This is a genomic window from Actinoplanes sp. 13, from assembly GCF_056134165.1.
This window is the reverse complement of the sequence record NZ_JBVYOQ010000031.1, coordinates 1-57,125: the sequence shown is the minus strand read 5'-3', so window position 1 is coordinate 57,125 and position 57,125 is coordinate 1. Positions and strand designations below refer to the sequence as shown.

Annotated in this window: 52 protein-coding genes and 4 pseudogenes (1 of these 56 running past the window's edge); 32 read left to right on the top strand and 24 right to left on the bottom strand. The window is 71.1% G+C overall.

The features are described from left to right. The 3 genes from AC0NH5_RS36500 to AC0NH5_RS36490 form a co-directional block, all read left to right on the top strand. On the top strand, positions 1–446 hold the 3' portion of the coding sequence (locus AC0NH5_RS36500; RefSeq protein ID WP_474411803.1) for a trypsin-like serine protease. It extends 700 nt beyond the left edge of the window; the window shows 446 of its 1,146 coding nt (coding positions 701–1,146); its start codon lies beyond the left edge, outside the window; the stop codon is at positions 444–446. A 52-nt stretch (positions 447–498) separates the two neighbouring features. Beyond that, positions 499–1,089, top strand: coding sequence for a TetR/AcrR family transcriptional regulator (locus AC0NH5_RS36495; RefSeq protein WP_474411802.1), 591 nt, complete (start codon positions 499–501; stop codon positions 1,087–1,089). A 139-nt stretch (positions 1,090–1,228) separates the two neighbouring features. Then, positions 1,229–2,122 carry a class I SAM-dependent methyltransferase gene (locus AC0NH5_RS36490; protein ID WP_474411801.1) on the top strand — a complete coding sequence of 298 codons (894 nt, stop codon included), beginning with the start codon at positions 1,229–1,231 and terminating at the stop codon, positions 2,120–2,122. Between the two features lie 90 nt (positions 2,123–2,212). On the opposite strand, the pseudogene AC0NH5_RS36485 reads toward AC0NH5_RS36490, so the two are convergent. The 4 genes and pseudogenes from AC0NH5_RS36485 to AC0NH5_RS36470 all read right to left on the bottom strand — a co-directional run. Then, positions 2,213–2,368, bottom strand: a pseudogene (locus tag AC0NH5_RS36485) (transposase); the annotation flags it as partial. A gap of 339 nt (positions 2,369–2,707) precedes the next feature. Further along, the gene (locus AC0NH5_RS36480; protein ID WP_474411799.1) at positions 2,708–3,292 is read right to left on the bottom strand and encodes a YrhB domain-containing protein; all 585 of its coding nucleotides are present in this window, start codon (positions 3,290–3,292) and stop codon (positions 2,708–2,710) included. A gap of 61 nt (positions 3,293–3,353) precedes the next feature. After that, complete coding sequence (locus tag AC0NH5_RS36475; RefSeq protein WP_474411797.1) at positions 3,354–4,040, bottom strand: CBS domain-containing protein; 687 nt, start codon at positions 4,038–4,040, stop codon at positions 3,354–3,356. A gap of 246 nt (positions 4,041–4,286) precedes the next feature. Next, positions 4,287–5,237: a TerC family protein gene (locus AC0NH5_RS36470; RefSeq protein WP_474411795.1), complete on the bottom strand. Its 951-nt coding sequence runs from the start codon at positions 5,235–5,237 to the stop codon at positions 4,287–4,289. A gap of 210 nt (positions 5,238–5,447) precedes the next feature. On the opposite strand from AC0NH5_RS36470, the pseudogene AC0NH5_RS36465 reads away from it, so the two are divergent. The 4 genes and pseudogenes from AC0NH5_RS36465 to AC0NH5_RS36450 form a co-directional block, all read left to right on the top strand. After that, a pseudogene (locus AC0NH5_RS36465) lies at positions 5,448–5,717 on the top strand (helix-turn-helix transcriptional regulator); the annotation flags it as partial. A 211-nt stretch (positions 5,718–5,928) separates the two neighbouring features. Beyond that, on the top strand, positions 5,929–6,780 hold the full coding sequence (locus AC0NH5_RS36460) for an oxidoreductase (RefSeq protein WP_474411793.1): 852 nt from the start codon (positions 5,929–5,931) through the stop codon (positions 6,778–6,780). A 49-nt stretch (positions 6,781–6,829) separates the two neighbouring features. After that, positions 6,830–7,738, top strand: coding sequence for a LysR family transcriptional regulator (locus AC0NH5_RS36455; RefSeq protein ID WP_474411791.1), 909 nt, complete (start codon positions 6,830–6,832; stop codon positions 7,736–7,738). Positions 7,739–7,789: 51 nt separating this feature from the next. Beyond that, complete coding sequence (locus AC0NH5_RS36450; protein ID WP_474411789.1) at positions 7,790–9,028, top strand: cysteine desulfurase-like protein; 1,239 nt, start codon at positions 7,790–7,792, stop codon at positions 9,026–9,028. A gap of 238 nt (positions 9,029–9,266) precedes the next feature. On the opposite strand, the gene AC0NH5_RS36445 is transcribed toward AC0NH5_RS36450, so the two are convergent. Together AC0NH5_RS36445 and AC0NH5_RS36440 are read right to left on the bottom strand one after the other, a co-directional pair. Next, on the bottom strand, positions 9,267–10,703 hold the full coding sequence (locus AC0NH5_RS36445; protein WP_474411788.1) for a dihydrolipoyl dehydrogenase family protein: 1,437 nt from the start codon (positions 10,701–10,703) through the stop codon (positions 9,267–9,269). A 1-nt stretch (position 10,704) separates the two neighbouring features. Continuing rightward, entirely contained in the window at positions 10,705–11,262 is a 558-nt protein-coding gene (locus tag AC0NH5_RS36440; RefSeq protein WP_474411786.1) for a hypothetical protein, read from the bottom strand. 100 nt (positions 11,263–11,362) lie between these two features. Here AC0NH5_RS36440 and AC0NH5_RS36435 point away from each other — a divergent pair, with 100 nt between their 5' ends. Then, positions 11,363–11,947 (top strand): TetR/AcrR family transcriptional regulator, encoded by a 585-nt coding sequence (locus AC0NH5_RS36435; RefSeq protein ID WP_474411784.1) that lies wholly within the window; start codon positions 11,363–11,365, stop codon positions 11,945–11,947. A 160-nt stretch (positions 11,948–12,107) separates the two neighbouring features. On the opposite strand, the gene AC0NH5_RS36430 is transcribed toward AC0NH5_RS36435, so the two are convergent. Both AC0NH5_RS36430 and AC0NH5_RS36425 read right to left on the bottom strand, forming a co-directional pair. Then, positions 12,108–13,196 carry a methyl-accepting chemotaxis protein gene (locus AC0NH5_RS36430; protein ID WP_474411782.1) on the bottom strand — a complete coding sequence of 363 codons (1,089 nt, stop codon included), beginning with the start codon at positions 13,194–13,196 and terminating at the stop codon, positions 12,108–12,110. Then, positions 13,193–13,735 carry a hypothetical protein gene (locus AC0NH5_RS36425; protein ID WP_474411781.1) on the bottom strand — a complete coding sequence of 181 codons (543 nt, stop codon included), beginning with the start codon at positions 13,733–13,735 and terminating at the stop codon, positions 13,193–13,195. Before AC0NH5_RS36425 ends, AC0NH5_RS36430 begins: the two co-directional genes overlap by 4 nt. A gap of 333 nt (positions 13,736–14,068) precedes the next feature. Between AC0NH5_RS36425 and AC0NH5_RS36420 the strand changes: the two genes are divergently transcribed. Then, positions 14,069–17,008: a PAS domain S-box protein gene (locus AC0NH5_RS36420; protein WP_474411779.1), complete on the top strand. Its 2,940-nt coding sequence runs from the start codon at positions 14,069–14,071 to the stop codon at positions 17,006–17,008. Between the two features lie 44 nt (positions 17,009–17,052). On the opposite strand, the gene AC0NH5_RS36415 is transcribed toward AC0NH5_RS36420, so the two are convergent. Continuing rightward, a complete protein-coding gene (locus tag AC0NH5_RS36415; RefSeq protein ID WP_474411778.1) occupies positions 17,053–18,000 on the bottom strand; it encodes an anti-sigma factor RsbA family regulatory protein in 948 nt (315 codons plus the stop codon). A gap of 356 nt (positions 18,001–18,356) precedes the next feature. Between AC0NH5_RS36415 and AC0NH5_RS36410 the strand changes: the two genes are divergently transcribed. From AC0NH5_RS36410 to AC0NH5_RS36385, 6 genes and pseudogenes are all read left to right on the top strand, one after another. Further along, complete coding sequence (locus tag AC0NH5_RS36410; RefSeq protein WP_474411776.1) at positions 18,357–19,514, top strand: acyl-CoA dehydrogenase family protein; 1,158 nt, start codon at positions 18,357–18,359, stop codon at positions 19,512–19,514. A gap of 5 nt (positions 19,515–19,519) precedes the next feature. Then, positions 19,520–21,589: a SpoIIE family protein phosphatase gene (locus AC0NH5_RS36405; RefSeq protein WP_474411775.1), complete on the top strand. Its 2,070-nt coding sequence runs from the start codon at positions 19,520–19,522 to the stop codon at positions 21,587–21,589. Between the two features lie 171 nt (positions 21,590–21,760). Beyond that, entirely contained in the window at positions 21,761–22,105 is a 345-nt protein-coding gene (locus AC0NH5_RS36400) for a response regulator (RefSeq protein ID WP_474411773.1), read from the top strand. Positions 22,106–22,174: 69 nt separating this feature from the next. Beyond that, positions 22,175–22,705: pseudogene (locus AC0NH5_RS36395) on the top strand (RAD55 family ATPase); the annotation flags it as partial. A 203-nt stretch (positions 22,706–22,908) separates the two neighbouring features. Further along, positions 22,909–23,412: an RAD55 family ATPase gene (locus AC0NH5_RS36390; protein WP_474411861.1), complete on the top strand. Its 504-nt coding sequence runs from the start codon at positions 22,909–22,911 to the stop codon at positions 23,410–23,412. Then, positions 23,393–23,572 (top strand): hypothetical protein, encoded by a 180-nt coding sequence (locus AC0NH5_RS36385; RefSeq protein ID WP_474411771.1) that lies wholly within the window; start codon positions 23,393–23,395, stop codon positions 23,570–23,572. Before AC0NH5_RS36390 ends, AC0NH5_RS36385 begins: the two co-directional genes overlap by 20 nt. A gap of 183 nt (positions 23,573–23,755) precedes the next feature. Here the strand turns inward: AC0NH5_RS36385 and AC0NH5_RS36380 are convergent, their stop codons facing one another. After that, entirely contained in the window at positions 23,756–23,911 is a 156-nt protein-coding gene (locus AC0NH5_RS36380) for a hypothetical protein (RefSeq protein ID WP_109597081.1), read from the bottom strand. A 255-nt stretch (positions 23,912–24,166) separates the two neighbouring features. Between AC0NH5_RS36380 and AC0NH5_RS36375 the strand changes: the two genes are divergently transcribed. The 5 genes from AC0NH5_RS36375 to pafA all read left to right on the top strand — a co-directional run bounded on the left by AC0NH5_RS36375 (position 24,167) and on the right by pafA (position 29,048). Next, entirely contained in the window at positions 24,167–24,547 is a 381-nt protein-coding gene (locus tag AC0NH5_RS36375) for a PPOX class F420-dependent oxidoreductase (protein ID WP_474411769.1), read from the top strand. A 63-nt stretch (positions 24,548–24,610) separates the two neighbouring features. Beyond that, positions 24,611–25,090, top strand: coding sequence for a hypothetical protein (locus tag AC0NH5_RS36370; RefSeq protein ID WP_474411767.1), 480 nt, complete (start codon positions 24,611–24,613; stop codon positions 25,088–25,090). A 96-nt stretch (positions 25,091–25,186) separates the two neighbouring features. Continuing rightward, the gene (locus AC0NH5_RS36365) at positions 25,187–26,941 is read left to right on the top strand and encodes a S8 family serine peptidase (RefSeq protein ID WP_474411765.1); all 1,755 of its coding nucleotides are present in this window, start codon (positions 25,187–25,189) and stop codon (positions 26,939–26,941) included. 107 nt (positions 26,942–27,048) lie between these two features. Beyond that, positions 27,049–27,648, top strand: a complete 600-nt coding sequence (locus AC0NH5_RS36360; protein ID WP_474411763.1) for an acyl-CoA-like ligand-binding transcription factor — start codon at positions 27,049–27,051, stop codon at positions 27,646–27,648. 44 nt (positions 27,649–27,692) lie between these two features. Further along, positions 27,693–29,048 (top strand): Pup--protein ligase, encoded by a 1,356-nt coding sequence (gene pafA / locus AC0NH5_RS36355; protein WP_474411761.1) that lies wholly within the window; start codon positions 27,693–27,695, stop codon positions 29,046–29,048. A 99-nt stretch (positions 29,049–29,147) separates the two neighbouring features. Here the strand turns inward: pafA and AC0NH5_RS36350 are convergent, their stop codons facing one another. The 3 genes from AC0NH5_RS36350 to AC0NH5_RS36340 form a co-directional block, all read right to left on the bottom strand. Next, positions 29,148–31,076 (bottom strand): glycoside hydrolase family 15 protein, encoded by a 1,929-nt coding sequence (locus AC0NH5_RS36350; RefSeq protein ID WP_474411759.1) that lies wholly within the window; start codon positions 31,074–31,076, stop codon positions 29,148–29,150. 121 nt (positions 31,077–31,197) lie between these two features. Beyond that, positions 31,198–31,557: a hypothetical protein gene (locus tag AC0NH5_RS36345; protein WP_474411757.1), complete on the bottom strand. Its 360-nt coding sequence runs from the start codon at positions 31,555–31,557 to the stop codon at positions 31,198–31,200. Continuing rightward, a complete protein-coding gene (locus AC0NH5_RS36340) occupies positions 31,550–32,029 on the bottom strand; it encodes a MarR family winged helix-turn-helix transcriptional regulator (RefSeq protein ID WP_474411755.1) in 480 nt (159 codons plus the stop codon). Before AC0NH5_RS36340 ends, AC0NH5_RS36345 begins: the two co-directional genes overlap by 8 nt. 195 nt (positions 32,030–32,224) lie before the next feature. Between AC0NH5_RS36340 and AC0NH5_RS36335 the strand changes: the two genes are divergently transcribed. The 3 genes and pseudogenes from AC0NH5_RS36335 to AC0NH5_RS36325 form a co-directional block, all read left to right on the top strand. Continuing rightward, the gene (locus AC0NH5_RS36335; RefSeq protein WP_474411753.1) at positions 32,225–32,557 is read left to right on the top strand and encodes an STAS domain-containing protein; all 333 of its coding nucleotides are present in this window, start codon (positions 32,225–32,227) and stop codon (positions 32,555–32,557) included. A gap of 41 nt (positions 32,558–32,598) precedes the next feature. Next, positions 32,599–33,504 (top strand): MEDS domain-containing protein, encoded by a 906-nt coding sequence (locus AC0NH5_RS36330; RefSeq protein WP_474411751.1) that lies wholly within the window; start codon positions 32,599–32,601, stop codon positions 33,502–33,504. A gap of 48 nt (positions 33,505–33,552) precedes the next feature. Beyond that, positions 33,553–33,651, top strand: a pseudogene (locus tag AC0NH5_RS36325) (DUF6461 domain-containing protein); the annotation flags it as partial. 120 nt (positions 33,652–33,771) lie between these two features. Here AC0NH5_RS36325 and AC0NH5_RS36320 read toward each other — a convergent pair. From AC0NH5_RS36320 to tsaA, 3 genes are all read right to left on the bottom strand, one after another. Beyond that, complete coding sequence (locus tag AC0NH5_RS36320; protein WP_474411749.1) at positions 33,772–34,134, bottom strand: YybH family protein; 363 nt, start codon at positions 34,132–34,134, stop codon at positions 33,772–33,774. Positions 34,135–34,179: 45 nt separating this feature from the next. Further along, positions 34,180–35,484, bottom strand: coding sequence for a Na+/H+ antiporter NhaA (gene nhaA, locus AC0NH5_RS36315; RefSeq protein WP_474411747.1), 1,305 nt, complete (start codon positions 35,482–35,484; stop codon positions 34,180–34,182). Between the two features lie 74 nt (positions 35,485–35,558). Beyond that, positions 35,559–35,969, bottom strand: coding sequence for a tRNA (N6-threonylcarbamoyladenosine(37)-N6)-methyltransferase TrmO (gene tsaA / locus AC0NH5_RS36310; RefSeq protein ID WP_474411745.1), 411 nt, complete (start codon positions 35,967–35,969; stop codon positions 35,559–35,561). A gap of 364 nt (positions 35,970–36,333) precedes the next feature. Here tsaA and AC0NH5_RS36305 point away from each other — a divergent pair, with 364 nt between their 5' ends. Beyond that, entirely contained in the window at positions 36,334–37,641 is a 1,308-nt protein-coding gene (locus tag AC0NH5_RS36305; protein WP_474411743.1) for a CE1 family esterase, read from the top strand. 194 nt (positions 37,642–37,835) lie between these two features. Next, entirely contained in the window at positions 37,836–38,417 is a 582-nt protein-coding gene (locus AC0NH5_RS36300) for a DM13 domain-containing protein (RefSeq protein WP_474411741.1), read from the top strand. A gap of 11 nt (positions 38,418–38,428) precedes the next feature. On the opposite strand, the gene AC0NH5_RS36295 is transcribed toward AC0NH5_RS36300, so the two are convergent. Further along, on the bottom strand, positions 38,429–39,478 hold the full coding sequence (locus AC0NH5_RS36295) for a DUF418 domain-containing protein (protein ID WP_474411739.1): 1,050 nt from the start codon (positions 39,476–39,478) through the stop codon (positions 38,429–38,431). A gap of 145 nt (positions 39,479–39,623) precedes the next feature. On the opposite strand from AC0NH5_RS36295, the gene AC0NH5_RS36290 reads away from it, so the two are divergent. Next, positions 39,624–40,769 carry a sensor histidine kinase gene (locus AC0NH5_RS36290; RefSeq protein WP_474411737.1) on the top strand — a complete coding sequence of 382 codons (1,146 nt, stop codon included), beginning with the start codon at positions 39,624–39,626 and terminating at the stop codon, positions 40,767–40,769. Next, complete coding sequence (locus tag AC0NH5_RS36285; RefSeq protein ID WP_474411735.1) at positions 40,766–41,407, top strand: response regulator; 642 nt, start codon at positions 40,766–40,768, stop codon at positions 41,405–41,407. Before AC0NH5_RS36290 ends, AC0NH5_RS36285 begins: the two co-directional genes overlap by 4 nt. Positions 41,408–41,413: 6 nt before the next feature. Here AC0NH5_RS36285 and AC0NH5_RS36280 read toward each other — a convergent pair whose 3' ends face one another. Then, on the bottom strand, positions 41,414–42,832 hold the full coding sequence (locus AC0NH5_RS36280; RefSeq protein WP_474411733.1) for an FAD-binding oxidoreductase: 1,419 nt from the start codon (positions 42,830–42,832) through the stop codon (positions 41,414–41,416). A 113-nt stretch (positions 42,833–42,945) separates the two neighbouring features. On the opposite strand from AC0NH5_RS36280, the gene AC0NH5_RS36275 reads away from it, so the two are divergent. Further along, on the top strand, positions 42,946–43,332 hold the full coding sequence (locus AC0NH5_RS36275) for a DUF2750 domain-containing protein (protein WP_474411731.1): 387 nt from the start codon (positions 42,946–42,948) through the stop codon (positions 43,330–43,332). Between the two features lie 83 nt (positions 43,333–43,415). Continuing rightward, positions 43,416–44,990: a peptide chain release factor 3 gene (locus tag AC0NH5_RS36270; protein ID WP_474411729.1), complete on the top strand. Its 1,575-nt coding sequence runs from the start codon at positions 43,416–43,418 to the stop codon at positions 44,988–44,990. 200 nt (positions 44,991–45,190) lie between these two features. Here AC0NH5_RS36270 and AC0NH5_RS36265 read toward each other — a convergent pair whose 3' ends face one another. Genes AC0NH5_RS36265 through AC0NH5_RS36255 form a run of 3 tightly spaced genes read right to left on the bottom strand, consistent with a single transcriptional unit; the run spans position 45,191 to position 47,602 of the window. After that, positions 45,191–45,976 carry an amino acid ABC transporter ATP-binding protein gene (locus AC0NH5_RS36265; RefSeq protein ID WP_474411727.1) on the bottom strand — a complete coding sequence of 262 codons (786 nt, stop codon included), beginning with the start codon at positions 45,974–45,976 and terminating at the stop codon, positions 45,191–45,193. Then, positions 45,973–46,767, bottom strand: a complete 795-nt coding sequence (locus AC0NH5_RS36260) for an amino acid ABC transporter permease (protein ID WP_474411725.1) — start codon at positions 46,765–46,767, stop codon at positions 45,973–45,975. Before AC0NH5_RS36260 ends, AC0NH5_RS36265 begins: the two co-directional genes overlap by 4 nt. Before the next feature lie 7 nt (positions 46,768–46,774). Continuing rightward, positions 46,775–47,602 (bottom strand): basic amino acid ABC transporter substrate-binding protein, encoded by an 828-nt coding sequence (locus AC0NH5_RS36255; RefSeq protein WP_474411723.1) that lies wholly within the window; start codon positions 47,600–47,602, stop codon positions 46,775–46,777. A 143-nt stretch (positions 47,603–47,745) separates the two neighbouring features. Between AC0NH5_RS36255 and AC0NH5_RS36250 the strand changes: the two genes are divergently transcribed. The 3 genes from AC0NH5_RS36250 to AC0NH5_RS36240 are packed head-to-tail and all read left to right on the top strand — an operon-like array spanning position 47,746 to position 49,554. Beyond that, a complete protein-coding gene (locus tag AC0NH5_RS36250; protein ID WP_474411721.1) occupies positions 47,746–48,267 on the top strand; it encodes a GntR family transcriptional regulator in 522 nt (173 codons plus the stop codon). Positions 48,268–48,277: 10 nt separating this feature from the next. Beyond that, a complete protein-coding gene (locus AC0NH5_RS36245; protein ID WP_474411719.1) occupies positions 48,278–49,108 on the top strand; it encodes a serine hydrolase in 831 nt (276 codons plus the stop codon). A 35-nt stretch (positions 49,109–49,143) separates the two neighbouring features. Beyond that, on the top strand, positions 49,144–49,554 hold the full coding sequence (locus AC0NH5_RS36240; RefSeq protein WP_474411717.1) for a VOC family protein: 411 nt from the start codon (positions 49,144–49,146) through the stop codon (positions 49,552–49,554). Here AC0NH5_RS36240 and AC0NH5_RS36235 read toward each other — a convergent pair. From AC0NH5_RS36235 to AC0NH5_RS36225, 3 genes are all read right to left on the bottom strand, one after another. Next, the gene (locus AC0NH5_RS36235; RefSeq protein WP_474411715.1) at positions 49,541–52,204 is read right to left on the bottom strand and encodes a hypothetical protein; all 2,664 of its coding nucleotides are present in this window, start codon (positions 52,202–52,204) and stop codon (positions 49,541–49,543) included. The two genes, AC0NH5_RS36240 and AC0NH5_RS36235, sit on opposite strands and share 14 nt — an antisense overlap. A 23-nt stretch (positions 52,205–52,227) precedes the next feature. Continuing rightward, positions 52,228–54,819, bottom strand: a complete 2,592-nt coding sequence (rph, locus tag AC0NH5_RS36230; RefSeq protein WP_474411713.1) for a rifamycin-inactivating phosphotransferase — start codon at positions 54,817–54,819, stop codon at positions 52,228–52,230. 81 nt (positions 54,820–54,900) lie between these two features. Further along, positions 54,901–56,970, bottom strand: a complete 2,070-nt coding sequence (locus AC0NH5_RS36225; protein WP_474411711.1) for a family 43 glycosylhydrolase — start codon at positions 56,968–56,970, stop codon at positions 54,901–54,903. Positions 56,971–57,125: the final 155 nt, after the last annotated feature.

Here is a 57,125-nt window from a genome sequence, read left to right as displayed (position 1 = left end):
AGTTCATGGGCACGTTCACCGCGGACAACGACGGCCACGACATCGCTCTGATCAGCACGCCGGGCAACGTGGACAATGTCATGTACGTCGGCGGTCCGGACAGCAACGTCGTCACCACCGTGGCCGGCTGGGACTGGGTGTTCCCCGGCGAGTACCTCTGCCAGTCCGGCGGGTCCTCCGCCCGCGACGTCGGCGGTCCGGTGTGCGGCCTGCGGGTCGAGAGGTTCAACACCGACTCGGGGGACGCCGTCGAGGCACGCCAGGTCGACGGCCGGCCCGCGGTCCGCGGGGGCGACAGCGGCGGGCCCGTGTACGGCCCGAGCGCCGGCGGCGGTGTGATCGCCAAGGGCATCAACAACTACACGTACGTCGGTAACAACACCATTCTCGGCTTCCAGGACTTCGGCACCGCAACCCGCGACTACGGCATCTGGATCGTCGAGTAGTACCCGGCACTGCCGCCGCCTCGATCATCGGAATGACTAAACTCAGCTTCCGATGGAAAGCACCAGGTCCTACCACGAAGCCAACCGGGACCGCCTGCGCGCCGCCCTGGTGCAGGCGGCCCGGGAACTCGCGGTGACGCACGGATGGGCGAACGTGCGCATGGCTCAGGTGGCCCGCGCCGCCGGGGTGAGCCGGCAGACGGTCTACAACGAGTTCGACAGCCGGGCCGGGCTCGCGGCGGCCCTGGCACTGCACGAGATCGAGCAGTTCACCTCGGACGTACGAACGCGGCTGTTCACCCACGGCGCCGACATCCGGGCGGCCGGACACGCCGCGATCCTGCACACCTTGCAGGAGGCTGCCCGCAATCCTCTCGTCCACGCCATTCTGACCAGCGGCCGAGGTGGATCCGACGAACTGCTGCCCTATCTGACGACACGGGCCGAAACACTGCTGACCGCCGCCGGATCGGTGATCGAGGAATGGGCGACCGCGCATCTGCCGGACGTCGACCCGGCCACAGCGACGCTGGCGGCCGAATCCATCGTGCGACTCACGGTCAGCCACATCATCCTGCCGCTCACCTCGCCGGCGGAGGCCGCCGACGCCCTTGCCGAGGTTTTCGTACGCCTGCTCCGCTGACCGGCTGCCGGCCCGACCGCGGCCTCATGCGCGGAGGGCCGGCGCAGCCACCGTGGGACGCCTGAGAAGCTCCCGGCACCTTGCCGACGCGGCCGACAAACCCGTGGCGGCCGGCGGGCTGAAGCCATAGCGTCGCGTCGTGATCTATCAACATCCTTTGCATTACCTGCTCGGGCTTGAGGGCGTCGCCCTGCTCCGAACGTTCGCCGGTGATCACAGCCGTGAGTTCGGTGAGGCTCGAATCACGGAGATCCGCCGGCTGTTGGACAGCCCCGAGCTGGCCGGCGAAGGCGTCACGGCCATGGCGGTGGACACGGTCGCCGGCTACCGCATCTGGTCGACGACATACGACCAGCCGGGCAACGGGCTGTTCGGCCCCGAAGAGGCATTCGTGCACGACGTCATCGACGCCCTTGCGGCGGGCACGGCTCTCGACGCAGCCTGCGGCACGGGCCGACATGCCCAGTACCTCGCGGCGCGAGGCCATCGCGTCATCGGCGTGGACAGCTCGCCCGAGATGCTCGCCCGCGCTCGTGAACGCGTTCCGGCAGCAGAGTTCCGTGAGGGCGAACTGCACGAACTACCGTTGCCCGACAACCATGTCGACATCGCCGTGTGTGGACTCGCTCTGGCGCACCTTCGCGACCTGCGGCCCGCCTTCGCGGAACTTGCCCGCGTGTTGCGCCCCGGCGGCCATCTGATCGTCACTGATGTCCACCACGAACTGGTGGCGTTGGGCTCGGTGCCCCACGTCCGTTCGGCCGCTGGTGAGCCGCAGCTCATTCCGTCATACCGGCACCGCGCCAGTGACTACCTCAACGCCGCCTTGCCGCGTGGCCTGCACCTGCGACGCTGCGAGGAGCCTGGTCAGCCGGCCATGCACGAGCAGGACCCCATGGTTGACGACATCACCACTCACGCGTGGGATGACTGGCCGTGGTCTCTGCTCGCCATCACGCCGGCTGCCTTCAGCGCCGCCTGGAACGGAACACCCGACCTAGTCCTCTGGCACTTCCAATTGGCTGACGCCTAGAGCCGCCGAGCCGCTCCGGGAGCACGATTGATCCGCAAGGCGTCCCTATGCCACCATCGGTGCCGGTTCGGCGGGGTGCCGCTGCTGGGCGCGGGTGAGCCGACGGGTCATCAGGGTGATGGTCGCCCAGGTGATGTGGGCTTCGGAGTGTTCGGGGCGTTCGTAGTCACGGGCGTTGCGGCGGGCGCGCATTAGCCAGGACAGCGACCGTTCCACGATCCAGCGGCGGGGCAACACCTTGAACCCGACCTGGCCCGCTGCGGCACCAGCGACAACCAGCCCAGAGCACCACGCCCGTCACCGCTCATCTCGCGAGCGTACAACGGGCCCTAAACCGATCTTGAAGTAGCGAGACAGGCACTGAGATCTGCAGTCGAAGTCACTCCTCCCGGGCGCCCGCCTGCTGATGACCGCCCGCCGCGGACACGGCCTGCTGGTATCCGCACCAGCCGGACAGCCTTCGAAGCTGTCGCCGCCAAGACGGAGGACGGTCGCTGAAGCTGCTGCGGATCCGGATCGGTCACGGGCGTCCAGGTCCACTTGCGGCGGTGGGTCCGGCAGACCTGGCCACCGTACCGGTGAGGACTACTGATTACCCGGTCGCGTGTCACGGCGCCCGCTGTCGACAGTGGGTGACGCGTCGACGGGACCGGCCAATGTCGTGATCGGCAGAGGGGAAGACGAGGACAGTTGCCGGCGCAGACGGCGTACCAGGTCCGCGGCGGGCTCAGTGTTGTTACGCAGAGCGTCGACATACGCCTTGGCTTCCTGGATGGCCAACTGCGGCGCTTGAGCGCGAAGGTGCCGCAGCGCTGCCATGAAGCCGTCGCGTTGCAGGACGTCCTGGACAGCGGCTCGCAGCGGGTCCGGCGGCTCCACGCCTCTCACCTGCTCGAGGTAGAGGTCTGCCCACGGCTCCGTCACATATGTGGTGACGGGGATGTGGTGGATGCTCCCGTCCTGCCGGTCGACGAGATATGGACCGTTACCGACGAGCATCGTTCCGGGATCCCGGGAACGGATGTACTCGACGGATTGCCAGAACACCAGCCAGCCGAGCGGATGTTCCTCGACGTCCATGACCGCGACGTCCGGGTATTTCGGTGATCCGTGCCGATGCTTCGACAGGAGAGCTTCGACCAGCACGACGGCACGCTCTCTCGTGATCACGTCAGGGATCATCCAGCATGCCAGTGGTGTGGTCATCTTCCGGCTGTCCTCGCCGGCGTGGTCAGGCGACGTAGAAGACACCCGCGCCGGTGGTGTCGGTGTCCTCGAACGCCACCTCCAGTTTGTCGATCACCTCGACCACGCCGGCCACCTGGCGGGTTAGGCGCAGGGCCAGGTTGGCGGTCGAGCGACGGTCGACCGGCCCGGTCAGCGTCACCACGCCACCGGTGACGGCGATGCCGATCCGGCGGGAGCCCTCGGGCAGCAGCGCGTCGAAGACGTCCGTGGTGACGTCCGCGCTGATGGCGTCGTCCGGCCGCAGGTGGACCTTGAGCAGATCGCCCCGGGACACGATGCCGATCAGCCGGCCCAGGTCGTCGACGACCGGCAGCCGTTTGACCTTCTCGGCGTCCATCAGCCGGGCCGCGGAGGCGATGGGTGTCCCGCTGAGCGCCACGACCGGCGGGCTGCTCATCAGGTCGGCGGCGATGCCCGCGTGCGCCTTGGCACGTTCGCTGCGGCGACGGCGGCCCTGGAAGAGCCGGGGCTGTTCCTCACCCGCGTACTCGATCTTGCGGAGCAGGTCGGCCTCGGAGAGGACGCCGACGACGTGGTGGGCCTCGTCCACCACCGGCACGGCGCTGAAGCGGTGCCCGATCAGCAGGTCGACCACCTCGCGGTAGGAGGCGACCGGCTGCGCCGACACGACCGCCTTGGTCATCACGTCGTCCACTGTCCACGCTGTCACAGCAGCCTCCTCGCTCGTCCCCTGTGACGGTAGGAGCACCGGCCGGTGCCGGGCAGGGCCGAAAGACCCGGACGGTCCCGGCCCGTCCGGCATCTCTGGCCCTGCTCGTGCCCGGCTCACCGACGAACGTCCACGCCGTCGCGGCCGTCGTGGCGAAGGTGGCCACGGTGGAACGTGTCGAGGTGATGCCGTTCCACCGGCTCGGCGCCCAGAATCATGCCGCTGGGCCTGCCGCTCCCGCTGCGCTCAGTCCGCCGCGCCCACCTTCTCGGCGGGTGCGGCCGTGCCCGCGGTGCTGCGCAGGCTCCATCCGATCGACACCGCGATGGTCACCACGATGACGCCGAGGGTCAGCGGGATCGGCAGTTTGCCGACCGGGGTCTCGGAGAGGATGAGCTTGACGCCGGCGAAGGCCAGCAGCACGGCCAGGCCGTAATGCAGGTGCACGAAGCGGCGCAGCAGGCCGGCCAGGCAGAAGTACAGGCTGCGGAGGCCGAGGATGGCGAAGGCGTTCGCCGTCCAGACGAGAAACGTGCTGGTAGTGATCGCCAGGACGGCGGCGACCGAGTCGATGGCGAAGACGAGGTCGGTGGCCTCGACGGCGATCAGCACCACGAACAGCAGGGTGGCCACGCGACGGCCGTCGACGCGCGTGACGAAGCGGTCGCCGTGAAAGGCGGGGTCGGTCGGCACGAGCCGGCGCACCAGCCGGACGACCGGGTTGCGGTCGGGCGGGGTCTGCTCACCGGACCGGAACGCCATGCGGTAACCGGTGTAGATGAGGAAGGCACCGAAGACGTACGCGGTCCAGAAGAACGTCTCGAGCAGCTCGGCGCCGACGAAGATGAACACCAGCCGCATGGCCAGCGCGCCGACGACGCCCCAGAACAGCACCTTGTGCTGCAACGCGGCGGGAACCGCGAAGGCCGAGAAGATCAGCGCGAAGACGAAGACGTTGTCGATGGACAGCGCTTTCTCGATCAGATAGCCGGCGTAGTAGGTGCCGGCCACCTCGGAGCCCTGCCACCACCACAGCACCACCCCGAACAGCAGACCGGCGCCGATCCAGACGGCCGACCAGGTCGCCGCCTCCCGGAAACCGATGACATGGTTGTCGCGGTGCAGGAACAGATCGACCGCCAGCATCAGCGCGACGGCGCCCATCACGAGGACCCAGGCCCACCAGGGCACGGACATGGGGAGACTCCCTCCGACCAGGCCGGCCGCACGGGCCGGCGTCACCGGTCGAAGGTCTCCCCGGACCACCGCGACACCGGTGGCCGCGTCACCGGGAACCGATCCGCCCGGGTCCGTATTGACGGCGACGCGTCGTGCTTCGGGTACTCCCCCTCGAACTGCGAACCATTATTCACGAAGTACAGTTCCCATGACAAGGGAGGAGGCGCCGTGTCGAACTGGACGTTCCTGACCAACCATGCGCACGTGCTGCTCGCCATCGCGCGCGACCCGGACGTCCGGCTTCGCGACGTGGCGCAGACCGTGGGCATCACGGAGCGCTCGGCGCAGGCCATCGTGGCGGACCTGGAGGAGGCGGGCTATCTGCGCCACAGCCGGGTCGGCCGCCGGAACCGCTACACGGTCAACCCGGCCGGCCCCTTCCGTCACCCGGCCGAGGCCGACCGGCGCATCGGGGACCTGCTCGCCCTGTTCACCGCACCGTCCTCCGACGACAGTGACCCGGACCGCCCAGGACAGGCCGGGACGCGATCCGGCGCCTCCACCAGGGCGGAGGAGAACTCGACACGTCCCGACGGTTCGCGCTGACAACCGACGGCTATCACGACGGGTCTTGGACGGCGTCCGCGCCGCGGTCACAGGATGGGTGCCGGCGGCTGCGGGACCGCGCCGCCGGAAGGAGTTCACCGTCATGACCCACAGCAACAGCGCGGGCGGCCGGGTGTGGGTGATCACCGGGGCGAGCAGCGGGTTCGGCCGGGCCCTCACCGCGGCGGCCATCGCGGCCGGTGACGTCGTGGTCGGCACCGCCCGGCGGGTCGAGGCGCTCGAGGATCTGGTGGCGGCGCATCCCGATCAGCTGGAGGCCGTCCGGCTGGACGTCACCGACCAGCAGCAGGGCGCCGCGGTGATCGCCGACGTGCGGGCGCGGTACGGGCGCGTCGACGTGCTGGTCAACAACGCCGGCCGGGGGCAGGTCGGGGCTGCCGAGGAGACCACCGACGGCGAACTGCGCGAGCTGTTCGACCTGCACGTGCACGGCCCGGCGGCGCTGGTGCGGGCGGTGCTGCCCGGCATGCGGGCGCGCGGCGGCGGGGCGATCGTGCAGATGTCGTCGTTCGGCGGGCAGGTGGCCTATCCGGGCTTCTCCGCGTATTGCGCCACCAAGTTCGCCCTGGAGGGCTACTCCGAGGCCCTGGCCGCCGAGGTGGGCCCGCTCGGCATCCGTGTGCTGATCGTCGAGCCGGGGGCGTTCCGCACCGCGTTCTCCGGTGCGGGGCTGGTGGAGAGCGCGGAGCTGGCGGCTTACGCGGACACGGTCGGCCCCACCCGGCGGATGATCAAAGGTGTCGACGGCAGCCAGCCCGGCGATCCGGCCCGGGCCGCCGCCGCCATCCTGACCGCGCTGGCCGCCGGCACCACGCCGTTGCGGCTGCCGCTGGGCGACGATGCCGTCGACGGGATCCTGGCGCACGTCACGTCCGTCCAGGACGAGGTCCGCGCCTGGGAGAAGGTCTCCCGTGCCACCGCCTTCGCCGCCTGATCAGGCCGGGCGCGTTGGCGCCCGGCCCCGGCCGTGCTACCAGTGATCCATGGATGTGCATCTGCGGGACCTGCGGTACTTCGTCGCGGTGGCCGAGCATCTGCATTTCACCCGGGCGGCCGAGGAGCTGTTCGTCAGCCAGCCGGCGTTGTCCAAGCAGATCAGGGCGCTGGAGACGCAGTTGCGGGTGCCGCTGTTCGTCCGGGACCGGCAGCAGGTGCGCCTCACCCCGGCCGGGGTGGCGCTGCTGCCCGGGGCACGGGCGATGCTGGACGCCTGGCGGGCCGCCGAGAACGACCTGGCCGAGAGCGCGGCGCGGCAGGCGTCCACGCTGGTCGTGGGCATGGCCACCGGTATGGGCCGGGGCCTGCTCCCGGCCGTACGGGCCCGGCTCGCCGACCTCGCGCCGCGGGCCCGGCTGGAGCTGCGCCAGGTGCGCTGGGACGACGCGACCGGCGGGGTCGCCGCGGATGGGCCGGCACGCAACGACGCGGCGTTCCTGTGGTTGCCGATGCCGCGGATGGAGCGTTTCGAGTGGCTGACCGTGGCCGTGGAGCCGCGGCTGCTGGCCATGCCGCCCGGGCACCGGCTCGCCACACGTGCCGGCCTGCACCTCGACGACGTCCTCGACGAGCCGTTCCTCGCGTTGCCGGCGGTGGACGGCGTCACGCGCGACTACTGGCTGGCGGCCGACGCCCGCCACGGGCGGCCCGTGGTCGTCGGCGCGGAGGTCGCCAACGCCGAGGAGACGGTCGAGGCGCTGGCCGCCGGTCTCGGCGTGTGCCTGGTGGCGGCCGGCAACGCTCCGCTGCTGAGCCGGGACGGCATCGTGACCCGTCCCATTGCCGGTGTCACCCCCAGCGAGCTGGTGCTGCTCTGGCGCCGCGGTGACGATCGCCCGCTTCTGCGTCACTTGCGCACCGCGGTCCGGGAAGCCACGGCTGCCCTGCGGCTGTAGCCGGCTGCCGCCCGCACACCTACAGTCGATCACGGGTGAAGAGGCGGCCCGGTGACCGCCGCACTACTGCTGAAAGCCGAGCTCATGGCCATCGACGTGACCGCCCTGCGGGCGCATTTCCCCTCCCTCGACTCGGGCCTCGCCTTCTTCGACGGCCCGGGCGGGACCCAGACCCCGCGGCCCGTCGGCGAGGCCATCGCCGCGACGCTGACCGGCCCGCTCTCCAACCGGGGGGTGATCAGCCGGTCCGAGCTCAACGCGGAGCGCGCCGTCGCCGAGTTCCGCGCCGCCTGTGCCGACCTGCTCGGTGTGCCGGCCACCGGGGTCGTGCACGGGCGCAGCGCCACCCAGCTGACGTACGACTTCTCCCGCACCCTCGCCAGGACCTGGCAGGCAGGCGACGAGATCGTCCTCAGCCGGCTGGACCATGACTGCAACGTCCGGCCCTGGGTCCAGGCCGCCGAACGCGCCGGGGTGACCGTCCGCTGGATCGAGATCGACGGGACGACCGCGGACCTCGACCTGGATTCGTTCCAGCGGGCACTGTCGCCCCGGACGCGGCTGGTCGCGGTCACGGCCGCCTCCAACGTGCTGGGCACGAAACCGCCCGTCCGCCGGATCGCCGACCTGGCCCACGAGGCCGGCGCCCTGGTGTACGTCGACGGCGTGCACTACGCCGCACACCACCTGGTGGACGTGCCGGCGATGGGCGCGGACCTGTTCGTCTGCTCCCCCTACAAGTTCCTCGGACCGCACTGCGGGGTGCTGGCGGCGGCACCCGAGCTCCTGGAGAGCCTCCACCCGGACAAGCTGCTGCCCTCCACCGACACCGTGCCGGAGCGCTTCGAGCTCGGCACCCTGCCCTACGAGATCCTGGCGGGCGTCACCGCCGCCGTGGAGTTCCTGGCCGCGATGGGCTCGGGCACGCAGCCCAGCCGCAGGGAGCGGCTCGCGCACTCCTTCGATGCCCTGCACGACCACGAGCGGGTCCTGCGGACGCGACTGGAGGACGGCCTGCGTGCGGTCGGCGACGCCGTCACCCTGCACTCGACCGCCGCCGACCGCACGCCGACCCTGCTGATGACCCTCGAGGGCCGCGACGCCCGCGAGGCCCAGATCCATCTGGCCGCGCGCGACGTGCTGGCCCCGGCCGGGTCGTTCTACGCCTATGAGCCGTTCGCCGCGCTGAAGCTGACGGATCCCGCGCTGCGGGTGGGCCTGGCGCCGTACAACACCGCCGACGACGTCGACCGGTTCCTCGACGGTCTCTCGTCCTTCGTCCGCGGCTGACACGGAGCCGCCTGACAACGGACCTGGCGCGGAGCCGGGTGACACGGAGGGGTCTGCCGTTCGCGAGGACGGCAGCGCGCATGAGCCGGCGGCCGCCGACGGCCGCGGCTTACGCCTGGCCGGCGCCGGCCCGAGACCCGGGACCCGCATCATTCGCAACCTCGGCGCCCCGCGCGCCGCCGTCGTGCTGGCGCTTGCCGCCGGCGCTGCTCCCGGGCCCGTCCTCAGCTGCTTGGCGTCAGCGGCCGTACGCCTCCAGCAGGCGCAGCCAGATCTCGCTGACCGTGGGGAACGCCGGGACGGCGTGCCACAACCGGTCCAGCGGCACCTCGCCGGCGACCGCGATCGTCGCCGCGTGCAGCAGTTCGGCGACGTCCGGGCCGGCCAGCGTGCAGCCGACGATCACCTGCCGGTCCTCGTCGACGACCATCCGGGCGCGCCCTTCATATCCGTCGGCGTGCAGGGCCGAGCCCGCGACGGCGGCCAGGTCGTGGTCGACGACCCGGATCCGGAGGCCGGCCGCTTCGGCGGCGGCCGCGGTCAGGCCCACCGAGGCGATCTCCGGGTCGGTGAAGACGACCTGCGGCACGGCCCGCTCGTCGGCCGTGGCGGCGTGCCGGCCCCATCGGCCGTCCTGGACCGCCTCGCCGCGGGCGCGCGCCACGATCACGTCGCCGACCGCGCGGGCCTGATATTTGCCCTGATGGGTGAGCAGGGCGCGCCGGTTGACGTCGCCGGCGGCGTACAGCCATCCGCCGGCGGCGGGTGTCCCGTCCGCGCCGACGACCCGCATCGTGTCGTCGACCGTGAGCCAGGCGCCGGGTTCCCGGCCGATCCGGTCGAGGCCGAGGTCCCTGGTGTTCGGTGTGCGGCCGACCGCGACCAGCAGTTCGTCGGCCTCCACCTGGTCGCCGCCGGCGAGCGTGAGGCGGACCGTGCCGTCGCTGTGCCGGGTCACCGACGTGGCCTCGGCACCGGGGCGGACCGACACACCGGCCGCCCGCAGTGACCTGGTGACCAGCTCACCGGCGAAGGGCTCCGCCGACGGCAGCACACCGTCGCGGGCCAGCACCGTCACCGCCGACCCGAGAGCCGCGTACGCGGTCGCCATCTCCGTGGCAACGACGCCACCGCCGATGACGGCGAGCCGGCCGGGAACCTCCTGCGCGGCGGCCGCTTCCCGGCTGGTCCACGGCACCGCCTCGCGCAGGCCGGGGACGTCCGGGACGAGGGCGCCGCTCCCGGTCGCGACGACCACCGCGTGCCGGGCGGTGAGCGTGAGCCGGGCGCCGTCCGCGCCGGTCACCTCGACGACCCGGTCGGCGCTGATCCGCCCGTGGCCGCGGTGCAGCGCGATCCCGGCCGAGTCGAGCCACGAGACCTGACCGTCGTCGGCCCAGTCGGCGGCGAACGCGTCGCGCCGGCGCAGCACGGCTGCCGCGTCCAGTTCGCCCGTCACGGCTTCGCGGGCGCCGGGCACCCGGCGGGCCGCCCGCAGCGTGGCCGCGCTGCGCAGCAACGCCTTCGTCGGCATGCAGGCCCAGTAGGAGCACTCGCCGCCGACGAGTTCCCGTTCGACGACGGCCGCCGTCAGGCCGCCTCGCACGACCCGGTCGGCGACGTTCTCACCGACCGGCCCGGCGCCGATCACTACTACGTCGTACGCCAGCCGCATGTCAGTTGCCTTTCGCCGCGCGGCCGAGGCGGAGGGCCGCGATGAGGAAGAAGATGGCGCCGGGGACGGCGTAACCGGCCGCGTTGGCCAGCGCGGGGTCGGGCGCGGAGGCGGCGGCGATGAACGATCCACCGGCGAGCACCGAGAGGCCGCCGCTGATGATCATCGGCCACTGGCCGCCCATCCGGCGGCGGGTCACGCCGACGAACAGCTGGACGACACCGGCCACCACCGCCCAGGCGCCCCACACGCGCAGGACCGCCGGGGCGCCGGACGTGGCGGCGACGGCCAGGCCGATCGCCGCGAGCAGGCTGACCGCGACGTTCGCGTAGAGCAGGGTGGGTGCTCCGGCTGCCCGCGACGCGCGGGCGTCGACCAGGGCGGCGGCCACGTCGAACAGCGGGTAGAGCACGAACAGCGTCGCGGTGAGCGGGTTGAGGTCGCCGGCCAGCGGGATCGTCACGAGCGCCCAGATCAGGGCGAACGCGAAGCGGATGAAGTACAGACGCCGCAGGGCGGCGGCCGTCGCGGAGATGCCGGGGGTGGTGACGGTGCTCATGACAACCTCGAGAAGGTAGAACGAACGTTCTGTCTCGGCAGACTATGGCGGGCCTTCGAGCACTTGTCAAGAACGAACGTTCTGTCGCTACCATGGGCGCATGGCGAGGACCGACACCGAGACCCGGCCGTCCGAGGCGCGCCTGCGGCTGCTCAGCACGGCGTCCCAGATCTTCTACACGGAAGGGATCCACGCGGTCGGGGTGGACCGGATCGTCGCCGAGGCGAAGGTCACCCGGGCCACCTTCTACCGGCACTTCCCGGGCAAGGAGGATCTCGTCCTCGCCTATCTGCAGGCGGCCGACCAGGCCATCCGCGGTCAGGTCGAGACCGCCGCCGCCGGCCTGCCCGCGGGCGACGCCGTCCGGGCCGTCGCGGCGACGATCGCCGACGGCATCCGCTCCCCCGGTTTCCGCGGATGCGCCTTCCTGAACGCCGTCGCCGAATACCCCGATCCGGCCAGCGCCGTGCACCAGGCGGTCCTCGCCCACCGGCGATGGTTCCTCGACACGATCAACGCCTTGATGGCGCGCGTCCAGGAGGATGCGGCCGAGCCGGCCGCACAGCACTTCGTGATGCTCCGCGACGGCGCGATGGCGGCCGGCTGCCTGTTCGACCCCGACGTGATCTGCGAGACCTTCCTGCGCGGCGTCGACGGACTCGTCGACACCCATGCCGCCCGGTAACCGTCCTGATCGCCCGGATGGGGCCGTGACTGCCGGGAAGCCCAGGCGCCCGAACCGATCGCCGGTCCACCTCCTTTCACCCGGATCAGCCGACATCCTCGCGAGCCGTCGAGTGCCTCAGGCCCGCGCGGGCGCCGAAGGGCCTTCTCAGGCCTTCCCCTCAGTACCGGAACGAGGCGGCGATGTCGCTGAGGTCCCGCGCCATGGCGGCCAGCTCGGCGGAGGCCTGCTGGGCGGCCGTCGCCTCGGTGGTGGTGGCCGTGGCATTGTTCGAAACCGCCGTGATGGTCTGCGCGATTTCCTGCGACCCGGTCGCCAGCTCGGCGACGCTCCGGTTGATCCCGCTGGTCGTCACCGACTGCTCCTCAACCGCCGAGGCGATCCTGACCTGGGCATCGGCAACCAGCGTCACCACGTCCGAGATCGCGCTGATCGCGGCAGCTGCCGCGGTCGTCTCGCTCATGATGGATGTGATCTTGGTGCTGATGTCCTGCGAGGCTCGGGCCGTCTCCTGGGCCAGATCCTTCACCTCACCGGCCACCACGGCGAAGCCCTTGCCGGCCTCTCCGGCCCGGGCTGCCTCGATGGTCGCGTTCAACGCCAGCAGGTTTGTCTGCGCGGCGATCGCCGCGATGGTCTCGACGATGGCGCCGATCTCGGCGCTGGCGTCACTGAGCTGCGCGACAGTGGCCGAGGTGGTGGCGGCGTTTCGGAGTGCTTCACCTGCCACCGTGGCCGCCTTGTCGGTGCTGCGGGCGATCTCGTTGATGGCGGCGGTCATCTGCTCCGCGGAGGATGCCAACGCGGTGACGTTGCCGGAGATGTCGTCCGCCGCGCTCGCGGCCTGTACGGTCTGCCCACTCGTGGCCGACGCCTGCTGATCGAGACGCCCGGAGAGGGCTGACAGGTGTTGTCCTGCGGCGGTCAGCGCCTCCGCGCGTTCGCCAACCTGGCCGACGGCGGCGCGGACACCGGCCACGGCGGCGTTGAACTCACGCGCCATGTCTGTGGCCTCGTCGTGCCCGTCCTCAGGCAGTTCGATGGTCAGATTGCGGGCCGCGAGCTCACGCAAGCCGGCGATCACCTGGTCCGCCGGACGGACCACGCTGGCGGTGATCACCAGCGCGAGCAGGGCGGCGATCAAGACGGCGAGCGTCAGGGCGACCCCGATGGCGATCAGCATGACTCGTCGCGAATCGGCGGCGACCTGGACGCTGTGCCGCTGCGCGGCGTCCGCTCGTGCGGTCACCGAATCGACCAACTTGTCGGTGGCTTCGAGGATCTGGTAGTACGCCGCGTACCGTCGCCGACGATCAGGGCGTTGGCACGGGCCGTCGCGGTGGCAGTGTTCTGGCGGAACAGGGCGACGACCTGCTCGTCGTAGCTGAGGAAGGCGTCGAAGCCCGACTTCACCGTGGCGAACAGCTGCTGCTCCTGCGCGGTGAAGTAGCCGGTGTGCACGGCGGCCAGATCGCTGCTCAGGGCGCGCGCCGACTCGAGGAACCCCTTGCGGTTGGCGGAGTCCTCGGCGGTGGCGGCACGCCCACCCTTGAACGGGACGTCCCAGGCGTAGGAGACCTGCCATCCGCTGACATCGGCGTCCCGGAACTTCAGCTCCATGACCTCCCGGGTGAGGACCTGAAGCCGGCCGATCTCGCCGTTGGCGCCCTGTTGAGCCGCCGAACTGCGTTCACCGATCACGGCCATGCCGGCCAGCATCAGGCACAGCGCCGCGAAGGCCAGGGCGAGACGAGCGCGAAGCCGTACCCGGCGTCCCAGTGCCACCATGCTTTGACACGCTCCCTGAAGCGACTGACCGTAGCGCTCCCATATCGGCACCTGATCCGGTCGGCACAGCACAGCACACGTGATCGTCAGCCCACTCCGGACCGCGCCGACGTTTCTGCACCGCAGCACGCATAGCGGCCGCGGCAGTTGATCGTTCACCGTCGGCAGGGCCGGCCCGGTCGCCGGTCCGGCAACCCGCCCGCGCCGGACCGCCATCGTCCGCCACGGTACGAAGGGCGAGCCCGCATTCTGGCTATCGCCCGTGAAGCGCCTCACTCTGGGCGACGATGAAGGGTGATGCTGAACCGACTTGAGCCGGTAGGAGTCGGACGGGTGGCTGACCCGGTCCGGCTGCGGACGTTGGCGGCTACCGGCTTGCTGGACAGCGCAGCGGTGCCGTCACTGGACCGGCTGACGTCCTTGGCCGCGAAGCTGATAGGCGCGCCGCTGGCTCTGGTGTCGTTGGTCGGCGCCGACCGGCAGGTGTTCGCCAGTGGATGCGGCTTGACCGGCCGGCCGGCTGTCGAGCGGCAGACGCCGTTGTCGCACTCGTACTGCCAGTACGTGGTCGCCGATGATGCGCCGCTGGTGGTGTCGGACGCCCGCGCTGATGAGCGACTACGCAACAGCCCGGCGATCGCCGACGGCCGGGCGATCGCCTATGCGGGGTTCCCGGTGCGGTCGCCGGACGGACTGGTGCTGGGGTCGTTCTGCGTGGTGGACACCCGGCCCCGGCACTGGACCGAGCACGAGTTGGCCATCGTGCGAGGGCTGGCGCAGGCGGCGGAGTCAGAGATCGCGGTTCGGCTGGCCCATCGCGAGTCGCTGCTGCTGGCGGCCCGGATGCAGGCGGTGCTCGACTTCGCTCAGGACGCTTTCGTGTCGATGACGGCCGACGGAGTGGTCATCGCCTGGAACGCCGCGGCTGAGCAGCTGTTCGGATGGTCAGCCGACGATGCTCTGGGGCGACCGGTGACCGAGCTGATGATCCCACAACGCTTCCATGCCGCACACAACGCGGGCCTGGCCCGGGTGCGCCGAGCAAGGACGTCGACGCTGGCGGGGCAGCGGCTGGAACTGGCCGCGGTCGATCGCGGTGGCCGGGAGTTCCCGATCGAGTTGACCTTGCAGGTCAATGTCCAGGACGACGAGTTGATCTTCCACGGTTTCCTGCACGACATCACCGAGCGCAAGCGCGCACAAGCGCAACTGGAGGCCGAGCGGCAACAACTGGCCGACGAGCGCACGTTCCTGCAGGCATTGCTGGACAGCCTGGACACTGGTGTCGCCGCTTGTGATGACGGCGGACATCTCACGCTGTTCAACCGGGCGGTGCGAGAGCTGCACGGCGTGCATCAAGGCCCGTTGGCTGATCATGCGTGGGCGCAGACCTACCAGCTGTATGCCGCCGACGGGCGGAGCATGCTCGCGCCCGAGCAGGTGCCGCTGGCCCGGGCGTTCACCGGGGAGACGGTGCGGGGCGAGCACCTCATCGTTCGGGCGGCCAGCGGTCAACCGCGCAGGTTCGTGGTCAACGGCCAGCCCATCGACACCCCGGACGGTCGCCGGTTGGGCGCGGTCGTGGCGATGCACGACATCACCGAGGCACACCACATCGAGACGCTTCGCCGAGCGCAGCATGCTGTGGCCGAGGCGTTGTCGGAGGCGACCGGTGCCGAACAGGCAGCCACCGCAGCGATCGCCGCCGTGGCCGGCGAACTGGGCTGGGCCTGCGCGGAGTACTGGCAGATCACCGAGGACCGGCAGCGGATCTCGCGGGTCAGCTCCTGGACAGCGCCCGGCCGGGACCTGAGCGCCTTCACCAGCTCCGAGCCACTGGTCTTCACCTGTGGGCAAGGACTTCCCGGCCACGTGTGGCAGCAAGCCTCGGTCGTCTGGACCAGCGACCCGGACACCGATGTCACCGCATTCACCAGGCGGTCGGCCGCCGCCCGGGCCGGACTGCGTACCGCCATCGGGCTTCCCGTGGACAGCGCGGACAAAGTCGTCGGTGTGCTGGCCTTCTTCACCGACATCGACATCCCCCGCGACTCCGACGTGCTGACGATGCTGACCAGCGTGTGCGCTCAAATCAGCCGTTTCATGGAACGCCGCCGCGCCGAGGACCTCGCCCTGGCTCTGGCCGCCGCCCGCCACGACCTCGACCGGGTCATCGCGCGGGTCAACGACTTCGTCTGGAGCCTGCACATGCTGCCGGACGGCACCATGCGAGTGCTGTACAGCAGCCCCAACAGCAACGACGTCTACGGCGGCCCGTTCCCCACGGACACCGACCCGGCAGAGACCATGCGCCGGCACGTCCATCCCGGCGACCGTCCCGCCCTGGAGGACTTCTTCTCCACACTTGCCCGCAACGAGCACACCGAGATGGAATGCCGCCTCGTCGGCGCCGACGGCATCACCCGCTGGCTGTGGGTCCGCGCCTTCCCTCGGCGCGAGGGCGAGCAGCTCTTCATCGACGGCATCACCACCAACATCACCGAACGCCACCAGCTGACAGAACAACGCGAACAACTGCTCGAAGCGCAGCAGGAACAGGTTCACAGGCTGCAGGAGATCGACCGGATGAAGGACAACCTCGTCGCGGTGGTCAGCCATGAACTACGCAATCCCATCGGCGTCATCCGCAGCTACACCGAGATGCTGCTCGACGAGCCCGACCTCACCGGCCGTGGGCGCACCGATCTGCAAGTCGTTCATCGCACGACCGGCCACCTCGAACACATCGTCGACGACCTGCTCGACCTGGCACATCTCGAGGCCGGACCCGCCCGGCTCCACCGGCGGCTGCTGTCACCGGCGCGGCTCATCCGCGACACGGCACGCGCTCACGTACCGGCCGCCGCTGCCAAACAGCTGACCATCACCACCGACATCGACCCATTGCGCCTGGTTCCCGTCGATGCCGCCCGACTACGTCAAGTCCTCGACAACCTGCTGTCCAACGCCATCAAATACACCCCGAAAGGTGGCGCTGTCGCCGTCACCGCCCGCAGCGATGTCCACGGCGTCACCATCACCGTGAGCGATACCGGCATCGGCGTCCCCGCCGAACAGCTCCCACACCTGTTCACCCGGTTCTTCCGCGCCAGCACCGCCACCGAGCGCGGCATCAAAGGCACCGGCCTGGGCCTTGCCGTCACCAAAGCGATCATCGATGCCCACAACGGCACCATCACGGCCTCGGCTGCCCCGGGCGGCGGAACCTGCTTCACCATCACTCTGCCCGCCGACACCGAGCCGCACGGCTGAAGCCGCCGACGAGAGGTGCCGACCGGCGGGGTCCGGTGCAGGGTTCAGCGGGAATCCTCAGGCATGGTGACCGCGAAACGGACGATGGTTGTTCCGTCGCGGCGGCCGATCGCCAACGCGTCACAGAGTTGTTGCGCGATCCACAGGCCGCGACCACCGGCCAGCGCACGCAGCGTTGGCCGATAGCCGATCAGCAGATCGTCGGGGCCAGGTCCGTCGTCACTGACCTCGCACGTCAGGGTTCTGCCGTTCAGCCAGAGCCGAACCTCGCGGCGGCCGGAGCCGTGCCGGATGCTGTTGGTAGCGATCTCGCTCATCGCGAGCACCAGGTCATCACCGCGGTCCTGGCCGGACCAGCCATGGGCCGACAGCATGTCGGACACGGCATGGCGGGCGGCCGTCACGCCGTCCTGCAGCTCCATCGTGATCACGGGCTGCCCGATCACCGGCGGCAGCGGTTCCGGGACCGCTCGAAGAAACTGCTCGGTGGGCACGTAGGTCTCGCTCTTGCGGCGTTGCGAGTGGGAGATCACGGTGGGGTGGGTGCGCCGGGCCTCGTCCACCAGCGTGCCGGGCAGCACCCTGATGTCGTACGGGCAGATGATCGAGGCAGGCGCCTGCGCGAAAACCTGGTTCAGCGCAGCCTTGTAGCGGGTCCAGGTCGCGTGGCGCGCATCGGCACCGAACCCGACCTCTCCGATCAGGCGTATCTGCTGATGTCCGCCTTCGGCGGCGTCCGCCAACATTCGCTGCCAAGCCGCGACGGTGGTCGCCGGCCGCACATACCACTCATCCCGGTCGAAGAACGACACGGCAGCCGCGTCAGCACCCAGGGCGTCGCGCAGCAGGGAGATGTTCGCCCTGGTCACTGCTGCGGCCGCCGCCTGTCCCTGTGCGAGCCCCTCGCGGACGAACGGAACGAGCACAGTGACGAACTCGTGATCGCTGTCGTAGAACATCGCGTCGTGAGTCAGCGCGGCGGTGGAGGACACCGGTTATATCACCTCGATCGAGGATTCGACGTCGTGGAAACCGACAAGGCGCCACATCCGGCCGAGCATTGGCGAAACACCGCGGATCGCCGCCCTTCCGTAATCCACACTACGACCTGACATGCCGCAACAACCATGCGGAACCCGCCACATCGACGTAGTGCGCATCGGTAGCGGCCTGTGGTGGCTCGGCGAACTGTCGGAGGATACGGCAAGGACGTGGTGATCGAGCGCATCTTGGGCTCGCGAGTACGCGAGAGAGCCGGGCACGCTCCCACCGACTCCGCAGCGACTCGGTGTGTGGATACTTGCTGGCAGCAAGTAACCGTGTCGATGAGGCCTTCGGAGGTGTGGCTGTGGCGAAGGCCGAGCTCGGTGCCGTCATCGCCGCGGCGCAGCGGGTAGCCGATACCACCGTTGCCGCCGAGGCTTCTGTGGTGGACCGGGAGGGCCGCTGGCCCGAGGCGAGCTTGAAGGAACTACAGCGCGAGCTGGGCGGATTGGTCGTCGACGAGCGTCTCGGCGGCCTGGGGCACGGCCTGCCGGCCGTCGCGAGGGTCGGGGAGATCATCGGTCGCCGGTGCGCCTCGACGTCGATCTGTTTCGGCATGCACCTGGTCGCATCGGCCGTGATGGGGGCCAAGGCGACCGCGCGGCAGGAACAGCAGTACCTACGTCCCATCGCCGCCGGTGAGCACCTGACCACCCTGGCGTTGTCCGAGCCCGGCACGGGCAGTGAGTTCTGGCTGCCGCAGTGCCGGATGCAGTCCGACGGCGACGCTCTGCGGATCACCGGTACCAAGAGTTTCGTCACCAACGCCACGCACGCCGACTCGTACGTCATCAGTCTGGTGCGCGCGGCGTCACCGACGACGCCGGGCAGCTTCTCCGTCGCGGTCCTCGACGCCGCGACCCCGGGCCTGCAGTGGGGTCCTCCTTGGCACGGGTTCGGCATGCGCGGCAACGACTCGCGATCGCTGCGGATGCACGACATGCCCCTCGGCCGGACGCAGTTGCTGGGTGAGGAGGGCGACGAGATCTGGTACGTCTTCAACGTCGTCGCCCCGTTCTTCTTGACAGCCATGGCCGGCGCCTACCTCGGCGTGGCGACGGCAGCCCTGGAGACCGGCCGCGAACACCTGAAACGGCGACGCCACACCCACAGCGGGCGGCGACTATCGACGCACCCGGTCCTGCAGCACCGGCTGGGCACTCTGTGGGCGACCGTCGAGCGCACCCGGCGGCTGCTGTACTTCGCTGCCGAGGAGGCCGGGTCAGGCGGACCGGCCGGACTGCTGGCGCTGTGCTCGGCGAAGGCCGAGGTCGCGCAGACCGTCGACACGGTCACCAACGAGGTGATGACACTCGTGGGTGGGATCGGCTACGGCAACGACGGCGATCTGCACCGCTATCTGCGCGACGGCCGAGCCGCGCATGTCATGTCACCGACCACCGACATCCTGCGGACCTGGGTGGGGCGCGCACTGCTCGACGAGCCCTTGCTGGAGGACTGAGCGGCGTGTCGCGCCGTCTCGTCCTGGCGGGTCTGCCGACCGCCGTCGCCACGAACCGGAGCGGCGACGCCCAGGTGCTGGAGATCGCGCCGGGAGCTCTCACCGTCGAAGCCGTCACCCAGCCGATCGACGGCCTGCGCCCCGCCTGCATCGTCGTGGTCCTGGGTCCCGACGCCGCCGATCCCTTCGCGGTCGTGCACGCGCTGCAGCCGGCTCGCAACCACATCAGCGTCATCGTCGTCGGCGGCGCGCCCACGGCCGGCATCGACCCGCTCGGGCTGGTGGCCGGCCGGCACATCGTCCGCATCACCCCCGACCGGCTGGATGATCTCGGTGCCCTCATCGACGAGCGGTTCACCGATGTCGAGAACGAACGCCGCCATCGAGCCCTTCGCGCCACCGCCCAGGCGCAGCTGACAGCCAGAGGTACAAGCGCGCTGCGCCGAGTCGGCGAACGGCTGTTCGGAGAGATGCTGACCCGGGCACCCATCAGCGTGGTCCTGGTGGATCTGGCGGGCAGAGTCGTGGCTTGGAACGACCGCGCCGGCCGGTCGCTCGGTCTTACCGAGCCTGACGACCTGAACCGCGACGTGACACGGCTGTTCGACGACCCCGCCGCGGTCGAGTCGCATCTGGGTCTGCGCTCGCCACACCGTCCGGACGACGAGCGGACCGGCCTGCCGGCCGACGACCACGTGGTCACGTTCGGCCTCAGCAAGGCGGACGACAGGACGTCCTACCTGCGCCTCACCGGACAGCGGATCACCGACGACGCCGGAGTCGCGCGGTTGCTCATCATCGCTGAGGACGTGACCGAGACCGTCGAACACCAACGGCAGATCATGCGGCACAGCAGGCAGAGCCTGACCGCCGCGGAAGTCGCTGCCGCCATGGCCGCGACCGGCCCCCTGGATCGGGCCCTGCGCCGATGCAGCAATGCCATCACCGCTCAGCTGGGGTTCGCCGCCACGGCGATCTGGATGTACCACCGCGACACCGACGACTTCTCGCTCGAAGCCGTCTCGGGGCCCGCCGACGACGTCCTGCGCGGTTACCAGGACGTCGTGGCGGGTGAGGGCGTGGTCAGACGTATCAGCGCCGGCCGGAGCCCCATCACCACGGAGCCGGCTCGCGCCGGAACGGAGGCGTCGCCGCCGTACTCCTTCGCCGGCTACCCGCTGATCAGTGGCGAGGAAATGGTCGGGGTGCTGGGCATGCTGCACCCTGGCCACCTCGACCCCGGCATGCTCACGCCGTTGCCCGCCATGGCGCGCCAGATCGCCGTCGGCATCCATCAGTCCCTGCTCCATCAGCAGACCATCACCGTCGCTGAAGCGCTGCAGAAGCCGCTGCTGCCGCCCGCTCTTCCCACCATCGTCGGCCTCGATCTCGCGGCGCGCTACCAGCCGCACGGCGACAGCACCCGCATCGGTGGTGACTTCTACGACGTGTTCGAGGTGGCTGACGGGCGGTACGCCATGGTATTGGGCGACGTCTGTGGCAAAGGGCCGGAAGCCGCCGCGGTCACCGGGCTCGTGCGGCACACCATTTGGACCGCCGCCCAGCACCGAGCCGAAGCGGACTACGTTCTCCCCCTGGTGAACCGGGCTCTGCGGCGCAACGGCGACGCCCGGTTCTGCACCTTGACCTACGCTGTGCTCGAGCACGCCGGACCGGCTGGGGCCACCGTTCAGCTGACCTGTGCCGGGCATCCGCCGCCGGTCATCCACCAGGCAGGCCGCACCCGCCTCAGTACGGCGCGGGGCACTCTGCTGGGCGTCACCCGACGCCTCAACCTCCGCGCCGAAACCGTGATCCTTTCCCCCGGAGACGCGCTCGTCTGCTACACCGACGGGTTCACCGAAGGCGCGGGCTCGCATGACCAACGCCAGCCCACCGACATCGCCGCCGACATCAGCGACATCACCTCCACGCCATCTGTCCGCGCGTCCGTCATCGTCGACGCTCTGCTCGCCCGTACCCGAGCACACCTCGGCGCCGGCTTACGCGACGACCTCGCCGCACTCGTCGTCGCCATCCCTGCGCCTACTCGCGCTATCACTGAGGGTAATTGACAGCCCGTACACATCGACGGCTTCGTCGCGCTCCTCGATCGGGTGTGGCGGTCGGCTGGCCGGCTGGCTGGATACCCCCTCAACGGCGCTGTGAGCTGGCATTCTGGAGGGCTGAGTCCGCGGAAGTTCTTCCTCGGCGAACGGATGGCTCGGTGGGCAGGATCCTAGTGAGTGACTGATGATGAGCCGGATCTTCGGTTCCTGCTGCGGCGCATCTTCAGCCGGGCCGGCCACCAGGTCACCGAAGCTGGCGACGGCGCCGCCGCGCTGGCATCGGTGCACGAATCTCCACCGGATCTGGTGGTGACCGACATGACGATGCCGGTGACGGGAGGGGCGGAACTCATCCGCCGGCTGCGGGCGGACCCGGAGACCGCAGCGATTCCGGTCCTGGCGGTCAGCGGGAACGTGCACCTGGCAGTCGGTGCTGACCGCCGGCTGGCCAAGCCGTACCAGAGCGCCGAGTGGCTCGAATTGGCCGAGTGCCTGCTCCGGGAAGGGCCGGGCGCGAAGTGAAGCGACTTTCGGCCGGGCCGGCCGGCCTGGACCCTCGTCCTCGGGGGTGGTCTGTTACCCGGCTCGGTGATGATTCTGGCCGGGCCGCCGGGCGCGGGTAAAACGATCCTGGCGCAGATCTGTTTCACCAACGCCACCACCGAGCGCAATGCCGTCTACTGCACGACTCTCTTCGAGCCGCATGCCAAACTCGTCGAGCACCTGAGCGGCTTCGCCTTCTTCGATGCCGCAGCCCTGGGATCCAAGGTCGAGTACGTGCATCCGGGCGACATGCTGCGAGACACCGGCACGAGCGACCTCGATCTACTGATCGACGAAGTGGTGCTCAACGCCCTCGACGAGCCGGTGCTGGCGGTGATCGACAGCACCCGGATCCTCCGGGACTTCGTCAGCGAACAGACCCTGCGAATGGCGTTGTACGACCTGACCAGCCGCATCACGCACAGCCGTGCCGTGCTGCTGCTGGGCGGGTACACCGCTGACGAGATGCAGACCGGAGTGGAGTCCACCCTCGCCGACGGCATCATCCACCTGTCGCACCAGCCTCGGGAGCCGGTCGACCGGCGCGGCCTGCGGGTGGTCAAGATGCGTGGCACCAACCACCTCAGCGGCGCGCACACTGTGCAGATCACCGCCGACGGTTTCCAGGTGTTCCCCCGGGTCGAGTCGTTTCTGCGCGACGAGGTGCCGCCGAGGGGTGGACGGGTCCCCTCCGGGCTCCCCGGCCTGGATGCGCTGATGGAGGGAGGTTTGCCGCACGCAGACGCCACCCTCGTCCTGGGGCCCTCCGGAGGGGGAAGACCATCGGCTGTCTCAACTTCGTCGCCGAGGGTCTGGGCCGCGGCGATCGGTGCCTCTGCATCACTTTTCAGGACACCGTGGACCAACTGGCCGACATGGCCGGCCAGTTCAACTGGGATTTCGAGACTGCCCGTCGCAACAACCAGCTGGTGATCTCGCATGTGTCGGTGGGCCAGCTCGACCTGGACGTCCTGGCATCGATCGTCCGGCATCGCCTCGCCGACGGCACGACCACGCGGGTCGTCATCGACAGCCTGGCCGAGATGGCGCACGCCGCCCGTGGAACCGAACGGTTCCCCGCTTACCTACGCAGCCTCGTCGGCCTGGCCCGCGCCGCCGGAGCCGCCTGCTGGGTCACCAGCGAGACCCGCACGTTCGAGCCCGTCGAAGACCCTCTGGCCGGGCTGATGTACCTGTTCCACAACGTGATCCAGATCCGCTACGTCGAGGGCTGCGCCGATCGGCCGAACCCTCGATGTCCTGAAGATGCGCGACAGCCGTCATGACAGCGGCATGTACACCTGCCACATCACCGCCTGCGGCGTCACCGTCGGCGACAAACTCGCCCACGTCACCGGGATGCTTGGATGGACCGCCCTGCGCGGCTGCTCCACCGCATCGGGCGGCGAGCGAACCAGCGCCGGCCCGGTCTGCCGGACCGGCTGAGCCGGGCACCCCGGAGCGCCATGGTCGTCCGGATTGGCATCCGGCCTCCTCGACCATGCGTCGAGCCTGCCGGTGCAGCCCGCCGGCCCGTACCTCGGGCGAAACACCGCCGCAGCTGCAAGCACGTGAAAAGGCGCCCCGTAACGACGGGGCGCCTTTTGTCAACTCTGCCGAGGAGGCAGGTCAGAACCAAACTTTTCGGCCACCGACCGGGCGGCCGACAGCGCCGAGGATCCAGAGCACGGCACCGATCACCAGGAGGATGATGCCGATCGTGTAGAGGATCGACACCTTGAGGAAGATGCCCAGCAGCAAGAGGATGAGTCCCAGAACCAGCATGACTTTGCTCCGTTTCGTCGGCGGGCATCTCCCGCCGGGCCCCTTGTACCCAACGCATCGAAATACCAATCCGCCTCGATGATCATGGTGGTACGCCGGGCCGCCGTCACCGCGCGGCGGTCCCTCCTGGAGCGCTGAACGCACAGCGAGAAGTTTCCTCGCTTGCGGCCGGGACCGGGTCGCGCCGCTGCTGGGAGGATGATTGCCGCCTCGTCATCCCGGTGACCCGCAGCCGATCAGCACCAAGGAGCCGACATGACCGTGCCCGCCGAGATCGCCGCCAGCAAGCAGATCAGCCTGACCACCTATCGCAAGGACGGCACCCCGGTGTCGACCCCGGTCTGGCACGTGGCGGACGGCGACACCCTGACCACCGTGTCGGCAGCCGACGCCTGGAAGGTCAAGCGCATCCGCCGCAACCCCGAGGTCGAGGTCGTCGCCTGTGACATCCGCGGCAAGGTAGCGCCGGGCGCCCAGCCGGTCCGGGGCACCGCCACCCTGCTCCCGCCGTCCGAGACGGAGACCGCGCGCCGCCTGATGGAGCGTCGTTACGTCTCCGCCCGCATCGGCGGCGGGCTGGCCAGGCTGCTGCGCATCAAGCGGCCGGCGGGTGTCGGCATCGTCATCACCCTCTGACGATCCTCTCCGGCCGTCGCGCTGCGACGAATGAGCCGGCGGCGTTCGGGGCAATGGATCGTCATGGATGAGGAGGACGTCACCGCTTCCTACACGTTCGGCAGCCTGCTGGTGCGTACCGCCGCAGTCATCGCCGCGTTCGCGGCGCCGGTGGCCTTCGGGATCGCCGGGGCGTCCGGGTTGTTCGGCACCGATTCGCTGTGGCAGCGGGTCGCTTTCGTGCCGCTCGGCCTGGTGATCAGCGCCGTCTACGGCTATCTGGCGCTGTTCCGGATCGCTTACCGCCTCACGATCAGCGGCTCGCGGCTGCGCTGGCGGGCCGTGCTGCGCGCCGGGAGCGCACCGCTCGCCGACGTGCGTGAGGTGCTGCCCCACTCGAACAACTACACGACCGTGGTGCTCGCCGGCGGACGGCGGGTGCACGTCGCCGGGGTGCACGACGTGTGGCCGTTCCTCGAGGAACTGCGCCGGGTGGCGCCGCACGTCGAGATCACCCCGAGCCTGACCGTGTGGCCGCCCCGAGCGTTCCGGACCGGGCGCTGACCGGCTACTACCCACGCGCAACAGTCCGACATCTCGGTTCACAACCGTCGCTCCCGAGTCTTGACCCGGTAAGCAACTCGGGAGGGGACGTCGTTGATGAAGGCTCAGATCCGTAGGTACACCGTTGCCGCCGTCGCCGTCGGTGCGCTCGCCGCGGTCGGCGCTGTCGCTCTGCCGACCGGGTCGACAGGCTGGGAGCCGGTCACCTACGGCCTGACGGCCGCGCCGGAGCAGCTGCTCCCGGCCACCGTCTCCGCCGAGCGGCCCGCCCGGGTCGTCACCACCACGGTCGGCGCGGACGGCAAGCCGGTGATCAGGGTCGCCGAGGCCACCGACCGGGCCGCCGCGGCCGGTCTGGTCGAGACCGGCCAGAACGCCGAGGGCGCGGTGAGCGTCGAGGTCGACGCTCCGATGTACGCGCTGGGCGTCCCGTCCGGCTCGGACCCGTACCGCGCCCAGCAGTGGGACTTCGCGAAGCTGCGGGTGGCCGAGGCCTGGAAGGCGTCGACCGGTCAGGGCGTCACCGTCGCGGTGATCGACACCGGTGTCGACGCGAATCACCCCGACCTGCAGGGCAAGGTGCTCGGCGGGTACGACGCGATCGCGAACCGGGCCGGCGCCGGCACCGACGGCAACGGGCACGGTACGCACGTGGCCGGCACGATCGCGGCCACGACCGGCAACGGCACCGGCGTCTCGGCGATCGCCCCGGACACCCGGATCCTGCCGATCAAGGCGCTGGGCTCGAACGGCAGCGGCAACATGTCGGACGCCGCGGAGGGCATCGTCTGGGCAGCCGACAACGGCGCGCAGGTGATCAACATGTCGCTCGGCTCGACCGCCAAGGTCGCCGCCGTCACGAACGCGGTCAACTACGCCCGCAGCAAGGGTGTCACCGTCGTCGCGGCGGCCGGGAACAGCCGTACCTCCGGCAGCCCGGTCTCCTACCCGGCGGCCGACGCCGGGGTGATCGCGGTGGCCGCGACCGACTCCGCCGACCGCTACGGCAGCTACTCGAACGCCGGCAGCTACCTGGACGTCGCCGCGCCGGGCAGCAGCATCCTGAGCACGTACCCGACGGCGCTCGGTTCCGCGTACCGGTCGATGAACGGCACCTCGATGGCGTCGCCGCACGTCGCGGCGGTGGCCGCGCTGCTGAAGGCGGCGAACCCGGCGCTGACGCCGGACCAGGTGGAGGCCGCCCTGGAGAAGACCGCTGTGGACCTGGGCCCGGCGGGCTTCGACAACGACTACGGCAACGGCCGGATCGACCCGGTGGCCGCGCTCGCCGCCGTCGCCCCGGCGACGACCGCGCCGACGACCGCGCCCACCGTCGTCCCGACCACCGCGCCCACCACCAGTGCCCCGGTCACCAGCGCGCCGGTCACCAGCGCGCCGGTGACGAGTGCTCCGGTGACCAAGGCGCCGGCTCCCACCACGAGCGCTCCGTCCAGCCCCGCCTCCACCGGGGCGGCGTACGAGGCGCAGGTCGTCACGCTGACCAACGCGCAGCGGACGGCCAACGGCTGCGGGGCGCTCCGCGTCGACGACCGGCTGACCACCGCGGCCCGCGCCCACAGCGACGACATGGTGGCGAAGGACTTCTTCAGCCACACCGGCTCCGACGGCAGCAGCTTCGTGACCCGGGCGACCCGGGCCGGCTACACCGGCGCGTCCGGCGAGAACATCGCCGCGGGCTACCGCACGCCGCAGGAGGTGGTGACCGCCTGGATGAACAGCTCCGGGCACCGCGCCAACATCCTCAACTGCTCCAGCGTCGCCATCGGTGTCGGCCTGGCGACCAAGGCGGACGGCACCACGTACTGGACCCAGAACTTCGGCCGGATCTGATCCGGCCGCCGAACGCCCGCCCACCGCTGTCAGCGGTGGGCGGGCGTCATCACATGCCAGGAACGCCACCTGGTGCCATCGGCGCATCCGAGGGGTACCGTCGAGGGATGCTGCAGGCGGCCCCGATCCCGGTTCGTGAACGGGCCCGCCGTGCCATGCGCGCCGAGCTGGCGATTTTGGCCCAGGACCTGTTCGCCTCGCGGGGTTACGAGCAGACCACGATCGACGACCTGGTCACCGTCGCCGGCATCTCCAAGCGGACGTTCTTCCGCTATTTCACCTCCAAGGAAGACCTGGTCCTCGGCAAGCACGACCTCTGGGCCGAACGACTCGTCGAGGCGTTCGGCGCCCGCCCCGACGGCGAGCCGGTGTGGGAATCGCTCCGGCACGCCTTCGACGTCGTCGTCGACTATTTCGACGACGCGGCCCAGTTGCCCCGCGCCCTCGCCACGGAGAAGGTCATCCACGACAATCCGGCGCTCGCCGCCGGCGAGCTGGAGCGCATCGCGCGGGTCCAGCACCACCTCACCGAGCTGGTGGCCCACCGCCTCGGGCAGCACTCACCCGCCGACCCCCGTGCGGCCGCCATCGCCGGCGCCGCACTGTCCTGCCTGGTAGCGGCCAAGAACGTCTGGATCACCGGCGATCAGGCACAGCCGTTCAGCGATCTGCTCGACCAGACCATGTCCGCCCTCGAACCCGCGTAGACGCCCACGACCCGACTGTCGACACGCGACCGGATGGAGCTGCCATGGAACGGCGAATCCTCGGACTCGAAACCGAGTACGGCATCACCTGCACCTACCGTGGACAGCGGCGGCTGTCACCCGACGAGGTGGCCCGCTATCTGTTCCGCCGGGTGGTCTCGTGGGGGCGCAGCAGCAACGTGTTCCTGCGCAACGGCGCCCGCCTCTACCTCGACGTCGGCTCCCACCCGGAGTACGCGACACCCGAGTGCGACTCCCTGACCGACCTGGTCGCCCATGAGCGGGCCGGCGAGCGGATCCTGGAGGGGCTGCTCGTGGAGGCCGAGAAGCGGCTGCACGACGAGGGCATCGCGGGCGAGATCTACCTGTTCAAGAACAACACCGACTCGGCCGGCAACTCGTACGGCTGCCACGAGAACTACTCGGTGTCCCGGCACGGCGAGTTCAGCCGCCTCTCCGACGTCCTCATCCCGTTCTTCGTCACCCGGCAGCTGATCGCCGGCGCGGGCAAGGTGCTGCAGACGCCGCGCGGTGCGGTGTTCTGCCTGTCGCAGCGCGCCGAGCACATCTGGGAGGGCGTCTCCAGCGCCACCACCCGGTCCCGGCCCATCATCAACACCCGCGACGAGCCACACGCCGACGCCGAGCGGTACCGCCGCCTGCACGTGATCGTCGGCGACTCGAACATGAACGAGGTGACGACCTTCCTGAAGGTCGGCAGCGCGGACCTGGTCCTCCGGATGATCGAGACCGGCATGGTGATGCGCGACCTCGTCCTGGAGAACCCGATCCGGGCGATCCGCGAGGTCAGCCACGACGTCACCGGCCGCCGCAAGGTCCGCCTGGCGAACGGCAAGGAGATCTCCGCCCTGGAGATCCAGCAGGAGTACCTCGCGAAGGCAGTCGAGTTCGTCGAGCGCCGCGGCGACCAGAACGCCAAGCGGGTCGTCGAGCTGTGGGGCCGGGTGCTCGACGCGATCGAGAGCCAGAACCTCGACCCGGTCGCGCGGGAGATCGACTGGGTGTCGAAATACCAGCTGATCGACCGGTACCGGGCCCGCCACGACATCCCGATGAGCCACCCGCGGATCGCGCAACTCGACCTGGCGTACCACGACATCCGCCGCGGCCGCGGCCTGCACGCGCTGATGGAGAAGCGCAAGCAGGTCGACCGGATCGCCACCGACCTGCAGATCTTCGAGGCCAAGGAGACGCCGCCGCAGACCACGCGGGCCCGGCTGCGCGGCGAGTTCATCAAGCACGCGCAGGAGAAGCGGCGCGACTTCACCGTCGACTGGGTGCACCTCAAGCTCAACGACCAGGCGCAGCGGACCGTGCTCTGCAAGGACCCGTTCCGGGCGTACGACGAGCGGGTGGAGCGGCTCATCGCCAGCATGTGACAGCCGGGCGCGTGCTCGGCGCGCGCCGCGAGGCCGTACCCCGTCGCCGTCAAGGTCTCGGGGGACGGCCCGGCGCCGCCGGTCAGCACCGATCGGGCGTCAGGAGAACTCCTGCTGGAACTCGGTGACGATGATCCGCGCCGCGGCCTCGATCAGAGCCAGGTGGGAGAAGGCCTGCGGGAAGTTGCCCAGGTGACGCCCGGTGCTGACGTCGAACTCCTCGGCGTAGAGCCCGAGCGGCGAGGCGATGCGCAGCAGCCGTTCCATCAGGTCGCGGGCGCGCTGCCGCTCGCCGACGATCGACAGCGCGGAGACCAGCCAGAACGAGCAGATGAGGAAGGAACCCTCCCGCCCGGACAGGCCGTCGTCGGTCTCCTCGGTGCGGTACCGCAGCACGAAGCCGTCCTCGGTCAGCTGGTCGGCGATGGCCAGGACGCTGGCGTGCAGGCGCGGGTCGTCGTGCTCGAAGAAGCCGAACATGGCCGCCAGCAGCGTCGACGCGTCCAGCGCATCGGTCTCGTAATGCTGGCGCAGCACGCCGGCATCGGTCAGGCCGTGCGCGACGATGTCGTCCTTGATGTCCGCGGCGGTCCCGCGCCAGGTCGCGGCCAGGCCGGCATCCGACCGGATCTCGGCGAGTTTGGCGGCACGGTCCATCGCGACCCAGGACAGCAACTTGGACGAGACGTAGTGCTGCGGTTTGCCCCGCGCCTCCCAGATGCCCTGGTCCGGCTCGCGCCAGACCGCTGTGGCACACCGGGCCTGCGACTCGACCAGCGACCACAGCCGCCGGGGAAGGCGCTGGCTGCGGCGGGTGTGCAGCAGGATGGAGTCCAGCACGGCGCCGAACACGTCGTTCTGCCGCTGGTCGAACGCCCCGTTGCCGACCCGCACCGGGCGGGCGCCGTCATAACCGGACAGATCGTCGCGGGTGGACTCGGTGAGGTCACGGCGCCCGTCGATCCCGTACATGATCTGCAGGGAACCGTCGGCGTTCGGCTGGAGGTCGGCGACGAACTGCATGAACTCGTCCGCCTCCCAGTCCAGGTTCAGGTAGTGCAGCGCCTGCAGCGTGAACGTCGAGTCCCGCATCCAGGTGTAGCGGTAGTCCCAGTTGCGCTCCCCGCCCGGCGTCTCCGGCAGCGACGTGGTGAGCGCCGCCACGGTGGCGCCGGTCGGCATGTACGACAGGCCCTTGATGACCAGGGCGGACCGCTGGATCGGGTCACGCCACCGGTGATCCGGCAGTCGGGCCCGGTCGAGCCACGACCGCCAGTACCGTGCGGTGGCGGCCAGCCTGCGCCGGGCGTCGTCGAGGCTCGGCGCAGGAGTGGGGCCGGCCGCCCAGGACAGCGAGCAGAAGACCTCGTCGCCCGCGGTCAGGGTCCGTCGCGCCCGGACCCGGTCCCCCTCGACGCCCAGTGCCAGGTCGGTCCCCAGGCTGACCGACCGGCCGGCGCCGCTCGCCTCGGCGACATGCCGGCCGGCAGTCTCGTCCAGGGTCCACTCGGCCGAGGTCCGGCCGTAGTCGAACACCGGCTCGCACACCAGCTCCACCTCGACGGTGCCCTCCAGGCAGCGCGCGGTCCGCACCAGCATGTGGTCGGCGTCGTCGTCGGCCGGCGGCCGGCTGTGCGGGGTGACCTCGTCCGGGCCGTCGTGCGGTCCCACCGTGAGCGCCTCGCGCACCTCCAGCCACCCGGTGGGCGTCTTCCAGGTGGTGACCAGCACGTTCGTACCCGGGTCGTACGCCCGGGCGGCCGGATGGTTGATGCCGAACGGAGCCAGCCGGAAATAGCCCGCCTGCCGGTCCAGGACGGCGCCGAAGATGCTCGGCGAGTCGAAGCTGGGGACGCACAGCCAGGCGACCGAGCCGTCCGGGGCGATCAGGGCCCCGGTGTGGCAGTCGGAGAGGAACGCGAGGTCGGCGATCGGCGGGAACGGCGACGGCGCGGCCGCGCTCCGCTCCCGCGTCCCGCGGTCCGCCGTGGCGCTGCTGGTGGGCTGCTGCTCGGCGCTGTCCCGCATCGCCGTCTCCTTCCGTCCGGCACGAGGCCGGCGCGCTGACCGTTCGGCATGGGGCTCGGACGGTCATCGTCGCGGGTCGCCGGGACGGTGCGCCTCATCCCTGACGGATGGGCCAGGGCCTTCAGGGGTGGTGACGGGTGTGCTCGACGGCCGGTCCGGCGGGGCCGTTCAGCGCGGAGCGCAGGGCAGGCCCGATGACCAGCGTCGAGAGCGCGAACATGGCGGCGAACACGGCCACTGCGAGGCCCGGCGCCCACCAGGAGGCGAACCGGCGGCGCAGTCGCACCAGCATGGGCAGCATCGCGGCGAGCCCCAGCACCCCGAAGACCAGGGTGCCGCCGACCCCGGTCAGCAGCGCCGTGCCGGCCAGCAGGCCGGCGTGGTGCAGCAGGTGCGGGACCAGGCCCACCGCTGTCCCCACCGCGGCGCCGACGCTCCATCGCCGGCCCCGGGTCACGGGCTCCACCGGCGCCTCAGCCATGGCGCGCCGCACTCGCACCGGCGGGGGCCGGCTGCCCGGCGGCGGCCTCGACCAGCGTGGTGAGCGCGTCGATGACCGCCGGGCGCTGCTCCGCCGGGATGTTGCGCAGCAGCTCGGTGAACCGCGCCGCCCGGGCGACCGCCAGCTCCCCGGCGGCGCGGCTGCCCTCCGGCGTGAGCTCCAGCCACACCAGCCGGCCGTCACCGGGACGCTCGGCCCGCCGCACCCAGCCACGGCCGGTCAGCTGGCTGACCAGGCGGCTGACCGTGCTCTTCTCCAGCCGCAGCCGCTGGGCCAGCTCGCTCTGGGTCAGCGGGCCGTCGCGGTCGAGCTCCCCGACCGCGTGCGCCTCGGAGGCCGGCACGGGGGTTCCGCACGGTGTGCGGTCGGGCTGATGCAGGCCGAACGCGCGCACGAACGCGGAGATCCGTCCCTGCAGCAGCATCGCCTGATCGAGATCGTCGGTCGACATGGTTCGACGATACAACTAATAGGTTCGACGATACAACCATCGCTGGATAGCGGCCGGTCAGCGCCGGGGCGCTCTGCCGGTGAGACCCGGCCGCTTCTGACACTTGCGATGGATTGCCGCGAGCTCGTCTCAGGCCGATGCTGATAGGTGCGTCCCGGATGGTGACGGTGGCGATAGACGACGACTGCGGCGGATGTGAAGCAACAATCCGAGGTTCTCGGCGGCTGCGAGCTGGTCTGGGCGAGCACCGAGGTCCGGCTCGGCGGTGAGATCGACCCTGTCAACGTTTCCCTGGTCGAACGGCGGGTGCTCCCGCTGATCGCCGACCCGGTCACCGTGATCGACTGCCGGTCGGTCACGTTCCTGGACGCGAACGGTGTCCGGATGCTGGCGCGGTTCGGAGCCGCCGCGCTCAGCGCGAACACCGTCGTACGTGTTCGGTGCTCACCGCGGGTGACGATAACCATGGAACTCTGCGGCTTCGCGGAACTTCCCGGTCTTGTGCTGACCCATGAGGAGCCCTCATGACCGCCCAGCTCGACGGCTTGCGATGCCATCACAGTTTGTTGGTGATCGAGGCGGATGACACCCTGGACAAAGTGCTGGTGCCGGCGTTGCGGCGGCATGCGGCCGGCGGCGACCCGGTGTTCCTGGTGGTGGGCCCGCACACCGAACGGATATTGCGGCAGGGGCTCGGTGATGTCGCCGATCGCCTCGAGTGGGACGCTCAGGAACAGTTCTACCGTCAGCTCGGTCTCGCCTACAGCGGGGTTGTGCACTACCTGCGTGAGCAATCAGCCCGCGGTCGGCGGGTGCACCTCTTCGGTGAACCCGGATACTCCGGCGACCGGCTGACCGCCTACCTGTCCTACGAGGCGTTCTACAACGAGATCTTTCCGGCCTTCGGCTTTCCGTTGACCTGCATCTACGATCAGCGTAAGAGCCCGGCCCGGGTGATCGAGCAGATCCGCCAGGTCCACAGCGAGGAATGGGACGAGCGGGGCTGCCTGCCCAATGCGGCCTACGTCCCGCCGGGAAAGTTTCTCAACGACCGGCTGCGTCCCCTGCCGCCGGTTCCGCCGGATGCTGACGTCGATACCGTCGTGTGGGGCCTGCCCGAGCTGACCATGTGCCGGGCGGCGATCGGCCGGTGGGCGGTCGCGCAGCACCTGTCGCCGGCGACGGTCACGCGAGTCGTGGTCGCTGTCAGCGAGGTGGTGGCCAACGGGCTCGGGCACGGCCGCCCGCCGGTGCGGGTGCGGGCGTGGCGACACAGGACCGATCTGGTCGTGCAGGCCGACGATCACGGCGGCCGGCGGATCCCGCCCGACGCCGGGTACCGCCCACCGCAGCAGCCCCTGGACCCGATGGGCCTGTGGGTGGCACGTCAGGCCGCAGAGATCCTGGCCACCGACACCGGCGAGGGCCTCACCTCGGTCCGGATGTCCTTCCCGCATCCGCCATCGATCAGCTGAGGATCGCGACGCCTCAGCTCGGCCCGCAGGGTCGGGGATGATCCTGGCGTGACGGCGTCTGTCCACGATTACCTCTGGTTCGGCAAGGGTCACCCGCTCGGCCTCAATTTCTGCGTGACGCTGGTGCGCACGCTCACCCCCGACGACGTGATCGCCGTGCCCTTTACCGGCCTGGTCGACCGGATCGCCACCGGCTCGGCAGGCGCACACCGCGAGACCGCACCCCCTCGCGCAAGGATCTCGGCGGTCGGCCCGGCGCCGGCGCAGTCACCCGCCGGGGACGAGCGCGGGGTGATCGATCACCCACAACCAGGTCCCGTCCAGCTGCCGGCGCGCGACCTCGACGGTCACGGTGCCATCCACCAGCCGGGTCGAGGTGAGCGCCAGACCGTCCGCGTTCAGGACGCTCAGCGGGACACCTGGTGTGAAGGTGGGCCGCCCCGTCAGCAGGCCCTCGTAGGCTGCGCGGATCTCCGCCGACCCGATGGCGGACCGGCCGTCGGGCAGAGCCATGACGGCTTCCGGCTCGTAGAGAGCGACGAGTCCGTCGACGTCGCCGGCGTTGAGCCGGGCGACGACGAGCCGGCTCAGGTCTTCGGGGCTCGCGGCACGTCCCGCTTCAGTGTCCACACCGCCGAGCATGCCCGGGGGGTATGACAACACGGCGGCCGGAGGTCAGCGCCGGGCGGTGTCGTCGTCCCAGAAGTCGGGGATGCCGTCGGCGTCGGTGTCGCGTTCCTCCTCGGCGCAGATCCGCCGGTAATGCCGGTTGCGGGCCCGCAGCACCAGCGCGGCCAGCACCGCCGCGATCAGCGAGCCGGCGAGGATGCCGATCCGGGCGTGTTCGTCCTTCTCGCTGCCCACCCCGAACGCCAGCTCACCGATCAGCAGCGACACGGTGAACCCGATGCCGGCCAGCAGCGCCAGCCCCAGCACGTCCCACCAGCTCACCCCGTCGCCCAGGGTGGCCCGGGTGAACCGCTGCACCAGCCATGTCGACCCCAGCACCCCGGCGCACTTGCCGACGACCAGGCCGGCGACGATGCCGATCGTCACCGGATCGCGGAACGCCTCGCCCAGACCACCGGCGCCGGCGACCGACACGCCTGCCGCGAAGAAGGCGAACACCGGCACCGCGAAACCCGCCGACAGCGGGCGCCAGCGATGCTCGAACTGCTCCGCCAGCCCGGGACCGGGCCGATCGTCGCGACGGATCACCGGCACCATGAACCCGAGCAGCACCCCCGCCACCGTGGCATGGATGCCGGACGCGTGCACCAGCCCCCACGTCACCGCGGCGAGTGGCAACAGCAGCCACCACGACCGGATTCGTCGTTGCACCAGCACCGCGAACACCGCCAGCGGCACCACCGCGGCGAGCAACGGCATCAGGTGCAGCGAGCTGGTGTAGAACACCGCGATGATCAGAATGGCCAGCAGATCGTCGACCACCGCGAGCGTGAGCAGGAAGGTGCGCAACGCCGCGGGCAGATGCGTCGAGATCACCGCCAGCACGGCCAGTGCGAACGCGATGTCCGTCGCGGTCGGCACCGCCCACCCCGACAACGCGCCGCCGGGCGAGCCCGTATTGACCGCCACATAGATCAACGCCGGCGCCGCCATCCCACCGACCGCCGCGGCCACCGGCATCACCGCCCGCCGCGGGTCCCGCAGGTCCCCCGCCACGAACTCCCGCTTCAGCTCCAGCCCGGCGACGAAGAAGAAGATGGCCAGCAGCCCGTCCGCCGCCCACTGCGCCAAGGTCAGGTCGAGGTGCAGCGCCTCCGGGCCCACCCGCAGCCCGATCAGGGTCTGATAACCCGCCGACCACGGCGAGTTCGCCCACACCAGGGCCAGCACCGCCGCGCCGAGCAGCAACGCGCCACCGACCGTCTCGGTGCGCAGGATGTCGCCGATCCGGGTGACCTCCGGCCAGCTGCCACGGCCGAAAAGGGGACGATGAGAGGGCGATCCGGTCACGGGACTCCTTCAGCAGGACACGACGAGGACATCGCCGACCAGACTTCCCGGCACACCTGCCGCCCAACTTACCGTCAACGATCGCCGCACGCCTCCAGGACCGGTTTCAGGTCGAGGATCGGGGTGCCGTCGAGCGCCTCCAGGTGGGCCACCCGCAGCCGGGGGCCGTCGACCGCCAGCACGGTGACCCGGTGCAGGCCGATCGGGTTGGGCCGGTCCGCCGACCGGGTGCTGAAGACCCCGGTCAGCGGGCGGGCCTCGTCGTCGCGCGGGTGGACCCGCAGCACGCTGCGGTCGGCCCGGTCCAGCCAGGTGAGCAGCAGCATCTCGGCGCCGGGCCCGATGTCGCGCAGCGCGTCCGCCCAGCGGGGGCCGAAGACCAGCCAGGCGGGTGGCGAGCCCTCGTCGCCCTGCTTCGGCGCGGTCGCCGGGTCGGTCAGCGGGGATTCGACCCGGCCGACCGGGGTGAGTTCCAGATCAGACATACCTGAGACGGTACGACTCATTCCGGCGCGTGCTCCGAGGAGAACGGCGTGCTCACGCCCAGGTACGCCAGGTGCATGATCACTTCATCAGCAAACGCACCGTCGACCCCACCTGCGCAGCATCTTCCGCAAGCTCGGCGTCACCTCACGACACGACGGCAGCTCAAGGACCATCCCGCGCTATGACACAGATTCGATGTGCAATAACTGTTACGCCGATGACTTCCGCACAGTCGCACGACCGCTGAGCACGCAATATTCGTCAATAGACATCCACATGCAACAATTTGTTGTCGGACTGGGAGCGCTCCCGTAACGTTCCTCTCGCGATTCCGCTATTGCACGTAATGAGGAGGTCTGGGCGATGGCAGAGCGAAGAAAAGGGAACCGCACGGTGCTGGGCACGGTCGTCGCCGCGGCCATGCTGATCGTGGCCGGAGCGACGGTACTGGCCGGCGGGACGGCGTCGGCCGAGCAGAGCAGCGCCCTCGCGGCCACCGCGGGATGCGGAAAAGCACCGACCCTGCGCGACGGGACCTACACGATCCAGAGCGGCGGGCGGGCCCGCACCTACATCCTGCGGCTGCCCGCCAACTACACCAGCAGCCAGGCCTACCGGCTCGTCGTCGGCCTGCACTGGCTCAACGGCAGCGCCAACGACGTGGTCGGCAACGGGTTCTACGGCCTGCAGCAGCGGTCCGGCAACAGCGCGATCTTCGTGGCACCGCAGGGGCTCGACGCCGGCTGGGCCAACACCGGCGGCCGCGACGTCACGCTCGTCGACGACATCCTGCGCGTGGTCGAGAACGACCTGTGCGTCGACACCGCCCAGCGGTTCGCGCTCGGCTTCAGCTACGGCGGAGCGATGAGCTACGCCCTGGCCTGCGCCCGGCCGACCGTGTTCCGGGCCGTCGCGCCGATCGCCGGCGCCAACCTCAGCGGCTGCTCCGCGCCGTCCGGGCCGGTCGCCTACTTCGGCATCCACGGCATCCGGGACAGCGTGCTGAACATCTCGTCGGGCCGCACGATCCGGGACACGTTCGTCCGCGCCAACGGCTGCACGGCGCAGAATCCGCCGGAACCCGCCCAGGGCAGCGGCACCCACATCACCACCGCGTACCAGGGGTGCCGGGCCGGATATCCGGTCCAGTGGGCCGCGTTCGACGGCGACCACGTGCCGCTGCCGGTGGACCGCAACGCCTCGACGTCCTGGGTGTCCGCCGAGGTGTGGCAGTTCTTCACCCAGTTCGGCGGCACCACCACCCCGTCGAGCCCGGCGCCCGGCCCCAGCTCGGCCGGCCCCAGCTCGCCCGCACCCAGCTCGCCCGCACCCAGCTCGCCCGGCCCCGACGGCACGGCGTGCCGCGTCACCAGCACCGTCAACGCGTGGAACAGCGGGCTGACCGCCAACATCACGGTCACGAACACCGGCAGCGCCGCGCTGAACGGCTGGACCGTGGCCTTCACCCTGGCGGCGGGCCAGACCGTCACCAGCGGCTGGAACGCCACCTACTCGCCCAGCTCCGGACGGGTCACCGCGACCAACGTCGGCTACAACGCGGGCCTGGCACCGGGCGCGTCGGTCAGCTTCGGCTTCCAGGCGTCCCACACCGGCAACAGCGGGGCGCCGAGCTCGTACGCCCTCAACGGCTCCCCCTGCACCGCCACCTGACACCCCACCAGTGTGTGAACTTGCGGTCCGATCCGAACCGCAACTTCACACACTGACCGGGCACCGAGCCGCGACCAACCTGGGTGTGAAGTTGCGGTCCGATTTGGACCGCAACTTCACACACGGGGTTGCCGTAAGCGGTTCGTAAGCGCTTGCGGCTGGTGCCCGCCGCCCGCGTCCGGTTCACTCGACGCGTGCTTCGCAGAGTGCTCAGCAGACCCGTCACCTGGCTCGCCGTCACCGTGCTCGGTCTCGGCGCCGCCTTCGCCCTCTACTGGTTCCAGCCGTGGCGGCTCGTCACCGACACCACCGTCACGGACGCGCTGTCGGTGACGGCGCCCCCGGCCGCGCAGGCCTCCGGCCCGACGACGCCGGAGGTCACGCCTTCCTCGGCTGCGCAGCCGTCCGGCGGCGCGGGGCCGGCGAAGGCGACAGTCGTCGCCGAGGGCGAGTTCGTGACACACGAGCACGACACCACCGGCACCGCCCGGGTGGTGCGCGCCGCGGACGGCAGCCATCGGCTGGAGCTGGCCGGCCTGAACACCAGCGACGGGCCAGACCTGCGGGTGTGGCTGTCGGACCAGCCGGTGCGGGCGGGCAAGGACGGCTGGCACGTCTTCGACGACGGCGCCCACGTCGAGCTGGGCCGCCTCAAGGGCAACCGCGGTGACCAGGTGTACCGCATCGACGCCGGCACCGACCCGGCCGCGTTCCGCAGCGTCAGCATCTGGTGCAAGCGCTTCTCCGTGTCGTTCGGCGCCGCCGCCCTCGAATGACCACCGATCAGTCACCGCGCCGTGTTCGGTGACGTCGGCGAAAGCCCTGCCTCGGTGTGGCGGATAGGGGCGCGCCGCCACCAGGTCAGGCACCGCCACGCCCACTCCGCCGGGCCGTACCGGAACGAGCGCAGCCACCACGCGCTCCACACCGCCTGGATCACGATGATGGCGACCGTGAGGCCGACGATCGCGGGCAGGTCCGCGGTGCTGTCGATGCCCAGCAGCGGGCCGGCGATCAGGAACAGCACGGTCGCGCTCAGATAGTTGGTCAGCGCCATCCGGCCCATCGGCGACAGCACCGCGGAGATCGCCGGCCCGAGCGGGGTGCGCAGCAGCAGGAGCAGCCCGCAGCAGTACGCCAGACCGGTCACGATCCCGGCGAGCGGGTCGAGCAGGCTGACCCCGCCGCCCGGCCCGCCCAGCACGTTGACGAACGGCAACTCGACGTCGCGCACCGCCAGGACGATCCAGACGGCGGTCAGCGTGGCCGACACCGCGAACGCGATCGCCACCCGGCCGGTGCGGCGGTCGAGCGCGGCCGGCACGCCGAGCATGGCGAGGGCGTACCCGAGGGCGAGCAGTCCCGGGATCGGCCCGAACCCGACGACCAGCTGGGCGCCGGCGAGCAGCAGGACGAGCGCCACGGCGAGCGCGGCCCGGCCACCGAGCCGGCTCAGGGGCAGAAGAACAACCAGACCCGCGATGGCGTACGACGTGAGCGCCTCCCCGGGATGGGCGAGGAAGTGCAGGACGCCGATGCCCAGCAGCACCACCAGACGGCGGGCCAGCACGAGCCGCGGCCGATCGGTGCGCAGCGCCGCACGCTGCAGGAAGATGCCGAACCCAATGCCGAACAGGATCGAGAAGATCGGGTAGAACCGCTCGTAGAACAGCAGTTGCACGGCGTCCGGGAACTGTGCGGCCTTGCCCGCGGCCGCCCCGCGGAACACCACCTGCTGATAGATGTTGATGATCAGGATGCCGCACAGCGCGAAGCCGCGCAGGGTGTCGAGCGCGTGGATGCGCGGCCCGGCGGTGGACACGTCGATCGGCGTCATGAGTCGATCCCAGCGTCTCGGGTGCGGGCCGCCCAGCGGGGAAGGTCGCCACGTCGCCCTACTTTGGTCGTACCCCCGCAGTCGTTTGGTCGTGACCGTGAGCGCACGACGGGCCGCTTCCCGCGGCCGGCGTTACGCTGCGACCATGGGCCGCCGGCAGGCATTGCTGATCGCCGTGGACGTGGCGCTCGCCGCGGTCGCCGCGCTGATCGGCAGCGCGCTGGAGCTGTCCGATCCGGACCATGCCACCAAGCACGTCGTCGGGCCGGTCGGCGCCTACGTGGCCCTGCAGGTCACCGCCGCGGCGATGCTGCTGGCGCGCCGCCGCCGGCCGTACACCGCCGCGCTGACCATCGCCGCCCTGAGCCTGGTCGTGCCGGCCTGGGCCGCCGTACTGGTGCCGTACTCCGTCACCGCACACGGCGCGGGCCCCCGATGGCGGCAGTGGGCCGTCGTCGCGGTCCTGACGGCGGCCTTCCTGGTGGGGGCGCAGGCGTGGGCGATCGACGATCCGTACACCGCACCCGCTGTCATCCTGTTCTCGGCGCTGCTCGGCATGTACTTCCGGGCACGGCGTGGCCTGGTGGCGGAGCTGACCGACCGGGCCGAACGCGCCGAGCGGGAACGGCTGCTGCTCGCCGAGCAGGCCCGCGCCGACGAGCGGATCCGGCTGGCCGGCGAGATGCACGACGTGGTGACCCACCGGATCAACCTGATGGTGCTGCAGGCCGGCGCCCTGCGGGTCAGCACCACCGACCCGGCCACCCGGGTGGCCGCCGAGGAGCTGCGGGCGGCCGGCTGCCAGGCGCTGGCCGAGCTGCGCGACCTGGTGGGCGTGCTGCGCACCGGTGACACCGCGCCGGCCGGGACCGCCGCCCCGGCCGAGGAGCCGGCCCTGTCCTCGCTGGTCGGCGACTCCCGGGCAGTCGGCCTGCCGGTGCGGCTGACCGAGGAGGGCGATCCGGCCGTGGTGGCGCCGGCGGTGCGGCGCACCCTGTTCCGCCTCGTGCAGGAGTCGCTGACCAATGTGCACAAGCACGCGCCGGGCGCCGACGCCGAGGTGTCGATCCGTTACGGGCCGGCGGGCGTGCACGCCCGCGTCGCCAACAGCCGCCCGGCACACGGGCCCGACCCGGCGCTCACCGCGGCCGGCGGCGGCAGCGGCCTGGACGGCCTCCGGCACCGGGTGGAGGTGATCGGCGGGACGCTCACCGCCGGCGCCGAGGCGGACGGCGGGTTCACGGTGCGGGCCACGCTGCCCGCGTACGTGCCGACGGCGGCGTCCCGGTGATCCGGGTCCTCCTCGTCGACGACGAGCGGATGGTCTGCGCCCACCTGCGCACGATCCTGGCCGCCGCGCCGGGCCTGGAGGTGGCCGGCGAGGCGTACGACGGCGCCGAGGCGGTGGAGGCCACCGTCCGGCTGCGGCCCGACGTGGTGCTGATGGATCTGCGCATGCCGGGGGTGGACGGGCTGACCGCGATGGAGCGCATCGCGCGGCTGCCGGCACCGCCGCGGGTGGTCGCCCTCACCACGTTCGACCTCGACGAGTACGTCCTGCGCGCGCTCCGGGCCGGCGCGGCCGGGTTCCTGGTCAAGTCCACGGCGCCGGAGGACCTGGTCGACCTGGTCCGGGTCGCCGCAGCGGGACACACCGTGCTGTCACCGGTGGCGGCCCAGCGGCTGGCCGGCAGTACCGCCGGCGGTCAGGACGCCCGCGACCTGATCGCCTCGCTCACCGACCGCGAGGTGGAGGTGCTGACCGACCTCGGGGGCGGCCGGTCGAACCAGCAGATCGCCCGGCGCCTGCACCTGTCCGAGGCGACGGTGAAGGGGTACGTCTCGCGGCTGCTGGTCAAGCTCGGCTGCGAGAACCGCACGGAGGCCGCCCTGCTGGGGCACCGGGCCGGCCTGCGCCCGAAGAGCTGACCTGCGCTACACCAGGGCGGGCACCGCGGAGGCGAAGACGTTGCCGGGGTCGTACGCCCGCTTGGCGGCCAGCAGCCGGGCCAGGTTCGGCCCGTACGACGCCCGGGCCCGCTCGTCGTCGCCGGGGCCGAGCAGGTTCGGATAGGCGCCCGGCAGCGCCATCGGCTCCAGCGCGGTCACCACCGAGTCGGCCCAGGCCCGGTAGCGCTCCGGCGCCTCGCCGGGCGTCCACGCCGCGATCACCTCGGCCACCTGGTGCGGTGTCCGGGTGGCGAAGGCGGTGGCGCCGGGGTCGACCCGCGCGGCCGCGCCGTGGAACCGGTTGACGACCAGCGCCGAGTACGGCGAGGGCAAGGCGGCGGCCCCGTCGATCAGCGCGTCCACCACGGCCGGGGACATCTCCGGGAACCAGCGGCTGCGCAGCAGGTAATGGTTGCGATCGGAGATGTTGCCGTCGAACATCGCGAGCGCGCCCGGGTACGGCATCGGGCCGACCTGGTCCACGACGGGGTGGCCGAGCGAGCGCAGCCGCGCCACCGCCCGCTCCCCCGCGGCCAGGTCGTCGCCCGACCAGAACGGGCACAGGAACGGCAGCGCCACGCCGTCCGGGCCGGGCAGGAACCCGCACATCACGGTGAGCTCGTCCGGGGCGCCCGCCACCGCCTCCGCGTAACCGGCCAGCACCGCGGCGGCCTCGGCGACCGGGAACATCAGCATGCCGGCCAGCACGACCGGCAGCGCGTACGTCCGGTATCGCAGGCGGGTGACGACGCCGAAGTTGCCGCCGCCACCGCGCAGCGCCCACCACAGCTCGCTGTCACCGTCCGGCCCGGCCGTCACCGTGCTGCCGTCGGCGAGCACGACGTCGGCGTCCAGCAGGTTGTCGAGCGCCAGCCCGAACCGGCCGATCAGCGCCCCGTACCCGCCGACGGTCGTGAGCCCGGCCATGCCGACGCCGCTGACGACGCCGGTCGTGGTGACCATGCCGTCCGGCACGGTCACGGCGAGCAGGTCGGCCGCTGTCGCGCCGCCCTGGACGCTGACGGTCCGCGCGGCGGTGTCGGCGCGGACGCCGCGCATGCGGGTGAGGTCGACGACGAGGCCGCCGTCGGTCAGCGCCCGGCCGGCCCAGTCGTGCCCGCCGGCGCGCACCGAGAGGGGCAGGCCGGCCTCACCCGCCGCCCGGACGGCCCGGGCGACCTCGGCGGCGTCGGCGCAGCGGGCGATCGCGGCGGGCCGGTGCGTCACGGCGGCGTTCCAGACCTGCCGGGCGGCGGCGAACCCGTCGTCGCCCGGCACGATCAGGCTCTCACCCAGTTCACGGCGCAGCAGACGTGTCGCGGCGTCGGTGCCCGCGCTGATGGCGCTCATCCGGCCCTCCCGGGGTAGGCGTTCGGCGGCACGGTGACCGTACCTGTCCTTCACGCTGCGTACGGTCGTGAACACGACTGGTCAGAGATGGTCGACAGACGGCCCGGCGGGGATGACCGATACCATCGCCGGGCACACCGCACAGAATCGGCTTACTCGGAGGTCACGTGGCACCGGATGACATCTCGCGCGGTCAGGCGGAACGACTTCGCGGGCTGGACGGGGCGGCCCGGGCGGCCCGGACCTTCGAGGTGCTCGCCGACCAGGGCGTGCTGTGGGTCTGGGGCGACGAGGACGAGACGCTGTTCACCGAGGACGCCGACCGCCGGACCCTGCTGCCGATCTGGCCGCACGCGACGGTGGCCCGGCTGGAGAACGAGGGCGAGGTGGCCGGCGAGCACGCCATCCGGATCCCGCTCAAGGAGTTCCTCGCCGAGTGGCTGCCGCAGCTCGAGGAGGACGGCGCCGACATCGCGATCTTCCCGGTCGAGCTGCGCAGCGCTGCCGTCCTCACGCCCGCCGAGTTCCGGTCCCGGCTGACCGGGGCGGTATGACGCTTCCCACCAGGTCGTTACGGGGTTTCCGTCCGGTCCGCCACTAAAGTTGGAACGTTGTCGGTGTGATGGGGAGTGGATCAGTGAGTCAGAGCGTGCTGGCATCGGCGGGTGTCGCCCAGGAGGCGGTCCGCAGGCGGACGTTCGCGGTGATCTCGCACCCCGACGCCGGTAAGTCGACGATGACCGAGGCCCTGGCCCTGCACGCGCGGGTGATCGGGCAGGCCGGCGCCGTCCACGGCAAGGGCGACCGCAAGGGCGTGGTCTCCGACTGGATGGCGATGGAGCAGGAGCGGGGCATCTCGGTGACCTCGGCGGCGCTCCAGTTCGCCTACCGCGACACGGTGATCAACCTGCTGGATACTCCCGGGCACGCCGACTTCTCCGAGGACACCTATCGGGTGCTCACCGCGGTGGACAGCGCGGTCATGCTGCTGGACGCCGCGAAGGGCCTGGAACCGCAGACGCTGAAGCTGTTCGAGGTCTGCCGGCAGCGCGGCATCCCGGTGATCACCTTCATCAACAAGTGGGACCGGCCCGGCCTCGACGCCCTCGCCCTGATGGATGAGATCGAGCAGCGGATCGGGTTGCGCCCGACCCCGCTGACGTGGCCGGTCGGCATCGCCGGTCAGTTCCGCGGCGTCATCGACCGCCGCACCGGCGTGTTCACCCGGATGGAGCGCGCACCCGGCGGCGCCGACCTCGCCATCGAGGAGGAGATGACCGCGGCCGAGGCGGCCGAGCGGTACGGCGCGGACTGGGCGGCCGCGACCGAGGAGCTGGAACTGCTCGAGGCCGAGCACGACCAGGCCACCTTCCTGGCCGCGACCAGCACCCCGGTGCTGTTCGGCGCGGCGGTCGCGAACCTGGGCGTACGCCAGCTCCTGAATGTTCTGGTGGAACTGGCGCCGCCTCCCTCGGCGCGACCCACCGCGGCCGGCGCCGACCAGCCGGTCGACGGCTCGTTCTCCGGGTTCGTCTTCAAGATGCAGGCGAACATGAACCGCGCCCACCGCGACCAGGTGGCGTTCGTGCGGATCAATTCCGGTCGCTTCGAACGCGGCATGATCGTCACGCATGCGGGCACCGGCCGGCCGTTCACCACGAAATACGCCCAGCAGATGTTCGGGCAGTCCCGTGACACCATCGACGAGGCGTACCCGGGTGACGTGGTGGGCCTGGTCAACGCCACCGCGCTCGGCATCGGCGACACCCTCTACGCCGGCAGCCCGGTGCAGTACCCGCCGCTGCCGTCCTTCCCGCCGGAGCACTTCGCGGTGGTGCGCACCTCCGACACCGGGGCCTTCAAACGGTTCCGCCGCGGCATCGAGCAGCTCGACGGCGAGGGCGTCGTCCAGGTGCTGCGCTCCGAGCAGCGCGGCGACCAGGCGCCGGTGTTCGCCGCGGTGGGACCGATGCAGTTCGAGGTCGCCACCCACCGGCTCGAGGCGGAGTTCGGCGTCAAGGTGCAGCTCGACCGCCTGCCGTACGAGGTGGCCGCCCGCACCGACGAGGCCGGCCGGGAGATCCTGCGCTCCGAGGCGAACGTCGAGGTGATGACCCGGGTCCGCGACGGCGCGCTGCTCGCGGTCTTCCCGCACAAGTGGCGGATGCGCACGGTGGCCGGCCGTTACCCCGACCTCCGCCTCGACGCCTGACACCTACGCCGCAACCGCCCGACCCGAGCGTGGTGACTTGGGGTGCACACGGAACCCGAAATCACCACGCTCGAACTACTACCCCGCTGCGTGGGGACTTGGGGTGCGTTTCGAACCCCAAGTCCCCACACTGGCAGTGGCGGGTCGGTGTGTGGGGACTTGGGGCGCGTATTGGACCCCAACTCCCCACACTGGGGTTGTCAGGTGGGTGGGTGGGCGCGGATCTCGGTCTCGCTGACCTTGGCGGGTTCGAGGACGCGGTGCAGGAACTCGCGGGTGCGCTCCTCGCGCGGGCTGCCGAACACCTCCGCGGGCGGGCCCTGCTCGACGATCACCCCGGCGTCCATGAAGACGACGCGGGAGGCGACCTCGCGGGCGAACGCCATCTCGTGGGTGACCACGAGCATGGTCATGCCCTCGGCGGCCAGGCCGCGCATCACCGCGAGCACCTCCCCGACGAGTTCGGGGTCCAGGGCGCTGGTCGGCTCGTCGAAGAGCATCAGCTGCGGGTCCATCGCCAGCGCGCGGGCGATGGCGACGCGTTGCTGCTGGCCGCCGGAGAGCTGGGCGGGGTAGGCGCCGGCCTTCTCGGCGAGGCCGACGCGGTCCAGGTTCGCCGAGGCTATCCGGGCGGCCTCGGCGCGGCTGCGTTTGAGGACGCGGCGCTGGGCGATGGTGACGTTCTCCCGGACGGTGAGGTGCCCGAAGAGGTTGAACTGCTGGAAGACCATGCCGATGCCGCGGCGGACCGCGTCGATGTCGCAGTCCGGGTCGGTGACTTCGACGCCTGCCACCCGGATGGCGCCCGCGGTGGGCTCCTCGAGCAGGTTCACGCAGCGCAGCAGCGTGGACTTGCCGGATCCGGACGGGCCGATGACGCAGACCACCTCGCCGGGTTCCACCGTCAGGTCGATGCCGCGCAGCACCTCCAGCTTGCCGAACGACTTGTGCAGGTCACGGATCTCGATCGTGGACATCGCGGTCATCTCTCCTTCGCGGCCCGGCGCTCCAGCCCGCGGACCACCTGGGACAGCGGGAGGGTGATCACCAGGTAGAGCAGCCCGGCCACCACCAGCGGCGTCGGGTTGACCCGCGTGTTGAGGGTGTCCCCGGCGAACTTGGTCAGTTCGATCGTCGTCGACGTGACGCCGAGGACGTACACCAGGGAGGTGTCCTTCGTCAGAAGGATGATCTCGTTGGTCAGCGGCGGGATGACGATGCGGAACGCCTGCGGCAGCACGATGGAGACCATCGCGCGGGGGTGCGACATCCCGAGCGTGCGGGCGGCCTCCAGCTGTCCTTTCGGTACGGCCTGGATGCCGGCCCGGATGGTCTCCGCCATGTACGCCGCGGCCGTCAGGCCGAGGCCGACGGTGACCGAGCCGTAGACGCCGCCGGGGATCTCCCGGTCCGGGAAGGCCAGCGGCACGCCGTAGCCGACCATGAACAGCACCAGCAGTGCGGGAAGGCCGCGGAACAACTCGATGTAGGCGGTGGCGAACCAGCGGTACGGCAGGATCGACGACAGCCGCATCAGCGCGAGGACGAGCCCCAGCGTGAGGCCGAACACGAACGCCAGCAGCGTGTAGACGATGGTGTTGCGCAGGGCGACGGTGATCGCCTCGGGGAACATGTCCTGGGCGATGTCGCGCCGGAAGAACGCCTCGGACAGGCTGCCCCAGTCCGCGGCGGCGGCCACGGCGAGGATCGCCAGCACGAACACGACGTAGCCGGCGACGCGGAGGATCCGCCGCCGCCGGCGTGGAGTGAGCTTCATGTCGGGATCAGGCAGCCGGTTTCGCGCCGATCCAGGTCGCATAGATCTTGTCGTACGTGCCGTCGGAGCGGGCCGCGGCGAGCGCCTCGTTGACGGTCTTGAGCAGCTCCGCGTTGCCCTTCTTGACGGCGAAGCCGTACTGCTCGCCGGTGTCGAAGCCGGCCGAGACGACGACCTTGCCGGGGTTGGCCTTGATGTACTCGTTCCAGACCGGCAGGTCGTTGACCGCGCCCTCGATCTGGTTGGTGGCCAGCGCCTGCTGCAGCGCGGCGAGGTCGCGGTAGGAGACGACCTTGACGTCCAGGCTCTTCTCCTTCACCTGGGCGTTGATGTACTCCTCGCCGGTGGTGCCGCCCTGCACGCCGAGGCGCTTGCCGGCCAGTTCCTCCAGGCCCTTGACCTCCTTGCCGGTCTGCACGGCGAGCGCCTGGGTGGCGTCGAAGTACGGCTCGGAGAAGTCCAGCACCTTCTTGCGCTCGTCGGTGATGGTCATGCCGGCCGCGGCCACGTCACACTTGCCGGAGTTGAGGTCGGCGCCGGACTTGATGCCCTCGAACGGCGTGTCCACGATCTCCTGGGTCACGCCGAGCTTCGCGGCGACCAGGTCGATCAGCGCGACGTCGAAGCCGACCACCTTGCCGCTCTGGTCCTTGGACTGGAAAGGCGCGTACGGCAGGTGGGTGCACGTGGTCAGCGCCCCGGCCTTGACCAGCGGCACGCCGCCCTCGGTGGTGCCACCGGTGTCCTCCTTGGCGCAGCCCGCGACGCCGCCGATCACCAGCATCGCAGCGGCCGTCAGCACGGTCGCCCGACGGGCTCGTCCCCGCATGTTCATGTGTCTCTCCTGGTTCCGTCCACGCCCCGGTGGGCCCTGCCAGGCTAATCCACCGGGGTGCATATCGAGCGGCGCCACGATGGTCTTGACACGGCTGCAACACTCGTGAACATGCAAACCACTAATGGACCGACTGACTCGCGGTGATCAGTTTCCGGATCGACCGGCGATCGGGGACGGCGGTGTACGCGCAACTCGGCGAGCAGGTGCGGCACGGCGTGCGGACCGGGCGGCTCGTCGCCGGCGACCGGCTGCCCACCGCCCGCGAGGTCGCCGAGCGGCACGGCGTCAACCCGAACACGGTGCTGCGGGCCTATCGGGACCTGGAGGCGGAGGGCGTGGTCGAGGTGCGGCAGGGAAGCGGCACCTTCGTCCGCGCCGCGCCGCCCGAGATCGACGTCACGCACCTGCGTGCGGACCTGATCGGGTGGGCGGCCCGGGCCCGGGCGGCGGGCCTCGACCTGGCCGGTGCCCGAGCCCTGGCCACCGACACGCTGACCGACGCCTATCAGGAGGAGCGACTCGACGGCGAGAACGGCGCCGCACCGGCGGCGCGGCAGGAGCGGCTCGACGGCCGGGACGGCCTCGCACCGGCGGCGCCCGGGCCGTCCGGTGAGAGACGATGCCGCTCCGGCGGGGTGTCGCAGGAGGATCGACGGTGGTAGAAACGCTCCGGTGAAACGAGTTCAGCTGCTCGCGGCCGCGGTCGCTGTCATGGTCGTCGGCGGGGTGGCCATCGGCCTCGGCGCGACCGGAGCCTTCCCGTTCGGATCGAGCGAGTGGGAGAAACGGGGCGCCGCCCTGGAGACGGCGCTGGCCGGCCTGGCCGGCGGCGACCCCGGCTTCTCGGTGGCGGTGCTCGACAAGGTGACCGGGGAGCAGTTCTCCTACCGCGGGTCCGAGCAGTTCGACACGGCGAGCGTGGTCAAGACGTCGATCCTGACGTGCGCGCTGTTGCAGGCCCAGGACGAGAAGCGCGAGCTGACCACCGAGCAGCGGGACCGGGCCGAGGCGATGATCCGGGCCAGCGACAACGACGCCACCACCGCGTTGTTCGAGGAACTCGGCGGGGCCGAGCAGCTCACCCGCTGCAACGAGCGGATCGGGTTGCGGGAGACCACCGTGGCCAAGGCGTGGGGTCTGACCAGGACGACGGCCGACGACCAGGTCCGCCTCCTGGGTTACCTGGTCACCGACGACAGCGATCTGCGGGTGGCCGGCCGGCAGTACGTCCTGGACCTGATGCAGTCCGTCAACGAGGACCAGTCCTGGGGCGTCCCGTCGGCGGCCCGCGGCGACGAGCAGACCGCCGTCAAGAACGGCTGGGACACCCGCAGCGACGACGGCGGCCTCTGGGTGGTGAACTCGATCGGCCGGGTCGTCTCCCCCGACCGGTCCACCAACGTCTCGATCGCCGTGCTCTCGCACCACCACAAGACCAAGGAGGACGGCGTCGCCCTGGTCGAGAAGGTCGCCGGGCTGACCCGGGAGCACCTGCAGTACTAGCCGGGGCGTGATCGTTGCTGTGGCAGGATCGCCGCATGCTCCGACTCACCGATTTCATCATCGACTGCCCGGACACGATGAAGCTGGCGGCCTTCTATTCGGAGGTGACGGGCCGGCCGGTAAAAGCGGGCAGCGACGAGAAGTGGGCCGGTATCCGGTTCGGCGAGATCGAGCTGGCCTTCACCGCGGTGGCGGATTACCGCGCCCCGCGGTGGCCCGACGGCGAGCACCCCAAACAGTTCCACCTCGACTTCGAGGTCGACGACATCGAGGCGGAACACCGCCGCGTCCTGGCCCTCGGCGCGACCCTGCGCCAGGACTTCATCGGCCCCGACGGGTACGGCTGGCGCGTCTACACCGATCCCGTCGGCCACCCGTTCTGCCTCTGCCGCAACAGCGGTGTCACGTGGACCGACCAGGGCCCCGTCTGGCCTAAGGGTCGGTGACCACCCCGATCATCGGCGCCATCTCGGCGAACACGTTCGTCAGCTCGATCCGCTCCTCCGGCTCGGTCAGATCGTCGGTGACGGTCGGCACGGTGAGTTCGCCGGTGGTCGAGCCGGGCGGGATCTCGATCCACGGGGTCAGCTGCGTCTGCGACAGCGGGCGGGACGGCTCGGCCGCCTCCCAGGAGTACTCGAAGAACCACTCCGGGTCGACGTCCGTGGTGGACAGCTCGGCCCCGGTCGCCGGCGCCCGCGGGAGCCCGAGGATCGGGTACGGCGTCTCGGACGGCGCGGACATGGTGATCCGCCAGGTCAGCGTGCCGCCCTCGGTCACCCGGGCGAGCGCGGGGTCGACGGTCAGCACCGGTTCCGGGTCGTCGTTGACCACCTCGGCGCCGCCCAGGTAGTCGCCGATCACCAGGTCGCGCTCCGCCTTGGCGAGCAGGTACGTGAACTCGCCGCTGGCATGCACGGTGTCGCCGGTGACCTCGACCGGGACCTCGACGGCGCGGTCGCCGGGCCGGACCGTGGCGAGCCAGGAGGTGGTCGCGGCGGTCACGCTGTCGTGCAGGAAGAACCGCAGCACCCCGCCGCCGTCCCCGGTGACGGTCACCGGCACCTGGTAGGTCTTCGTGCCGGAGTCGCCCTCGGCGACCGACACCTGACCGAGGTCGATCCGCGGCAGCGCGCGGGTCTGCGGGCTGGGCGTGCCCGGGTTCCAGGCCCAGGCGTCGAGCAGCCACGCGCGGCCGGACCCGGTGCGCGGGGTGAACTCCAGCGCGGCGATCCGGGTCGCGCCCCGCAGCGGCACCCGGACCTCCTGACCCCAGTACGACGTGGTGCGGTCGGTGCCGGGCAGGCCGTCCAGCCGCACGTCGCCCAGGGCGGTGCGGCGCCCGCCCGGGTCGACGGCCGTCACGCCGAGGGTGGTGCCGGCCGTGTTCGGCGGCACGATCACGCGCAGCGCCAGTTTCTGCCGGCCGGACACGGTGATCGGGGCCCGCGGGGTGAACCGGATCGGGGCGCCGGCGGTGGACCAGGCGAGTTCGGCGGCGTACCGGCCCGCCTCGGGGATCAGCGGGCCGAAGGTGGTGAAGTGTGCGAGGTACGCGTCGTCGTCCGCCGGGTCCAGACAGGACCGCGAATCGTCGCTGACCTGGTGGCAGATCCGCCCGGCGCCGGACACCCGGACGTCCGGGCCGGGCAGCAGCACCGCGGAGCGCCGCCCGCCGAGCGCGTGGCTGAGCACCCGGGCGGGGTCGGCCGAGGGCGCCCGGGCGCCGCTGCCGTCGAGCAGCGGCAGCACCCGGTCGTCGCCGGACACGAACAGCCGCGCGGCGGCGGCGATGTAGGTGGCGCCGGCGTCCTGCTGCTGGGCCGGGGTGAGCCGGGTGGCGGTGCCGGGTGAGCAGACCGGGTCGTACTGCCCGCGGCGGTCGAAGTCGTCGATCGACGGGGCGGCCGACTGGCCCGGCGTCCACTCGGTGTTGAAGAAGTTGTGGTTGGCGCCGATCATGTAGACCGCGCTGTGCAGCGCCCGGCCCCGGCTGACGCCCCGCGTCTCGTCGACGAACATCTGGCCCTGCTGGTCGGAGACGTCGCCGTCGCAGCCGGGCAGGACCGTCACCGACGGCACGTCCGGCACCGGGTCGTGCCCGAAGATCGTCGGGGCGAGCAGCAGCAGGCCGCGGATGGTCCACGGGGCCCGGTCCCGGGGTTCGCCGGGCGGTGGCGTGAGGCTGTCCATGGCCGCACGGCTCACGCCTTCGCCGCCGCGCGAGTGACCCATCAGGAACACTTCGGACAGGTCGGCGCGCGGCGCCTGCCGGACGATCGCGGGTGCCGACGCCCGGCCCGCTCCCGCCCAGCCGGCCCACCGGGCGAGGTGTTCCCGGACCAGCGTGGAACGGGCTTGCGCGCCGCCGTCGTCGAGCAGCCAGTCCTGGCCGTTGATCCCGTTCGCCGAGATGGAGACGGTCACGTAGCCCTGCGACGCGAGCAGCCGCTGGGCCTGGAGGTAACCGCGGTAGCTCGGGATCGGCTCGTCACCGGGCGCGCACGGCCAGTCCTGCGGCACGTCCTCGGTGCCTCGGTAGCAGACCGCGTGGCGGCCGTGCAGGAACAGCGCGAGCGGCCGGGCGCCGGGGGCGCCGCGCGGGGCCACCACGACCGCCCGCATCTCGGTGGGGGCGTAGAACTCCGGCAGGTCGATGCCGGGCAGGTCGTACTCCCCGGTGATGACGGAGTACGGCCCGGGGACGCCGGGATCGACGGCGCCGGCCGGCCCGGGCGACGGCGCGGCAACCGGCGGGGCGGCCCGCCGGTCGGCGGGCGGCGGGGCCTGGTCGATGCGGCGGCCGCCGGCCTTGACCGAGAGGTCGGCCAGGCTGCCGGCGTCGCTCAGGTCCAGGGCGAAGGTGCGGCCGTCCGGCAGCGGGCGGGGCCGGCCGAGGAGCCGGTCACCGGAGAAGAACTCGACGGCGGCGTCCGCCATCGGGACGCGCTCCGCCGACCGCCAGACCAGCTTGCCGTCGGCGACCGACCACCCGCCGGCCGGGGGTGGATCGCCGGGCACGGCAGCTGCCACCGGACCGGTCGCCGACACCACCAGGGTCGCGGCGAGCGCGACCATCACCAGGAGTCTCCGCATGCATCACTGTCTATCTCATCCGGTCAACCCAGGATCTCGACGTAGCCGTCCGTCCCGTGCACGCGGATCCGCTGTCCGTCCCGGATCAGCCGGGTCGCGTTCTGCACGCCCACGACGGCCGGCAGCCCGTACTCCCGGGCGATCACCGCCCCGTGGGTCATCAGGCCGCCCACCTCGGTCACCAGCCCCGCGACGGTGACGAAGACCGGCGTCCAGCTGGGGTCGGTCCAGGCGGTGACCAGGATGTCGCCGGCTTCCAGGGTGGCCTCGGCCAGGTCCGGGACGACGCGCGCCCGGCCCTCGACCGCCCCGGCGGACACCGGCAGCCCGGCCAGCGCGCCGGCCGGCAGCCCGGCCCGGCGGTAGGCGCCGGTCAGCATCTCGCCGTCGGAGGTGAGCACCCGCGGCGGCGTGAGCGTCCGGTGCCACGCGAACGCCTCCTTGCGGTCACGCAGCAGGCGCTCGTCCACCCGGCGGGTGCGCACCAGGTCGTACAGCTCGGGGTGATCGAGATAGAAGATGTCGTCCGGCTCGCCCAGCGCACCCGCCGCCACCAACCGGCCGGCCTCGCGCAGCAGCGCCTGCTTGTAGACCTGGTAACGGCCGATCATGTGGTATTTGGGATATTCGCGGTAGCCGTTGAAGGTCCGGACCCGGTCGATCATGCGCTTCGTCTCGGTGGCCCGGCGCTCGCCGTCGGGCCCGGTGCGCAGGCGGGCCAGCACGTCCTGCTCCTTCGCCCAGGCCTCGCGCCGGCCCCGCTCGAACAGCCGCTCGCGCTCGCCGGGCGCGAAGTTGGCGACGTTGCCGAGGATCATCGGCAGGATCGTGGCCGGCCGCTCGCTCCAGCGCGGCCGGCTGATGTCGATCTCGCCGACGCACCGCATGCCGTACCGGTCCAGGAACGCGCCGACGGCGCCGGCGGCCTCCGGACCGCCCGGCAGCCCGGCCAGCCCGGCCAGGAAGTCGTCCCCGGCGCCGCGCAGGAAGGCCACCACCTCGGGGTACGGGCGGATCACGTCCGCGACGTCGAGCAGCGCCAGCCCCATCTCCGAGGTGACGTTGCCGGGGACCGACTGGCTGAGCGTGTCGGCCGCGTTCTTCTCGCCCAGCCACTCTCCCAGGTGATCGTTGAGCCACCAGGTGGCTTCCATCCCGGCCATGATCACCTGATAGCTGCGCGGCGCGAACAGCGTCCGCTGCAGCTCCTTCAGGTCGGCCCGGATGAAGTCCAGCAGCTGCGCACCCTCGTGGGCCAGGATGTCGCGCTTCAGGGCGGCGAGGGCCGCCTCGTGCTGCGCGACCAGCTCGGTGACGAGGGCCGGATCCGCCTCGATCAGCTCCGGCGGCCCGCCGGCCGGTGCGGCGGGCGGACCGTCGTCCGGCAACGCCGGGAGGAAGTCGCCGCGGTCGATCAGGCCCTGCACCGCGTCGCCGATCAGCGGATCGGCACGCCGCATGGCTTCCACGACCGCTGCGCGGGTCGCCGGGGCCGCCAGCCGTGGGGTGATGTCGACGAACAGCCGGCCGCCGGCGTCGCGCATGTCCCCCGGTGACGTCAGCTTCCACACCGCCAGCCCGAGCGGTTTCATCGCCTCGGTCATCATCTGCTGGTGCCCGACGGAGATGTAGACGTGGTTCTCGCCGTCGCCGGCCGCGGGGACCGGGAACAGGGTGGTGACCGGCCGGCTCTGCACGATCGTGAACCGGCCGCCGGCCAGGCACCACTCGATGTCCTGCGGCTCGCCGAAGTGCGCCTCGATCCGCCGGCCGAGCTGCTCGAGCCGCAGGATCTCCGCCTCGGTCAGCACCGGTTGACGCTGACGCTCCCCCTCGATCGCCCGTCGTTCGGTCCCGCCGCCGGGCAACGGGTGGACGGCGAGGCGTTTGACGGCGACGGCCCGCTCCACGACCGCGCCGTCGCGCACCTTGTAGACGTCCGCGTTCACCAGCCCGGAGACGAGGGCCTCGCCGAGCCCGAACCCGGCGTCGATCGAGGTGACCCGGCGGTTGCCGGTGACCGGGTCGGCGGTGAACAGGATCCCGGCCGCCGCCGGCAGCACCATCCGCTGCACCACCACGGCCATCCGCGCCGCCCGCGCATCGATGCCGGCGCGCAGCCGGTAGGTGACGGCCCGCTCGGTGAACAGCGAGGCCCAGCACCGCCGGACGTGGTCGAGGACCGCCGCCGGCCCCACCACGTTGAGGTAGGTGTCGTGCTGCCCGGCGAAGGAGGCCGCCGGGCCGTCCTCCGCCGTGGCGCTGGACCGCACCGCCCAGGCGGCCTGCTCTCCCACCCGGGTGAGCCGTTCGGTGACGGCCGCCGCCAGGCCGGCCGGCATCTCGGCCTCCTGGAGGGCCCGGCGGGCCTGCTCGCTCAGTGCGGCGATCGCCTCCCGGGCGTCCGGCCGCAGACCGGCCAGCCGGTCGAGCAGCCCGCCGAGCGACGGCGTCGCCGCGAGGACCCGCTCATAGGCGCCGGTCGTCACGCAGAAGCCCGGCGGCACCTCGACGCCGTCGATCCCGGTCAGCTCGGCCAGACGCGCGCCCTTGCCACCGGTGGTGGCGGCGCGCGCCCGGTCGAGCTCCTCGATGTCCAGGACGTAGTCAGTCACCCGGCGATTCTGCGGGACGTCGGGGGTCTTGCCGCAAGCCCCGCCCTCCGGTATATCTTGACAATGAGGGCAGGTTGTGGATTATGGCGCGGCTAGGTCGAACCGGTTCACGGTGACCGCGCCCCCCAGTGCCGTGGTGGCGTGATTGAAGATGCCGAACCGGTACCCCATGAAGAACTGCCAGGCGTTGTTCAGCGTGAACGCCGGTCCCAGCGTGGTGAACGTCGTGCCGTTGGTGCTGTAGGAGAACGTGGCGGTGCGCCCGGAGCCGGGTCTGATGTCGGCGGTGACCCGCAGCCAGATCCGGCCGCCGGAAACGCCGGCGCCGGCCTGTTCGGTGCCGGTTCCGGTGGTGGCCCAGCTGGAATTCATGGTCAGACCGTTCGTCATGGACACCCGGGTGGCGCCGTTGTCCTTGCGCACGCCGATCCAGGCCGAAGAGTCGCGCAGCATGGCCAGCCCGGCGCGGTCACCGTTGGCCATCGCCGAGTAGTCCAGCTCGATGGTGGCGGTCGACGACGGGCCCTGGATGCGGTGGGTCAGCGTGTTCCGCGCGTTGTAGAGGTCGTTGGTGACCGTGGCGGTGGACAGTCGCAGCCCGTTGCCGACACTGAACCGGCTGGTGTCCGGGTTGTGGTTCCACTCCCAGCGGTGCCCGAGCGTGGGGCCGGTGAAGGTGTCCGGCCCGATCATCGACCGGACCGTCTTCGAGGTGGTGATGTTCGGCCGGGGGTAGGTGGCGCCCCACCGGCCGTTGACGGTGGTCAGGACCGGCCAGTCGCCGCTCCAGGTGATCGGTGCGAGGGTCGGCACCCGGCCGCCGGGATAGGCGTCGGTGAACGCCATGTACCACCAGTCGCCGTTCTGCGTCTGCACCAGGCCACCCTGGTGCGGCACCCCGCCGCCGGAGATCGGGCCGGGCAGGTCGAGCAGCACCTGCCGCTGCTCGTACGGACCCCACGGGCTGGTCGAGCGGAGCACGTACTGGCCGTTGGCGGGACGGGTGAGCCAGATGTAGTAGTAGTTGCCGCGCTTGTACATCCGGGCGCCTTCGAGGGTGCCGATGCTCGACGGTGTGGTGTAGACGGTCTGCGAGCGCACCTGGGACGTCAGGTCCGGTGCCAGCTGGGCGACGCTGATCGTGCCGTTGCCGTACGCGACGTACGGGGTGTCGTTGTCGAACATCAGCCCCGCGTCGTAATAGCAGTTGTTGATCCGCGCCTTCTTCGACCAGGCCCCGTCGACCGCCGCGGCGGTGTAGACGTAGGTGCGGTTGAACTCCGTGCAGCCCAGCCAGTAATAGGTGCTGTTGCTGGGCCGGTAGTTGAACGCCGACGCCCAGATCCCCTTGACGTAGGCCCGGCCGCCGGACAGGTCGTAGGCGGCGTTGTCGAAGTCCAGCCGCGGCACCGAGTGCCCCGCGTACTCCCAGTTGACCAGGTCGTAGGAACGCAGGATCGGCGCGCCGGGCGAGTAGTGCATGGTCGACGCCGAGTAGTAGTACGCGTCGCCGACCCGGATGATGTCGCCGTCGGCGAAGTCCTGCCACACCACCGGGTTGGTGAACTGACCGGTGCTGCCGCCGGTGCCCACCCGGACGAGCTGCCACTGCTGGTTGGCGCCGCCCCAGTCGGAGTACTGGACGATGTTCGCGCCGTCGGCCGTGGAGGCGCCCTGCACCTCGACCGCCTTGTTGCTGTTCCGGTTGATCAGCCGGACGTGCCCGCCGTCCGAGTCGGCGAGCCGGAACTGCTGGTTGGTCCCGTTCCCGTCGGCCCACTGCACGATCGAGCCACCGTCGGCGGTGGAGAAGTTGTGGACGTCGAGCACCTTGCCGGAGTGCCGCGATCGGAGCCGGTAGTAGCCGCCGCCGGAGTCGACGAACTGCCACTGCTGCTGGGCGCCGTCGTTGCGGGTCCACTGGGTGATCCGAGCACCGTCGTTGGTGGCCAGGTTGTAGACGTCGAGGGCCTTGCCGCTGGTCCGGTTGACCAGCACGTACCAGGCGCTGGTGTCCACCGTCGCGGCGGACGCCGGCGGCGCGGTCACCACCGCGAGCACCCCGCCGGTCACCGCGAGGAGGAAGGCCGCCACCGCCGCCGGCCATCGCCGCCGCCGGGAGGCCGGTGTTGTCGTTCCGATGTCGCCCATCACCACTCCTTGGTCGGGTGAACCGCGGTGGCCCGGTGTCGCGTACCGGGCCACCGCGGGGTCAGGACCGTGTCACACGGTCAGCGTTGGCGGGTCAGCAGGCCCGGCCGGTACGGCAGCAGGCCGTAATCGCCGCCGGAGTTGGGCGAGCGGCC

Excerpts from the sequence above, each read along its gene's own strand:
- AC0NH5_RS36495 (WP_474411802.1), top strand. The coding sequence starts at position 499 with ATGGAAAGCACCAGGTCCTACCACGAAGCCAACCGGGACCGCCTGCGC.
- AC0NH5_RS36470 (WP_474411795.1), bottom strand. The coding sequence starts at position 5,237 with ATGTCCGTGCCCTGGTGGGCCTGGGTCCTCGTGATGGGCGCCGTCGCG.
- AC0NH5_RS36460 (WP_474411793.1), top strand. The coding sequence starts at position 5,929 with ATGACCCACAGCAACAGCGCGGGCGGCCGGGTGTGGGTGATCACCGGG.
- AC0NH5_RS36455 (WP_474411791.1), top strand. The coding sequence starts at position 6,830 with ATGGATGTGCATCTGCGGGACCTGCGGTACTTCGTCGCGGTGGCCGAG.
- AC0NH5_RS36445 (WP_474411788.1), bottom strand. The coding sequence starts at position 10,703 with ATGCGGCTGGCGTACGACGTAGTAGTGATCGGCGCCGGGCCGGTCGGT.
- AC0NH5_RS36440 (WP_474411786.1), bottom strand. The coding sequence starts at position 11,262 with ATGAGCACCGTCACCACCCCCGGCATCTCCGCGACGGCCGCCGCCCTG.
- AC0NH5_RS36435 (WP_474411784.1), top strand. The coding sequence starts at position 11,363 with ATGGCGAGGACCGACACCGAGACCCGGCCGTCCGAGGCGCGCCTGCGG.
- AC0NH5_RS36425 (WP_474411781.1), bottom strand. The coding sequence starts at position 13,735 with ATGGTGGCACTGGGACGCCGGGTACGGCTTCGCGCTCGTCTCGCCCTG.
- AC0NH5_RS36385 (WP_474411771.1), top strand. The coding sequence starts at position 23,393 with ATGCGCGACAGCCGTCATGACAGCGGCATGTACACCTGCCACATCACC.
- AC0NH5_RS36380 (WP_109597081.1), bottom strand. The coding sequence starts at position 23,911 with ATGCTGGTTCTGGGACTCATCCTCTTGCTGCTGGGCATCTTCCTCAAG.
- AC0NH5_RS36375 (WP_474411769.1), top strand. The coding sequence starts at position 24,167 with ATGACCGTGCCCGCCGAGATCGCCGCCAGCAAGCAGATCAGCCTGACC.
- AC0NH5_RS36370 (WP_474411767.1), top strand. The coding sequence starts at position 24,611 with ATGGATGAGGAGGACGTCACCGCTTCCTACACGTTCGGCAGCCTGCTG.
- AC0NH5_RS36365 (WP_474411765.1), top strand. The coding sequence starts at position 25,187 with ATGAAGGCTCAGATCCGTAGGTACACCGTTGCCGCCGTCGCCGTCGGT.
- AC0NH5_RS36360 (WP_474411763.1), top strand. The coding sequence starts at position 27,049 with ATGCTGCAGGCGGCCCCGATCCCGGTTCGTGAACGGGCCCGCCGTGCC.
- pafA (WP_474411761.1), top strand. The coding sequence starts at position 27,693 with ATGGAACGGCGAATCCTCGGACTCGAAACCGAGTACGGCATCACCTGC.
- AC0NH5_RS36350 (WP_474411759.1), bottom strand. The coding sequence starts at position 31,076 with ATGCGGGACAGCGCCGAGCAGCAGCCCACCAGCAGCGCCACGGCGGAC.
- AC0NH5_RS36345 (WP_474411757.1), bottom strand. The coding sequence starts at position 31,557 with ATGGCTGAGGCGCCGGTGGAGCCCGTGACCCGGGGCCGGCGATGGAGC.
- AC0NH5_RS36340 (WP_474411755.1), bottom strand. The coding sequence starts at position 32,029 with ATGTCGACCGACGATCTCGATCAGGCGATGCTGCTGCAGGGACGGATC.
- tsaA (WP_474411745.1), bottom strand. The coding sequence starts at position 35,969 with ATGTCTGATCTGGAACTCACCCCGGTCGGCCGGGTCGAATCCCCGCTG.
- AC0NH5_RS36305 (WP_474411743.1), top strand. The coding sequence starts at position 36,334 with ATGGCAGAGCGAAGAAAAGGGAACCGCACGGTGCTGGGCACGGTCGTC.
- AC0NH5_RS36295 (WP_474411739.1), bottom strand. The coding sequence starts at position 39,478 with ATGACGCCGATCGACGTGTCCACCGCCGGGCCGCGCATCCACGCGCTC.
- AC0NH5_RS36290 (WP_474411737.1), top strand. The coding sequence starts at position 39,624 with ATGGGCCGCCGGCAGGCATTGCTGATCGCCGTGGACGTGGCGCTCGCC.
- AC0NH5_RS36265 (WP_474411727.1), bottom strand. The coding sequence starts at position 45,976 with ATGACCGCGATGTCCACGATCGAGATCCGTGACCTGCACAAGTCGTTC.
- AC0NH5_RS36260 (WP_474411725.1), bottom strand. The coding sequence starts at position 46,767 with ATGAAGCTCACTCCACGCCGGCGGCGGCGGATCCTCCGCGTCGCCGGC.
- AC0NH5_RS36255 (WP_474411723.1), bottom strand. The coding sequence starts at position 47,602 with ATGAACATGCGGGGACGAGCCCGTCGGGCGACCGTGCTGACGGCCGCT.
- AC0NH5_RS36240 (WP_474411717.1), top strand. The coding sequence starts at position 49,144 with ATGCTCCGACTCACCGATTTCATCATCGACTGCCCGGACACGATGAAG.
- AC0NH5_RS36235 (WP_474411715.1), bottom strand. The coding sequence starts at position 52,204 with ATGCGGAGACTCCTGGTGATGGTCGCGCTCGCCGCGACCCTGGTGGTG.
- AC0NH5_RS36225 (WP_474411711.1), bottom strand. The coding sequence starts at position 56,970 with ATGGGCGACATCGGAACGACAACACCGGCCTCCCGGCGGCGGCGATGG.